The sequence below is a fragment of the Rhizobium sophoriradicis genome (assembly GCF_003939025.1).
Taxonomy (GTDB): Bacteria; Pseudomonadota; Alphaproteobacteria; order Rhizobiales; family Rhizobiaceae; genus Rhizobium; species Rhizobium sophoriradicis.
Genome location: NZ_RQIH01000016.1, coordinates 109,065 through 163,448 on the forward strand (window position 1 = coordinate 109,065; position 54,384 = coordinate 163,448).

A 54,384-nucleotide genomic window follows, 5' to 3' on the forward strand; every position below is an offset into this window, starting at 1 on the left:
CTCATCCGACCCTTCGGGCCACCGACCGGGGGTCGAGCCGCGGGTCTCAACCCCGTCCTTGGGACCCCCGCTGGGGAGAAGAGGGGATCGAGACGTTGCGGCAAGTCCCCTTCGCCCCAGCGGCGAGAAGGTGCCGGCAGGCGGATGAGGGGGCGACGCTCGCAAACCTTGGCTAAGCAACCTCAAACCGGCCCCGAGAACGTATCGCAGGCCGACAATTGCCCGCTGTCGAAGCCGCGCTTGAACCATCTGACGCGTTGTTGCGAGGTGCCGTGGTTAAAACTCTCGGGCACGACGTAACCTTGCGACCGCTTCTGCATCGTATCGTCACCGATCTGCTGGGCGGCATTCAGCGCCTCCTCGAGGTCGCCGGCCTCCAGAATGCCCTTCTGCTGGGTATATTTGCCCCAGATGCCGGCGAAGCAATCGGCCTGCAGCTCGACGCGCACCGACATCTCATTGGCCTGCTCCTCGCTCATGCGCCGGCGGGCCTCGTTGAACTTCGGCAGGATGCCGAGGAGGTTCTGCACGTGGTGGCCGACCTCGTGGGCGACGACATAGGCTTCGGCGAAATCGCCCGAAGCGCCGAACCGGTCGGAGAGTTCCTGGAAGAAATCCGTGTCGAGATAGACCTTGTGATCACCTGGGCAGTAGAACGGCCCGGTCGCGGCTGAGGCGAAGCCGCAGCCCGATTGCGTTTGTCCCGAGAAGAGCACAAGGCGCGGCTCCTCGTAATTCTGGCCCTGTGCCTGGAAGATGCCGTTCCATGTATCCTCGGTCTCTGCCAGAACGGTGCGCATAAAAGCGGTCATCTCGTCGTTGGCCGGCGTGCGTGTTCCTTCTGACTGGCTCTGTTCGTAGCCGGGGCCGCTCGATATGCCGCCGGTTTCGAGCACCTGCAGCAGGTCGACGCCCATCAGCTTGAAGATGAAATAGATCACGACGAGAAAGATGATCGTTCCGATGCTCAAGCCGCCGCCGGCGCGGCGAACGCCGCCACCGGAAGGAAAATTGAAGCCGCCGCCGCGGCCGAACCCGCCGCTCCTCGGATTGCTGCGGCGATCTTCGATATTGTCGGACTGACGCCGGCCTCTCCATTCCATTTTCGTTCTCCCCGGCAATGCCCGTGCTTGCACTCAAGGAATTTATATAACCGCAGGCAGGAGGAATTCCAGCGGCTTCATCCGCATGCAAAACAAGCGGTTGAACGGCTCACTTTTTGCTCGAGCCGGGTTGCGCCGGTCCCTTTTGTCCGCCACTTCTGCCGGCACTGCCATGCGACTTGCCTACCCCCTGACGTGCCAGCTCCTTATCCACGGTCTCCCGCGAGCCTTCCGCCGGTTCCTTGTCTTTTGGATCTACCATCACAGCCTCCAGCTTCTCGACCGCAAACCTGAAGCACAGGATATTGTTCCCTGACGGAGCAAACGCCGTCGGCAGGCGTCTTCTGATCGTGACAGCCAGCAAACCCTGGTCGGCCGCAGCTATGCCCTGCGTCCCGTCACGAAAAGGAGATGCGTCAACCGCTTGACGCGGCTCCTGCTTTCGCTCTTCCTGAAGCAAGGGAGAACACGGGAGGAACTGCGAATGAAGGCCGTGCGTCTGCAAGCAATTGGACAGTTGCAACTCTGCGAAGTCGAAAAGCCAGCACCCGGCCCCGGGGAATTGCTGGTCCGCGTCGAAGCCTGCGGCATTTGCGGCACCGACCGCCATATCTTTCACGGCGAATTCCCATCGAAGGCGCCGGTGACGCTCGGACATGAATTCGCCGGGATCATCGAGACGATCGGGCCAGGCGTGACTGGTTTCCGCCTCGGCATGCGCGTGACCGGCGATCCGAACATCTCTTGCGGCGGCTGCGAGGAATGCCGGCGCGGCCGGGTCAATCTCTGCCGAAAGCTGCGGGCCATCGGCATCCACCGCGACGGCGGCTTCGCCGAATATGTCTGCATGCCTGAAAGCCAGGCCTTCGCTCTGCCGGCCGATCTCGATCCGCTCCACGGCGCCTTCTGCGAGCCGATTGCCTGCTGCATTCACGGCGTCGATCTCGCCGGGCTGAAAACCGGCTCGTCGGCCATCGTGCTCGGCGGTGGCGTCATCGGCCTGCTCACGCTTCAACTGGCGCGGCTTGCCGGTGCGACCCGTATCTTGCTGGTGACCCGCAGCGCCGAAAAGCGGCGGCTGGCCGAAAGCCTCGGCGCCACTACCACAGTCGATCCCGGGGATGGCGATCTCATCGCCCGCATCACCGCTGAGAACGGGCTGCTGCCCGGCGGCGCCGATGTCGTCTTCGAATGCGCCGGCGTGGCAGAGACCATGCAGCAGGCGCCTCGGCTTGCCCGGCGCGGCGGCACCGCCGTCATTCTCGGCGTCATGCCGCAGGGTGCCACGATCGAGATCGAACCCTTCGACCTGCTATTTCGCGAAGTCGCGCTGATAAGCTCCTTCGTCAACCCCTTCACCCATGCCCGCGCCGCCGATCTCATCGCCTCCGGCAGGGTCAGAGTCGAGCCGTTGATATCCAGGCGGATCGGGCTCGAGGAGGCCCCGGACGCGATCACCAATCCGGCGCGCGGCGGCGAAATCCGCGTCCTTGTCGTACCCGGCGTTAAATAGGCTTTCGCGCGATCTCGGATTCCTGTCGATTCCGCGATTTATGGGGTTCCGTTTGCAAATACATTTGCCTATAAGCCGCTTCTAGCCTGAAAAGACCCTCAATGCGCGACCCGACCCGGTGATCTCCCACCCTGGCCGGCTTTTTGCGCAGCCAGACAATGGATATTGCCCATGCCGAAGCGCCAAGACATCAAATCGATCCTCATCATCGGCGCGGGACCGATCGTCATTGGCCAGGCTTGCGAGTTCGATTATTCCGGCACCCAGGCCTGCAAGGCGCTGAAGGAGGAAGGCTACCGCGTCATCCTCGTCAACTCCAACCCGGCGACGATCATGACCGACCCGGGTCTCGCCGACGCCACTTACGTCGAGCCGATCACCCCCGAGGTCGTTGCCAAGATCATCGCCAAGGAACGCCCGGACGCGCTGCTGCCGACCATGGGCGGCCAGACGGCTTTGAATACCGCGCTGTCGCTGAAGCGCATGGGCGTGCTCGACCGCTACAATGTCGAGATGATCGGTGCCAAGCCCGCCGCCATCGACATGGCCGAAGACCGCGCGCTGTTCCGCGAGGCGATGGCCCGCATCGGCCTGGAAACGCCGCGCTCGATGCTGGCGAATGCCACCGACATCAAGGACCTCGATCGCAAGACGCACGAGGCCGAGCGCAACAAGCTGCGCGAGAGCCTCTCGGGCTCTGACCTCGACAAGGCGCTGGACGAGCTGGAAAACCAGTGGAACCTCGGCGAGAGCGACCGCAAACAGCGATATTTGAACCACGCCATGGCGATCGCCGCCCAGGCGCTCGATCATGTCGGCCTGCCCGCCATCATCCGCCCCTCCTTCACGCTCGGCGGCACCGGCGGCGGCATTGCCTACAACCGCTCGGAATTCTTCGAGATCGTCGGCGGCGGCCTCGACGCCTCGCCGACCACTGAGGTGCTGATCGAAGAATCGGTGCTCGGCTGGAAGGAGTATGAGATGGAGGTCGTCCGCGACAAGGCGGACAACTGCATCATCATCTGCTCGATCGAAAATATCGATCCGATGGGCGTCCATACCGGCGATTCGATCACCGTCGCTCCGGCGCTGACGCTCACCGACAAGGAATACCAGATCATGCGCAACGCCTCGATCGCGGTGCTGCGCGAGATCGGGGTCGAGACCGGCGGCTCCAACGTCCAGTTCGCCGTCAACCCGAAAGACGGCCGCCTCGTCGTCATCGAAATGAACCCGCGTGTGTCGCGCTCTTCGGCGCTGGCCTCCAAGGCCACCGGCTTCCCGATCGCTAAGGTCGCTGCCAAGCTCGCCATCGGTTACACGCTCGACGAACTCGAAAACGACATCACCGGCGGCGCCACGCCCGCCTCCTTCGAACCGTCGATCGACTATGTCGTCACCAAGATCCCGCGTTTTGCCTTCGAAAAGTTCCCCGGCGCCTCGCCCGTGCTCACCACCGCGATGAAGTCGGTCGGCGAAGTCATGGCGATCGGCCGCACCTTTGCCGAATCGCTGCAGAAGGCGCTGCGCGGCCTTGAGACCGGCCTGACCGGTCTTGACGAGATCGAGATCCCCGATTTCGAAGAAGGCGAATCCAGCCAGAACGCCATCCGCGCCGCCATCGGCACGCCGACACCGGACCGCCTGCGCATGGTTGCCCAGGCGCTGCGTCAGGGTCTCAGCATCGAAGAGGTGCATGAGGGCTGCAAGATCGACCCCTGGTTCATCGCCGAGCTCAAGAACATCGTCGACATGGAGGCCCGCATCCGCGAGCACGGCCTGCCCGGCGATGGCGACAATCTGCGCATGCTGAAGGCGATGGGCTTCTCCGACGCGCGTCTGGCGACCCTGACCGGCAAGCGCCCGAAGGAAGTCGCCGAACTGCGCAACGGCCTCAACGTCCGCCCTGTTTTCAAGCGCATCGACACTTGCGCCGCCGAATTCGCTTCGCCGACCGCCTATATGTACTCGACCTATGAGACGCCCTTCGTCGGCGCCGCCCGCTCGGAAGCCCAAGTCTCCGACCGCAAGAAGGTCGTCATTCTCGGCGGCGGCCCGAACCGCATCGGCCAGGGCATCGAGTTCGACTATTGCTGCTGCCACGCCGCCTTCGCGCTGAAGGATGCGGGCTATGAAGCGATCATGATCAACTGCAACCCGGAAACCGTCTCGACCGATTACGACACGTCGGACCGCCTCTATTTCGAACCGCTGACGGCAGAGGATGTCATCGAGATCCTGCGCGCCGAGCAGGAAAAGGGCGAAGTCGTCGGCGTCATCGTCCAGTTCGGCGGCCAGACGCCGCTGAAGCTTGCCGAGGCGCTGGAAAAGAACGGCATTCCGATCCTCGGCACTGCGCCCGATGCGATCGATCTCGCCGAAGACCGCGACCGCTTCCAGAAGCTTCTGATGAAGCTCGACCTCAACCAGCCGAACAACGGCATCGCCTATTCGGTCGAGCAGGCCCGCCTGGTCGCTGCCGAAATCGGCTTCCCGCTGGTCGTGCGCCCGTCTTACGTGCTCGGAGGCCGCGCCATGCAGATCCTGCATTCGGAAGGCCAGCTGCAGACCTACCTGCTCGACACGGTGCCGGAACTGGTGCCCGAGGACATCAAGCAGCGTTATCCCAACGACAAGACCGGCCAGATCAATACCCTGCTGGGCAAGAACCCGCTGCTCTTTGACAGCTACCTCACCCACGCCATCGAAGTCGACGTCGACTGCCTCTCTGACGGCACCGATGTCTACGTCGCCGGTATCATGGAGCATATCGAGGAAGCCGGCATCCACTCCGGCGATAGCGCCTGTTCGCTGCCGCCCCGCTCGCTGCCCGTCGAACTGCTCGACGAGCTGGAGCGTCAGGCCAAAGCCATGGCGAAAGCGCTGAACGTCGGCGGCCTGATGAACGTCCAGTTCGCCATCAAGGACGGCACCGTCTACGTACTGGAAGTCAATCCGCGCGCCTCGCGCACCGTGCCTTTCGTCGCCAAGACCATCGGCGCGCCGATCGCCAAGATCGCCGCCCGCGTCATGGCCGGCGAGAAGCTCGATGCGACCTTTGCCGCCTACGGCACGAAGCCCGATCCGCGCAAGCTGACGCACATCGCCGTCAAGGAAGCCGTGTTCCCCTTCGCCCGCTTCCCCGGCGTCGACACCCTGCTCGGCCCCGAAATGCGCTCGACCGGCGAAGTCATCGGCCTCGACACCGATTTTGCGCTGGCCTTCGCCAAGTCGCAGCTCGGTGCCGGCGTCGAACTGCCGCGTGACGGCACGGTCTTCGTCTCCGTGCGCGACGAGGACAAGCCGCGCGTGCTGCCGGCGATCCGCATTCTCGTCGAACAGGGCTTCAAGGTTTTGGCGACCGGCGGCACCGCCCGCTTCCTCGGCGAAAACGGCATCACCGCCACCAAGATCAACAAGGTTCTGGAAGGCCGCCCGCATATCGAGGACGCGATCCGCAACCGCCAGGTCCAGCTCGTCATCAACACCACCGACGGCAACAAGGCGATCTCGGACTCCAAGTCGCTGCGCCGCGCGACGCTGATGCAAAAGGTGCCCTATTACACGACGATGGCCGGCGCCGAAGCCGCCGCTCAGGCGATCAAGGCGCTGAAGGCCGGCAATCTCGAAGTCCGGCCGCTGCAAAGCTACTTCGCCTGAGATCAGAGCAATTTCAGCAAAACCGCGCCGCGGTTTTGCATCCGGAACTGGAACAGCGACAGCGCCTTGAGCGCTGTCGCTGAGCTCAACCAGAATCAACTTATGCAGCTGCTTTCATAAGCCGTTGAATTTCCAACATATCCTCGCGAAAGCGCGCCATCTCCTCGGCCTTCAGCCGTTCGTCGGGAATGCGCAGCAGATAGGATGGATGCACCGTCACGAAGAGCGTGCGCCCTCCTTCGATCGCCATCGCCCTTCCTCTGACATCCTGCAAGCGGCCTTTCACATCGGTCAGCGCCGCAAGTGCCGTCGCCCCCATGGCGACGATCAGCTTCGGCTTGACCAGCGCCAATTCCAGATCGAGCCACCAGCGGCAATGCTTCACCTCACCCATATTGGGCTTCTGGTGGACGCGCCGCTTGCCGCGCGGCTCGTATTTGAAATGCTTGACGGCATTGGTGACGTAGAGCGTCGATCGGTCGATGCCCGCCTCCCCAATCACCTGATCGAAAAGCCTGCCCGCAGGGCCGACAAAAGGGCGCCCCGCAATATCCTCCTGATCGCCCGGCTGCTCGCCGACGAACATGACATCCGCATCGCGTGGCCCCTCCCCGAAGACCGTCTGCGTCGCATTGGCGTGAAGCGGACAGCGGGTGCAGACGGCAGCCTCGGCGCGCAGTGCTTCCAGTGTGCCTGCCGGAAGCTCGGGCTCGGCGGAAAGATTGCGCGCAGCCTGCTGCAGCCGGTCGTGAAAAGGCAATGATTGTGTTGCCTCCCTTGCCGCCATCTCCCGCACCTTGCTTTCGGCCGATGCAATCAAGCCAGGAATGAGATCGGCCTCCGGCAGGTTCTTCCAGTATTTCTTCGGCATCTCCGCCTGCATCGCCTTCACCTTCAACCGGGCCGGATTGAAGATATTGATATAGTAGGTGCGCCAGAGTTCATCGGTGGCATCGCTGAGATTGGGCTTCTCGCAAGGTTCGTCGCTGATCGTCAGCCGCTCGCCGTCCCAGGCGGCCGACCCCTTGGGCGTGGCGATCAGCCAGTCCATGTCGGTGAAACGTCGTTGGAAGAAGGGCGCCGTCCGCCGGACGATATGGTGGTCAGGCTCGAACCAGGCGATGAATTTTCGCCGCCTCGCGGAAACCGCGCCAACCTCCTTGAAGCGGACGAAGGCCGTCATCTTGTGTGCATCGCGATGCACGTTTTTCGCCATCAGCCGGGCGCGTACGACATCTTCGTCGGAGGTCACCTCGAGCAGCTGCCGGTCCAGCTGCAGCCGCCAGAGCAGGCGGTAAAGCAGCGAGAAGCGCGCCGGATCGGAGTGACAGAGAACTGTTTCTGCAAGCTCGATGAAGGCGGGCGGCACCGTCATCGGCTTGCGTGATGCTGCCGGCGCCGGCGGCATGGCGTCGCGTTGGAACGAAAGATCCGCCTCCGCGCTTCTTTCGCGCCAGTCGATCTCCTCAGGCACTATGCCGGCCGCCGCCAAGGCACGTGCGGCATCGCGCCATTCGCCAAGATCACCTCGTCCTGCAAGCACGACCCGGCGCATCACAGCAACGACAATTGTTGAGGCTGCGGCTCGAACATGGCGCGAAGGTCCGGCCTATCGATCAGCCGGCGGGGCGACCAGCCTTCCGCCGAGATGAAGGATTGGACCTTCTTGATCGAAACGCCGAGCCGAGAGAGATCGTCGAGCCGCAGGCGGCGAAAGCGGCGCGCCGAAACGATCGCCTTGACGGTCTTGGTGCCGAGACCGGGCACGCGCAGCAACCGTTCACGCTCGGCCTTGTTGATATCGACCGGAAATTCGCCTCGGTTGGCAAGCGCCCAGGCAAGTTTGGGGTCGAGGTTGAGATCGAGCATGCCGCCCGCCTGATTGGCGGTGATCTCGTCGATGCCGAAACCGTAGAAGCGGTAAAGCCAGTCTGCCTGGTAGAGCCGGTGCTCGCGCATCAGCGGCGGCTTGATCAGCGGCAGGTTTTTCGACGAATCCGGGATCGGGCTGAAGGCGGAATAATAGACGCGCTTGAGGCCGTAGCTGCTGTAAAGCCGGCCGCTGGTCGCAAGGATGGTCGCGTCACTCGCGCCGTCGGCGCCGACGATCATCTGCGTGCTCTGGCCGGCCGGGACGAAACGCTGGCGTTTCTTGCTTTTCAGCGTCGGTTCGCCGGCGGCCTCGATCTTCAGCCTCAGATCAGCCATCGATCGCCGGATATTGGCGGGCTTCTTTTCCGGCGCGAAGCGGCTGATGCCGTTATCCGTCGGCAGCTCGATGTTGAGCGACAGCCGGTCGGCATAAAGCCCCGCCTCCTCGATCAGCCGCGGCGACGCCTCGGGGATCGACTTCAGATGGATATAGCCACGAAAATTATGGGTCACCCGCAATTCGCGGACGATGCGGACCATCTCTTCCATCGTGTAATCGGACGAACGAATGATGCCGGAGGAAAGGAAGAGGCCTTCGATATAGTTACGGCGATAGAATTCCAGCGTCAGCCACATCACCTCTTCCGGCGTAAAACGCGCCCGTTCGACATTGCTCGACGAACGATTGACGCAATAGGCGCAGTCGTAGATGCAGAAATTCGTCAGCAGGATCTTCAGGAGCGAAATGCATCGACCATCCGGCGCATAGGCATGGCAGATTCCGGATCCCTCGGTTGAGCCGAGCCCGCCGCTTGTGCTCGAATCGCGTTTCACCGTGCTGCTGGAGGCGCAGGAAGCGTCATATTTCGCGGCATCGGACAGGATGGCCAAACGTTCGGCAAGCGACTTCTTCATTCCTATGTTCACTATATGTTCTAATATAAGAAGTCAATCCGGCGCCATCCCATCACTGCCCGATTTTCGGGCGCATCAGCTCATATCGCGGGGGTTGCGTTGCGTTTATGCGAATTTTCTGGAAATCGGCCTTGGCGATCTGCTATAAGCGCTTAACTAGGATTGTGGCACGGTTCCGAAGCTCCCCTTCGGGACCTGTTTTCTTTTGTGTTTGCGCCTGACGTGCCGATGCAAGGAGTGAAGGACAGAAAAATGGTTGAAAAGGTACCGATGACACAGGGTGGTTTCGTCAAGCTGCAGGAAGAACTGCGCTGGCGTCAGCAGGAGGAGCGCCCGCGAATCATCGAGGCGATCGCCGAAGCCCGTGCCCATGGCGACCTTTCCGAAAACGCCGAATATCACGCTGCCAAGGAAGCCCAGAGCCACAATGAAGGCCGCATCAGCGAGCTTGAAGACCTGACGGCGCGCGCCGAGGTCATCGACCTCACGAAGATGTCGGGCGACAAGATCAAGTTCGGCGCCAAGGTGAAGCTCGTCGACGAGGACACCGAGGAAGAAAAGACCTACCAGATCGTCGGCGACCAGGAAGCCGACGTCAAGGCCGGCCGCATCTCCATCTCCTCCCCGATCGCCCGTGCGCTGATCGGCAAGGAAGTCGGCGATTCCATCGAGGTCAACGCGCCCGGTGGCTCCAAGGCCTACGAAATCCTCCAGGTTTCCTGGGGCTGATCGCCCGCCACAAACGAGACCCCTCCCTTGCCTGATATGCGTGACGTCGAGATCATCGCGCCTAATTTCAAGCGCCGGCTCTCCGGCGTCACGTCGACCATCGTCCAGCTCATCCCATGCCAGATCCGGCTCGGCATCAGGATCGCGCCCCTCGGTCCGGGCCTGCCCGAGGACCTGCCGAAACTGAGATGGTCACAGCTCCCTGGTCTGTGGCGCAGGCCGGCACGCCGGCGCCAGCGCATCTGGCACGCCCGCCGCAACAATGAGATGGCCGTCGGCATCCTGCTCCGCCATCTCCTGCGCATGCCGCTGAAGCTCATCTTCACCTCCGCCGCGCAGCGTCGCCACACCGCCTACACGAAATGGCTGATCCGCCGCATGGATGCGGTGATCGCAACCAGCGATCGCTCCGGCTCCTTTCTCGAGGTGCCGCACACGGTCATCCAGCACGGCGTCGATCTGTCCCTGTTCCACCCGCCGGAAACGGCGGAGGACGCCATTGCCGCGACCGGTCTGCCCGGCCGCTACCTTGTCGGCTGCTTCGGTCGTGTGCGCCATCAGAAGGGCACCGATCTCTTCGTCAAGGCTATGATCGAACTCTTGCCGCAGCACCCCGAATGGACGGCCGTCGTCTCCGGCCGGGTGACGGCGGAGCACGTGGGCTTCGGCGACAAGCTCAAGGCCGATGTCGCTGCCGCCGGGCTCGCCGATCGCATCCTCTTCCTCGGCGAAGTGCCCGATATCAAGGTCTGGTATCGCCGCCTGACGCTCTATGTCGCCCCCTCCCGCAACGAGGGCTTCGGCCTGACGCCGCTCGAAGCCATGGCTTCGCGCACCGCGGTGGTAGCCTCGGACGCCGGCGCCTATTCCGAACTCATCGCCGAGGGCGAGACCGGCGCCGTTATCCCCGCCGGCGATGGCGAGGCACTGACGCGGGCAATCGCTCCCTATATCGCAGATCCGGCGCTGGCGATCGCCCATGGCGAGAATGCGCTGCGCCACGTCAGGGCGAATTTTGCCCTGGAAAAGGAAGCAAACGCCATTGGCGCCGTTTACGACCGCCTTCTCGGCGGCAATCGCGGCTGACGCGAACGAGAAACGGTCCGCTGGAGCTCTGAACCGGCCGCCAACCCCTCTTTCGTCATGCTCGGGCTTGTACCGAGCATCTGCCGCCGTTCGATAGGGCAGCAGATCCTCGGCACAAGGCCGAGGATGACGACGAATAGAGAACGACATCATCAACAGCAAACGGCCCGCTGTAGAACGGGCCGCTGCAAGATTATCGACGATCGGGTCGGTTTATTCGGCCGGTTGCAGCCCGGCCGCCGGAGCCGTCTCTTCCGTCTGGCCGCCGAGCGCTGCGGCAAGCTGCGCGGTATCCAGCTCGTTTTCCCAACGCGCCACAACGATCGTCGCCACCGCATTGCCGACGAGGTTGGTCAGCGCCCGGCATTCCGACATGAAGCGGTCGATGCCGAGGATGAGCGCCATGCCGGCGACCGGCACGGAAGGCACGACGGAAAGCGTCGCGGCAAGGGTGATGAAGCCGGCGCCGGTGATACCTGCGGCACCCTTGGAGCTCAGCATCGCCACCAGCAGCAGCAGGATCTGGTCGCCCCAGGAGAGCTGGATGCCGGTTGCCTGGGCGATGAAAAGCGCCGCCAGCGTCATGTAGATGTTGGTGCCGTCGAGATTGAAGGAATAGCCTGTGGGGATGACGAGGCCGACGACCGAGCGCTTGCAGCCGGCCTTTTCCATCTTGTTCATCAGGCCCGGAAGCGCGGCCTCAGAAGACGAGGTTCCGAGCACCAGCAGCAGCTCTTCCTTGATGTAACGCAGCAGCGCCAGGATCGAGAAGCCGTTATAGCGGGCGACGGCGCCGAGCACGACGAGAACGAAGAGCAGCGAGGTGATGTAGAAGGTGCCGATCAGCATGGCGAGATTGGCGATCGAACCGATGCCGTACTTGCCGATGGTGAAGGCCATGGCGCCGAAGGCGCCGATCGGGGCGGCCTTCATCAGGATGGCGACCAGCTTGAAGATCGGAGCCGTCAGGGCGTTGAGGATGTTGATGACCGGTTCGCCCTTTTCGCCGACCATGGCGAGCGCGATGCCGAAGAGCACCGAGAAGAACAGCACCTGCAGGATGTCGCCGTCGGCAAAGGCGCCGACGATCGTCGTCGGGATGATATTCGTGAGGAAGCCGACAACGCTCTGCTCATGCGCCTTCGTGGCAAAGGTGGCGACGGCGGCGGGATCCAGCGAAGCCGGATCGATGTTCATGCCGGCGCCTGGCTGGACGACATTGGCGACGACCATGCCGATGACGAGCGCCAGCGTCGAGAAGGTCAGGAAGTACAGCATCGCCTTGCCGGCAACGCGGCCGACCTTCTTCAGGTCGCTCATGCCGGCAATGCCGGTCGCCACCGTCAGGAAGATGACCGGAGCGATCACCATCTTCACGAGCTTGATGAAGGCATCGCCGAGCGGCTTCAGCTGGGTGCCGAGTTCGGGATAGAAATGGCCGAGCAGGATGCCTGCGGCGATAGCCGCGAGAACCTGCACGTAGAGATGGGAGTAGAAGGGCTTCTTGCCCTTGCTGTATGCGACTGCATCGAGTGGTGCTGCGATCATGATGTCCTCCTAAAGGCTCGTCCGGAACGAACTCCGGCCTCCCGAGCCGTTCGCTTCAATCCAACAGCTCAGCCGTTGTTGCGCTGTTCTTCGCAATCGCCGTGCCAGTTTCGCGCCATCCGCCTAAATCATTGTATTTATGGCAATAAATTTTCTGGCGGGCCAGCCGCCTAACCCGCCAATGCGAAAACCCACACAAATCCATTTGCGTCTCGTGCGGAAAAATGCACAAATCCGCCATGTCCTTGTCAGTCTCGCAAAGGCTTTGGCCCTCTCTGCCCTTGCACCACCGCATTCGCCGGATGTGGTGGGCCTATGCGGTACTCGCTCTCTCAGCCGTCGCCGCAAGTCTCTTGGTGAGCGGCGAGGTCGGCCGGCGCCGGGCGGAAGCGGCCCTGGAGGAACAGGCCCGCACCGATGCGAGGATGAACGTGGCGCTGCTGCGCACCGTCCTCGAAAAATACCGGGCGCTGCCCTTCGTGCTGTCGCAAGATACCGCGCTCGCCGCGGCCCTGGCGGGACGCGACGCCGGCACGTTCGAGCAGTTGAGCCGGAAGCTTGAGACACTGGCCGCCGGTACGAAGGCTGCCGTCATCTATGTCATCGACAAGGATGGCATCGCGGTTTCGGCCAGCAACTGGCGCGAACCGACGAGCTTCGTCGGCAGCAACTATCGCTTCCGCGAGTATTTTCAGGGCGCCGTCGCTCAAGGGCAGGCCGAGCATTTCGCGCTCGGCACCGTCAGCAAGAAGCCCGGTCTTTATATTTCCGAGCGGATATCAGGCAGCGACGGTCTCCTGGGCGTCGTCGTCGTCAAGGTCGAATTCGACGATGTCGAGGCGGATTGGAATGCCTCGGGCGCCCCGTCCTACGTCATCGACGATCGCGGCATCGTCCTCATCACCAGCATTCCCTCCTGGCGGTTCATGACGATCGGCCGCATTGCCGAGGATCGGCTGACCGCGATCCGCGAGAGCCTTCAATTCGGTGACGCGCCGCTTCAGCCGTTGCCGCTCGATATCATCAGGCACCTTGGCGACGGGCTTGCTGTCGTTGAGATCGTCACGCCCGGCGGCGCCGGTAAGACCAGCTTTCTCAATGTCGGGATGCCTATCCCTGCGACCGGCTGGCACCTGCAGCATCTTGTTGCATTGGGACCGTCCGTCGATGCGGCGGTCCGCGAAACGCGCATGCTGGCGCTGCTCTTGCTTTTGCCGCTCCTGGCGGGCGCAGCCTTCCTCTTGCGCCGTCGCCAGACGATCACGCTGAGGATTTTCAGGGAGCAGCAGGCGCGCGAAGAACTGGAACAACGCGTGGCTGAGCGGACGCTGGATCTCAGCCAGGCGCGGGATCGGCTGCAGGCCGAGATCGCCGGTCATCGCAGCACCGAGCAGAAGCTCCAGGCGGTGCAGCAGGACCTGGTGCAGGCAAACCGGCTGGCGATCCTCGGCCAGGTTGCCGCCGGCGTCGCCCATGAGATCAACCAGCCGGTGGCGACTATCCGCGCCTATGCGGACAATGCCCGCACCTTCCTCGACCGCGGCCAGACGGCACCCGCCGGTGAAAATCTTCAGAACATCGCCGCACTGACGGAACGCATCGGCTCGATCACCGAGGAGCTGAAGACCTTCGCCCGCAAGGGCCGCGGCAGCGCCGAGCCGACAGGCTTGAAGGACGTCATCGAGGGGGCGGTGATGCTGTTGCGCAGCCGCTTTGCCGGCCGCATGGATACGCTCGACATCGCGCTGCCGCCGGCCGAGCTGCAGGTCATGGGCAGCAGGATCCGCCTCGAGCAGGTGCTGATCAACCTGCTTCAGAACGCGCTGGAGGCCGTAGCGCCGAAGGCCGAAGAGGGGCGCGTCGAGGTCAGGACATCGGCCGATGCGGAGACGGTGACGCTGACGGTTGCCGACAACGGCCCCGGCATTTCGCCCGAAATCCGCAAAGGCCTGTTCACGCCGTTCAACACCTCGAAGGAAAAAGGTCTCGGTCTCGGGCTCGTCATCTCCAAGGACATCGTCGGCGATTACGGCGGCCGGATGGAAGTTGAGAGCGATGGCGAGGGAAGCCGGTTCATCGTTCATCTGAGGAAGGCTTGAGATCATGGACATGGCCATACCCGTTGCTTTGATCGACGATGACGGCGATCTGCGCCGCGCCACGGCCCAGACGCTGGAGCTCGCCGGCTTCTTCGTTTCCGCCTATGACGGTGCCAAAGCAGCGCTGGCCGACCTGCCGGCCGACTTCGCCGGCCCCGTCGTCACCGATATCCGCATGCCCGAGATCGACGGGCTGCAGCTGTTCGCCACGCTCAAAGACCTGGATGCCGACCTGCCCGTCATCCTGATGACTGGCCACGGCGATATCCCGATGGCCGTCCAGGCCATCCAGGACGGCGCCTATGATTTCATCGCCAAACCCTTCCCGGCCGACCGGCTCGTCCAGAGTGTGCGCCGCGCCAGCGAGAAACGGCGGCTCGTCCTGGAAAACCGCATGCTGCGCAAGGCTGCCGACGACGCGCAGGAGACTTTGCCGCTGATCGGCCAAACGCCCGTCATGGACAATCTCAGGAAGATCCTTCGCCATATCGCCGATACAGATGTCGACGTGCTGGTCGCCGGCGAAACCGGCAGCGGCAAGGAAGTGGTCGCCCAGATCCTGCATCAGTGGAGCCACCGACGGAAAGGCAACTTCGTGGCGCTGAACTGCGGGGCGCTGCCCGAAACCGTCATCGAAAGCGAGCTGTTCGGTCATGAGGCCGGCGCCTTCACCGGCGCCCAGAAGCGCCGCATGGGCCGCATCGAACATGCAAGCGGCGGCACGCTTTTCCTCGACGAGATCGAAAGCATGCCCGTCGCCACACAGGTCAAGATGCTGCGGGTGCTGGAGATGCGCGAAATCACCCCGCTCGGCACCAACGAGGTGCGCCCGGTCGACCTGCGCGTCGTCGCGGCCGCCAAGATCGATCTCGGAGATCCCGAGGTGCGGGGCGATTTTCGCGAGGACCTCTATTACAGGCTGAATGTCGTGACGATCTCCATTCCGCCGCTCAGAGAGCGCCGTGAAGATATTCCGCTGCTGTTCTCCCATTTCGCCGCGCGCGCCGCCGAGCGCTTCCGCCGCGACGTGCCGGAACTTTCAGAGAATGTCCGCCATCATCTTGCCACCCATGTATGGCCGGGCAATGTCCGCGAGCTCTCCCATTATGCCGAACGCGTGGTGCTGGGCGTCGAAGGCGGCGCAGCAGCGCCCCTTCCCCCGCAGCCGGCGGGCGGCACGCTGCCCGAGCGGCTGGAACGCTACGAGGCCGAGATCATCCGCGATGCGCTCGCGAGCAATGACGGCGACGTGCGCCGCACCATCGAGGCGCTCGGCATCCCGAGAAAGACGTTTTACGACAAGCTCCAGCGGCACGGCATCAACCGCGGCGGCTATGCCTCGCGTAAATAAGCTTTTCAGACTTCTACCAGTCCGAGTTTCTTCACCTGGCGGATCGTCAGCATGGTGCGCACGGTATCGACATGTTCGTTCGCCGTCAGAACTTCGATGACGAAGTCCTGGAAGTGGGTGAGGTTCTCCGCCACGCAATGCAGCAGGAAATCGCTGTCGCCCGAGACCATCCAGGCCTGCCGCACCAGCGGCCATTCGGTGGTGGCGGCGGCAAAGGCCTTGAGATTGCCTTCCGACTGATGCTTGAGCCCAACCATGCAGAAAGCGACCAGGTCGAAGCCGAGCTTCGGGCTGTTCAGCATGGCGTGATAGCCTTCGATGATGCCGGCTTCCTCGAGCTTGCGCACCCGGCGCAGGCAGGGCGGCGCCGAAATACCGACGCGATCGGCGAGCTCGACATTGGTCATGCGGCCGTCGGCCTGCAGCTCCCGGAGGATCTTTATGTCGATGACGTCGAGTTCCGTGCGACCCACTTCGCGGCCTTTCTTTAATTCTGCGCGGCGAGCTTCTATATAAAGCCGCGGAATACGCAAGAAAGTTTCAAGCCGATGACGGATTCTTGCACATCAAGGCGATTTGCCTTGTTGGTAATGCAAGGCTGCCCTTGAATAATAGCATTGGACGTTCATAAATGGCGCATGGACCGCGAAACGGCCGTAATCCCTATTTAGCCGCCGCCCTCCTGCCAGTCGAAAGGAAATGACATGCCCGCCCGCCACACGAAGGTGCTCATCATCGGTTCCGGACCCGCCGGCTATACGGCCGCGGTCTATGCCGCGCGCGCCATGCTGAAGCCGGTCTTGATCGCCGGTCTCGAACAGGGCGGTCAGCTGATGATCACCACCGATGTCGAGAACTATCCGGGCTTTGCCGATCCGATCCAGGGCCCCTGGCTGATGGAGCAGATGCTGCAGCAGGCAAAACATGTCGGCGCCGAGATCGTCAACGACCTCGTGACCGAGGTCGACATGAACCAGCGGCCCTTCGTCGCTCGCACCGACAGCGGCCAGGTATGGACCGCCGATACGCTGATCATCGCCACCGGCGCCAAGGCCAAGTGGCTCGGCATCGAAAGCGAACAGCATTTCCAGGGCTTCGGTGTTTCGGCCTGCGCCACCTGCGACGGCTTCTTCTATCGCAACAAGGATGTGATCGTCGTCGGCGGCGGCAACAGCGCCGTCGAAGAGGCACTCTATCTCTCCAACATCGCCAAGTCGGTAACGGTCGTCCACCGTCGCGACTCGTTCCGCGCCGAGAAGATCCTGCAGGAACGCCTGTTCGCCAAGGAAAACGTCAAGGTGCTGTGGAACTCGGAAGTGGCCGAAATAACAGGCACGCCGGCCAAGCCCCCGATGCCGCAATCCGTCACCGGCGCGCGCCTGCGCGATGTCAGAACCGGCGCGATCACGGAAATGCCGGTCGACGGCGTCTTCGTCGCGATCGGCCATGCGCCGGCAACCGAACTTTTCAAGGACAAGCTGAAGCTGAAAGACAACGGCTATCTCTGGACCGCGCCGGATTCGACCGCGACCAGCCTCGAGGGTGTCTATGCCGCCGGCGACGTGACCGACGACACCTTCCGCCAGGCCGTCACCGCCGCCGGGATGGGCTGCATGGCAGCGCTCGAAGCCGAGCGATATCTGACGGGCCACATGCCCGTCGCCGTGGCCGCGGAGTAAGATCGGCATGAGAGGCGGGGGAATGCCACTGGATTGGGACAAGCTGCGTATTTTCCACGCAGCTGCCGAGGCGGGCTCGTTTACGCACGCAGCCGATAAGCTGCATCTGTCCCAATCCGCCATCAGCCGCCAGGTGAGCGCGCTGGAGCAGGATGTAGGCACCAAGCTGTTTCACCGCCATGCGCGCGGCCTGATCCTGACGGAACAGGGGGAACTGCTGTACCGCACCGCCCATGACGTGCTGCTGAAGCTCGAAACCGTGAAGATGCAGCTCACCGAGACGACCGAGACGCCGTCCGGCAAGCTGCGTGTGACGACGACGGTCGGCCTCGGCCAGGGCTGGCTGACCGACAAGATCCAGGAATTCCTGCAGCTTTATCCCGATGTGCAGATCCAGCTGATCCTCGACAATGAGGAAGTGGATGTGAACATGCGCCATGCCGACTGCGCAATCCGCCTGCGTCAGCCGCAGCAGTCCGACCTCATCCAACGCAAACTCTTCACCGTGCACATGCACGTCTATGCCGCTCCCTCCTACATCAACCGCCATGGCGAGCCGCAGAAGATCGAGGATCTCGACAACCACCGCATCATCACCTTCGGCGAGCCGGCGCCGAGCTACCTGCTCGATGTCAACTGGCTCGAGGTCGCCGGCCGCTCGTCCGACAACAAGCGGATCCCGCATCTGCAGATCAACAGCCAGACCTCGATCAAGCGCGCCTGTCTCCTCGGCATCGGCGTCGCCTGCCTTCCGGATTACATCGTCGGACGCGATCCTGGCCTGATTCAGCTGGCGATCAACGCCGATGTTCCCTCCTTCGACACCTATTTCTGCTATCCCGACGAAATCAAGAACGCCGCCAAGCTGAAGGCTTTCCGCGATTTCATTGTCAGCAAGGCCAGAAACTGGAATTTTTAATCAAATTTATGGATTGTTTTCCATACTATGCATGGGACGCATGACTGGCATGCACAAATGTGGGTTGCCGTTTGCCCATTAAACCACCATATCGCACATAGCTGATGCACATGGTGGCTTTTCCTCCCAGTTCCACCGCATTAGCTGTTCCCCTCTGGAGGTTTTTGACCTTCACAATTATAAGGGCCCTGGTTTTCCAGCGGCCCTCTTTTTTTGCCTTAGCTTACCCAGTATGCCGCACCGCAAAAAAATTGTGCGGTGCATAGCAGGCATGCACAAAAAAGCATTGAAACCTGCCTAAGGAAGCACCATATCCCTTTCAGCTGATGCATTTCGTGGTTTCTCTCCCAGTACCACCGCATTAGCTGTTCCCCTCTGGAGGTTATTGACCTTCACAACTTATAAGGGCCCTGGTTTCCGGTGGCCCTCTTTTTTTGCTCAAAATTTGCGCACACGCGGGAGGCTGCCGCCTCACGCCTCCGTGATTTGCATATCGACGAGCATCGATCCATATATCGAGAAAATACGATTTATGGATCGACAAACGGCGATGGACAGAGACGAGATCATCAAGGCGCTCGCGCATCCCACCCGGATGGCCATTCTGAACTGGCTGAAAAATCCGGAGGAACATTTCCTCACGCAGCAGCATCCTTTCGAAATGGGGGTCTGCGCCAGCCAATTCGAACGATGCGGCCTGTCGCAGTCGACGGTTTCGGCCCATCTCGGGACACTGCACCGCGCCGGTCTCGTCACCACCAAACGCGTGGGACAATGGATCTTCTACAAGCGCAACGAAGACACGATCGCAGCCTTCCTCAAGCAGCTCACGCAGGACCTTTAAAATCTCCGCCGCAGCCTGATGGCCCCGATCGGCCTTGCCGCAGCGGCGCTCGACCATCTCTCCGCCTGGGGCCGGGCCGCCCTTGCCCCCGCCGAGTGATCCCTCCCGCAAAAGAAAGGACCATCATGGCCAAGCTTTTCGAACCCACCAAGGTTGGCGACATCACCGTCAAGAACCGCATCGTCATGGCGCCGCTCACTCGCAACCGCTCGCCGGGCGCGATCCCAAACGACCTCAACGTCGAATATTACCGCCAGCGCGCCACGGCAGGACTGATCATCACCGAAGCGACTGCGATCACCCATCAAGGCCAGGGTTATGCCGACGTGCCCGGTCTTTATAGCAAGGCAGCGCTCGAAGGCTGGAAGCGTGTGACCGACGCCGTTCACGCCGCCGGCGGCAAGATCGTCGTACAGATGTGGCATGTCGGCCGCATTTCGCACACGACGCTGCAGCCGAATGGCGGCAAGCCGGTCTCTTCGACCAATCGCGTCGCCAAGGCCAAGACCTATCTGGTCAACGCCGACGGCAGCGGCAGCTTCGCCGACACCTCCGAGCCGCGCGCGCTCGAAACCTCCGAAATCCCTGGCATCGTCGAGGATTACCGCAAGGCTGCCCGCGCCGCCATCGACGCCGGCTTTGACGGTGTCGAAATCCATGGCGCCAACGGCTATCTGCTCGACCAGTTCATTCGTGACGGCGTCAATGACCGCACCGACCAATATGGCGGCTCGATCGAGAACCGCACGCGCCTCGCCTTCGAAGTCGTGGATGCCGTCGTCAGCGAAGTCGGTGCCGGCCGCACCGCGATCCGCATTTCACCGGTGACGCCGTCGGGCGAAAGCTACGATTCCAATCCGCAGGCCACCTTCGCCCATGTCGTCGAGGGACTGGCCAAATACGACCTCGCTTATATCCACGTCATCGAAGGCCAGACGGGCGGCGACCGTGATTACAAGCAGGGCGACAATCCTCCCTTCGATTACAAGGCACTGCGCCGTACCTATGAAAAGGCCGGTGGCAAGGCCAACTGGATGGTCAATAACGGCTATGACCGCGACCTGGCGGTCGACGCCGTCGAAAGCGGCCGCGCCGATCTCGTCGCCTTCGGCAAGCCCTTCATCGCCAATCCCGACCTCGTCGAACGGCTGGCAAAGAACTTGCCGCTCAACACGCCGGACCAGTCTACCTTCTACGGCGGCACCGCCAAGGGTTACATCGACTATGCCGCTGTCGAGAAGGTCGCCTGAGGCCTTCGGATCCGAATTGCGAAATCCCGCCGAGAGGCGGGATTTCCATTTCCGCTCCATCTTTGTACGGTGTCGCCATGTTCGCTCCCTATCTCGATCGCTGGTCGCTCATATCAGACGGCGAGCCCATCCTCACCCATTCGAGCCGCCTGCTGCCGGTCCTCTGGCAGGATAGGCCAGCCATGCTGAAGGTCGCGACCGACAACGACGAACGATATGGCGCGCTGTTGATGCAATGGTGGGACGGCGACGGCGCGGCCCATGTCTACGCCCATGAGGGCGACGCCGTGCTTCTGGAACGGGCGACGGGCAAACGCTTGCTGCTTGACATGGCGATGAATGGCGAAGACGACGAGGCCAGCCGTATCCTCTGCCGGACGGCCGCAAGGCTGCATGCGCCGCGCCCAAAGCCGCTTCCCGATCCGATACCCCTCACCCGCTGGTTCCGTGAACTGGAACCGACGGCCGATAAAGTTGGCGGCACATTTGCCGATTGCTCGACGGTCGCCAACGCCCTTCTTTCCGATCCGCGCGAAGTCACCATCCTCCACGGCGACATTCACCACGGCAATATTCTCGATTTCGAGACACGCGGCTGGCTGGCGATCGATCCGAAGCGCCTTCATGGCGAACGCGGCTTCGATTTCGCCAATATCTTTGCCAACGAGGAGCTGCCTGTTATCACCGATCCCAGCCGTTTCCGCCGCCAGCTCGCCGTCGTCTCGGTGGAAGCGAGGCTCGAGCCGAAGCGGCTTTTGCAATGGATCGCCGCCTATTCCGGACTTTCGGCCGCCTGGTTCCTCGGAGACGCAAACACGCCTCAGGTCGAGACGGCTCTGACGGTCGCCCGGCTCGCCCTTTCCGAACTTGCGGCTTAATGCATGTCGCCCGGAAGTGTGGAGCGGTTCCGGGATAACGACATGCATAAAAACAAAGAGCTATAGCGCGTTGCGTGAATCAAATTTAACGCAACGCGCTATAACGTCCGCCCTGCAGTGAATGCCCGATAACGGCGGACGCTGTCTGACGATGCTGCGGTTCGGACAGGCAGCCGAGCGCCACGAGCGTCGCCTTGACGGCTTCGTCGATCGGTGTGCGCGGCTCGTTTCCGAGTTCAGCCGTCAGTCTGCTGTTCGACATCCGCAACGGCACCTTCCACAGATAGCGCATCTCGTTGATCTCCCGCATCAAGGGAAGGAAGGGCGCGGCGAGCGGCACGATCCACCAAGGAAAACGTCCGATCTTCGCCTTGCCGCCGGCAACGCGCCTGATCACTTCTGCCATCTGCATGCCGTCGGCATCCCAGAAGCCGTCCATATGATAGACGGCAAAGGACGGCAGCCGATCGGCCCGTTCGATGAGCTGCACCATGGTTTCCGCCATGTCGGGCAAGTAGGTCCACTGATGACCGACGCCGCGCCGTCCGGGGTTTTTGATCGTGCCGACCGGCTTGCCCGGCGTCACCAGGCCGGACGAGAACCAGCTGTTGGCAGTGGCTCCCGGGCCGAAGAAATCACCGGCGCGGACGATGATGGCGCCGATGCCGGCTTGCGCCGCCGTCTTCAGCCGTTCCTCCATCTCGACCCGGATCGCACCTTTCCTGGTCACCGGATGCTGCGGGCTCTGCTCCGTCGGCATCGGCAGGGCATCGGGACCGAAATTATAGACGTTTCCGGGCAGCACGATGCGCGCGCCGACAGCGCGGGCAGCGGCAATGGTATTGTCGAGCATCGGCAGCACCAGCTTGTCCCAGTCGCGGTAGCCCGGCGGATTGACGGCATGGACAATCAGCCCGACGCCTTCGGCCGCCTTCTGGACGTCGCCGGCATTCATCGCATCGCCCTGCACCCATTCGAATGCCGGCTCTTTCCCCATCGCCCGTTCCGCATCACGGTTCAGCGCGCGGATCCGCCAGCCGCGCCCCAGCAGTTTTCGCCCAACCGCGCCGCCAATCCCACCGGTCGCGCCGAGAACAAGGGCGGTCATTTTCGTCTCTCTGCTCATCACATGCATCTCCTTCGATCGCATGAAATGAATATGCTCCCGCCCTCACATAAACGAAATTGACGAAATCAGTAGATCAGATATACAAACATATATATGGACTCCGAACCAAGCTGGGATTTCTATCGCAGTTTCCTCACCGTGCTCCAGCACGGATCGCTTTCGGCCGCCGCCCGCGAACTGGGGTTGACGCAACCGACCATAGGCCGCCATGTCGATGCCTTAGAACTGGCGATCGGCGCCGAGCTCTTCACCCGATCGCCGAACGGTCTGCTGCCGACCGACGCAGCACTGGCGCTCGAGCCCTATGCCGAGACGCTGGCGGCAACCACCGCCGCGCTGTTGCGGACCGCATCCAGCCAACGCGAGCGCGTCGCCGGAACGATCAGGATCAGCGCCAGCGAGGTCATCGCCGTCGAAGTGCTGCCTGCGATTCTCGGGCCGTTACAGGACGCCCATCCCGAGCTGCAGATCGAACTCTCGGCTTCCGATGCGATCGAGGATCTGGTGAACCGCGAGGCCGACATTGCCGTGCGCATGGCCGAACCGCAGCAGGATGCGCTCGTCGTGCGCCGCATCGGCGATATTCCGCTCGGCTTCCATGCCCATCGCCGCTATCTCGAACGATATGGCATTCCGCAAAGCGTGGCTGACCTCGCACATCATCGGCTTATCGGCTTTGACCGGCAGACGGCCTATGTCCGCCTGGTGATGAAGCGCTATCCGGTGCCCGATGGGATCAAATTCGCCTACAGGACCGACAGCAACCTCGCCCAGCTTGCCGCAATCCGCGCCGGTGTCGGCATCGGCCTCTGCCAGATCGGGCTTGCACGGGAGAATGCTGATCTCGTGCATCTCCTGGCCGATGCTTTCAACATCCCGCTCGGCACCTGGGTTGCGATGCATGAGAGCCTGAAATCCTCGCCGCGCTGCCGCGTCACTTTCGACGCGCTGGTCAACGGCCTGCAGGATTACCACCGGTATTCGACCAGCGGATAGTCACAAATCGGAATCGATTTCCGAAAAGAATCATGCACAATTGAATAAATCCGGCGCCTCTCCGCCGGCTCACTATTACGCTTACCCTTGTTTTTCCTGCAATTCCCGGCACCAGCCGCATCACATTTTGCTGACATTGCTCCAACAGGATAAAGATGACACCTCACAATCCGGTTGAACTCGTGCCTTACGATCCGCAATGGCCGGCGCACTTCCGGCGCATCCGCGGCCGGCTGCTCACCTGGCTGCCGCAGGCGCTCTCCATCGATCATATCGGCAGCACGTCGATAGCGGGCATGATCGCCAAGCCTCTCATCGATATCGACATCGTTCTTCCCGGCCTCGAGCATATCGCCGATGCCACAGCGGTGCTTCTGGCGGAAGGCTATGAACCGCGCGGCAATCGCTATGACGACGAGGTCTGGGCATTTTTATCGAGAGGTTCGCTACCGGCGGAACGGGTCTACCTTTGCCCGGCCGGCAACGGCACACATCGAAACAGGCTGGCTTTCCGGGATTATCTCATCGCGCATCCGACGTCGGCGAGCGAGTATGCCGCGCTCAGGCGCAGACTGGCAGCCGAGTTCAGGACCGACGGCGATCGCTATACCGCGCAGAAGGGTGAATTTGTCGACACGATCGTTGCGCGGGCATTGAAGGGCAATGCTTAGCGTCACGCGCCGTGCGGGGCCCCGGCCCCGCGATCCTGCCACAGGCCGTCCACCACTTCCGTTTCCGGCCGGTCTCCGCCTTCGGCGTATTCCTCATGCCACTTGCCGTTTTCGTCCTGCCAGCTGATCTCGGCGGAATCGCCGCCGACCTGCTGTTCGGCCGCGACGATGCGCGCAGCCTCGAGCGCCTCGGCATGGCTCGGGAATGCTTCGGAATAGACGCCTCCCAGTCTGTAGGCCCAGCCGCCGTCATGCGGCACGACTTCGTAGACCACCTTGACCATGCATCCGTCTCCTCATCTTTATGTTGCGCATTCGCACGCCTCCGGACAGGATCCGGATCATCGCGGCCGCTTGACGAGAATACGAGGACGCCGCGATCTGCTTTCCGGCCCCGATGGCGTTCAGTATTCCATTAAACGCCGAAGACTGCAAATAGCAGAGTGCGGTGGCGTGCTTCCCATCCTGAATCAGTGACTTAGTTAAGAGGCATGAATCGCAACGGGAGCTTTGATTTGGGCATCGCTTCACGCTTTAGAGCGGAAAAATATCTCGTCGCCGCGCTTGCCGCCGCGATGATCGCGTATCTCCTTGAACACGCAGTGATCGAAATGGGACGCGGTGTCGCGCTGCTCGCCGCCGCGGCCTTGGTCGGCACCATCGTGCTTGCCTCGATCCGCGTCGCCCATCACGCCGAACTGCTCGCCGTCAAGGTCGGCGATCCCTACGGCACGATGATCCTGACACTTTCGGCCCTCGCCGTCGAAGTCCTCATCCTCGCCATCATGATGACCGGCGAGAGTTCTCCGACGCTGGTGCGCGACACGATCTATTCGGCCCTGATGCTCGACATCAACGGCATTCTCGGCCTCGCCGCCCTGCTCGGCGGCCTCAAACACGGCGAGCAGCCCTATAACGACAATTCGGGGAAAACCTACGGCGTGATGATCCTCACCGCCATGGGCATTTCCATGATTGTGCCGGAATTCGTGCCGAGCGATAAGTGGCACTATTATTCCGCCTTCACCATCGTCGCGATGATCGCGCTTTACGGCCTCTTCCTGCGCATGCAGGTCGGGCAGCACAGCTATTTCTTCAGTTACAGCTATCCGCGCTCCGAGCGGAAGAAGGAAAGTCACGACGAACGCGACACCGAGGAGTCGGCGGCGGTCTCGATCGTGAGCATCCTCGCAGGCATAGTCATCATCGGTGTGCTCGCGGAGTTCATGTCGGCTTTCATGGCTGAGGGCCTGCGCGACAGCGGAGCCCCGATCGCCGTCACCGCCGTCGTCGTCGCGGCAATTTCGGCCGCACCCGAGATCCTGACCGCCTTGAGAGCGGCGTTGAGAAACCGGATGCAGGCGACGGTCAATATCGCCATGGGCGCCTCGCTGTCGACGGTGATCCTGACGGTGCCCGCCATGGAGGCGATCGCGCTCTATACCGGCCAGCCCCTCATCATGGCGATGACTCCGGTGCAGACGGTGATGGTCGCGATCACACTGATTGCCGCGGCAATCAATCTCAACGATGGCGAGACCAACGCCATCGAGGGTATGACGCATTTCATCCTCTTTTCCACCTTCGTCATGCTGACGGCGCTGGGGCTTTGAAGACGGCGCGGAGATTGATCGCCGAAGAAACTCGTTCGGCAGGTCACGCCCTCCGACGAGAACCGGCGGCAATCATTTCTTCGTTTTTTCGAGGTAGCGCTCTTTGCGGGTTTTCGGCTTGAAGCGCCGGAAGAAGTTTTCGATGGCGCGAATGGATTTGGTGACCGACATCAGCCTGTCGATCTGGCCGTTCGCATTGTGCAGGCGCTCGGACAAGACTTCAGCCGCCGTCATCGCGATCTCGATCGGCGGGACGTTAGGAAACCTTTTGCCGAGCGCCGAATAGGGGCTGGCATCGACTCCGCCCAACATCGAGATCGAGCCCATCCTGGCAAAGAGGCGCAGGAAGATCTGTTCGAACGTCCAATCGTGCACGTCGAAGACCTTCCACTTCTCGCTTCTCTTGGCCGAAAAGCCGGCAAGCAGGATCTTGCCCGGCAGTTGCAGGTCGGCGAGCCAGAGCGCCATCGCGAAGCCGCTCGTGGCGATTTTGCCCTGGGGATAGAGATCGCCAAGCATTTGCGTCAGATCGAGGTGGCGAGCCTTGGCGCCGTTGAAGCGGCCTTCCTCGCTGAAATTTTCCTCCGGGGAGACGCGGATATTGATGACACCCAGGAAATCATCGCCGGCAAAGAAGTGCAGGACATCGCCCACTTCCCGCCGGTGGACGATATTGGCGCCCATCACGCCGCTGCGGGCAACCAGCACCGCATGTCCGGCGAAGGGCTCGTCGAGCACCTTGTAGACATTGTTGAAGAAGACGTAGAGCGCGGTCTCCGGCAGCTCGCTTCTGAGCCGTTCGAAATCGACCGCTTCGCTGTTTGCCACCAGCACGATGTGGGAATAGCGCGACAGCAGCGCCTTCCACGCTTCCGGTGTCAAGAGATTCATCCCGCCATCTTCGGCGGCCGTAGTCCTGATATCGCTCGGAATTGATTCCATCGGCTCACATGCACTTTCCAAGGACGATCTAGCTGTTGCTGAAATAGGCACGCATCCGTGCAAGCCGCGTCAGCCCACCGATCTGCTTTCCCACATGCGAGAAGAAACCGGCAACCCGGCCCGCCGCTGACGGCTGCTTGCAGAAGCAGGCCCACGGCGTGTTGCGGAGATCTTCGGCATAACGTGCGGCCACCCGACGGTGCACCCAGGGAACGGTCGCCTGCCACGGTTTCTTACGACCGGTGAAATGAAGGATCGCCGGCCGGGTGACGAAAGGCAGCAATCCCGTCTGCGTGTTCCAGCGCGGATCGAGCACCAGCCAGTCGCCGTCGAATGTGACGTTCAGCGCATCCTGGTCGTTGTTTTCGAACAGATGCGAGCGCTCCTCGAAGATCTCCCGGGTCCTGACAAAAAGCCCCTTTGCTCGGCAGACCGACCAGTCGAACAGCAAGACGCCCGCGTTGAAGTAGCGCCCGCCCTCGCTCATGCCGATCTTGCGCTGCCGCGCGCCAGCCTTCTCGGGAAAGGCCATGACATAGTCATCGACGGCGCCAAGCGCCTTGCCCTGGAGATCCCTGGTGAAGAGTTCGTCGACGGACGCTACCGCCAGCACATCGGCGTCGAGGTAAAGCAGGCGCTCGATATTCTCCGGAATTTGCAGATCCATATAGAGCCGCGCCAGCGTGGCGGCGGACCAACGGCCCCGCGCTTGGCGCGCCGTATCCGGCGTCGCATAGGGCAGCACCTTGATCGTGATGCCATGCAGGCGCGCGAAGCTTTCGACCTCGGCGACCTCGTTCGGCTTCAGGTCGATGCCGAGAAGCAGGAATTCACAGGCCCTCGCCAGATTGCGCTTGACGGAAAGCAGGGTGCAGCAGGCAGCCGGCAGCATGTTGACGTCGGAACAGACGATGACGGCACTCTGCTGCAAAATCCGGCCTCCCAAAGCGGCAACTTGAACTTGATGGCGGATATCTAGTTGGTTTGGCGGCCGCCCGCAACCTGAGATCACCCGCGCCGACGGCGCTCCCCCTCACGATTTGAATCGGAATTCAACGACTTGCGAGGCAAAGCGGAATCGCGGCCGCAAGGTCTTCAATCAGGATGGAAGCCTATAGCCGCAGCGCCAGCGGATGGCCGACGAGCAATCGGTCGACCGTCGCAAGCTGCAAGCCCTCGACCTTGCACTGCGCCAGCAGCAGGCGGTCGAAGGGATCGCGCGTCTCAGGCTCTGGATCGGCGGCGGTGATGACATGCGGGACGTCCATGGGCAGGATCGTCAGCCCGGTCTCCCGGAGATAGATGGGAATGGTCTCCAGGGGCAATCCTGGCTGCAATTTCCCAAGCCTCGTCTTGATGGCAATTTCCCAGAGACTGGCGACGCTGACGAAGCCGCTGGCGGCATGGTCCGAAAGCAGCTGCTCGACACGCGGGAAACGTTCCGTCAGTTGCTTCTGCGCAATCGCGATCACCATGTGCGTGTCAAGCAGGACCCGCATGTTCACGGCAGCGGCTTCAAAAGGAAATCTTCCGGCAGAGGATCGTCGAAGTCGTCGGCGATATACATCTCCGTCCTCGTGATGCCCTTGGAACGGAGATAGGCCTCACCAGCCTCCAGGTTCAAGCCGCCTCGCTTCTGATGCGGGACGAGATCGAAGACCGGCTTGCCGTTGCGCGTCACGACAATGGTCTCGCCTTCCTCGACCTCGCGGGCAAGCTCGGTCAGGCGATTCTTCGCGTCGCGGATCGTCACGGTCCTCATGGCGCAAATGTAGCTACATGCAGCCACATCGTCAACGCCGCAACAAAAAGGCCCGCCGTCACCGGCAGGCCGTCGATCTGTTGTATCGCAGTCCGCTTACTTGCAGGCGGCGCAGAAACGCTGGATGCGGCGGCAGGCTTCCTCGAGCAAATCCTCCGAGGTTGCGTAGGAAATGCGGAAGTTCGGGCCGAGGCCGAAGGCCGAACCGTGAACGACGGCCACACCTTCCGATTCCAGAAGCTCGGAGACGAAATCCTCATCCGTCTCGATGACCTTGCCGGAGGGCGCGGTTTTGCCGATCAGGCCGGCGCAGGAGGGATAGACGTAGAAGGCGCCTTCCGGAACCGGGCAGACGATGCCCTTGGCCTGGTTCAGCATGGACACGACGAGATCGCGGCGGCCTTCGAAGATCTTCTTGTTTTCCGGGATGAAGTCCTGCGTGCCGTTCAGCGCTTCGACGGCCGCCCACTGGGCGATCGACGTCGCGCCCGAGGTCTGCTGGCCCTGGATCATATCCATCGCCTTGATGAGCTGGATCGGGCCGGCTGCATAGCCGATACGCCAGCCGGTCATCGCGTAAGCCTTGGAAACGCCGTTCATCGTCAGCGTCTGGTCGTAGAGCTTCGGCTCGACTTCGACAGGCGTGACGAACTTGAAGTCGCCATAGGTCAGGTGCTCGTACATGTCGTCGGTCAGCACCCAGACATGCGGATGCTTCATCAGCACGTCGGTCAGCGCCTTCAATTCGGCATGCGTATAGGCAGCACCCGTCGGATTGGACGGCGAGTTGAAGATGAACCACTTGGTCTTCGGCGTGATCGCCTTTTCGAGATCGGCGGCCTGGAGCTTGAAATTATGCTCCTGCGTGGCGGAAACGAAAACCGGCGTGCCGCCGCAGAGCGCCACCATCTCCGGATAGGAAACCCAGTAGGGTGCCGGGATGACGACTTCGTCGCCGGGGTTCAGCGTCGCCATGAAGGCGTTGAAGAGGATCTGCTTGCCGCCGGTGCCGACGATCGTCTGCTCCCAGGAATATTCCAGGCCGTTTTCGCGCTTGAACTTGGCGGCGATCGCCTTGCGCAGTTCGGGAATGCCGGAAACCGGCGTGTACTTCGTCTCGCCGCGGTTGATCGCGTCTATGGCGGCCTTCTTGATATTCTCGGGCGTATCGAAATCCGGCTCGCCGGCGCCCAGCCCGATGACGTCGCGTCCTTTTGCTTTCAGCTCGCGCGCTTTCTGGGAGACGGCGATGGTGGCTGAAGGCTTCACACGGGAAAGAGCATCGGCAAGGAAGGCCATGATATCGGTCCTAATGGTTGAAACGGGCAGAAAGCCGGGACCGGAGTTCTGCGGTTAGCTCTATGTCCAATGTATGACGGCATTTCAAGCGCAAAGGCGTGATGGGGGCAATGATTCTTATTGATCCTTTCGCCAAACAGGCCGAGCCGGCGCTCGTGCCATCTTAGCACGAGGACGAGGGTCAATACTCAATTTGGATGAATTGCTTTTTGAGCCGCTGCTGATGAACTGCCGGCATGACAAAGCCGCCCCGCAAGCCCTCCACGCCACTGCGTCTCGCGCCCAACGACCTGGAATTGAACCAGCCCGAAAGTCGGCAGTACCCGCAGGAGACGATCGACCGGGAAACGGCTGCTCGCGGCTACCTTAACCTCGACACGGCAATCCTGCTGGGAATTCTGCTGATTGCGGTCGTCTTCAGGTTCCACAAGATCACCTTGCCGCTGGTCGACGGCTTCAGCTGGCGCGAGATAAGCACGGCCATGATGGCCGACAATTTCCAGCAGCGCAGCTGGAACATCTTCTTTCCAGAGGTCAGCTGGACCGGGCCCGGGCCAAGCTATCAGGGCCGCGAGTTCCAGATCGTCAGCTATCTCACCGCCCTGCTCTACCAACTCTTCGGCTGGCATGACTGGTTCGGCCGCGTGGTTGCAGCCTGCTTCGGGCTGGTAACGGTGTTTTCGCTGCACAGGCTGACGGCGCTGTGCTGGGGTGAGAGGCACGCCCACGCGGCGGCGCTGGCCTACGCGTTGATGCCGGCGGCGATCATGATCGACAGCTCGTTCCTTCCCGATCCGGCGATGCTGGCTCTGGTGACCCTTGGCGTCTGGCTGTTTGTCAAATACTGGGCCGGCGGCAGCGGCTGGCTCTTGCCGCTCGCCACGCTCAGCTTCTCGCTCGGCGCGCTGTCAAAGCCGCCGGGCATCGCTGCCGGCGCCGTCATCTTCTATCTGATGGTCTGCTGGATCCTGGAGAAGAAGTGGAAGCAGGCGCGCTTAGTCTTCCTGTCGGGGCTTTTGAGCCTGGTCGTTATTGGCGCTTATTTCAGCTGGGCGATCTATCTGGCCCGCAGCTATCCGCCGTTCCATTTCGCCGGCAGCGGCGGCTATATCTGGGATTACGGCGTCTGGACATATGTCAGGGACAGGTTCTACTTCCAATCCGCATGGAACACCTCCGTCTTGTGGTTCTACGGCTATCCGTTCATGGTGCTGTTCGCAGTCGGCTTGTGGATGCCGCTTACCCGCGCCGAAGATCCGAAGCAACGCGCCCTTTCGGCCATTCCCTATATATGGCTGGCGGCGGCTGTGATCCTCTATCTGGCCGCGGCGGGCGAGATCACCAGCAATGTGTGGAACCTCCACATCTTCCATGTGCCGGTCGCGATATTCTGCGGCCATGGCGCGCTTCTTCTGGCAACGCTTGCATCGAGAACCTTTCCAACGCCGACGGTGGCGCTTCGCTTGATCTGTATCGTCGCCATCGTGCTCGGCTGGTCGACCCTTCCCCTCGTCAGGACGATGAAGAAGCCAATCGCGATAAAGGGCAAGCTGCTGGGCGAGGAACTGGCGCGGCTGGCGCAACCGGGCGATCTCGTCGTCGCCATCGCGCCCGAAGTCGGCGATCCCGTCGCAGTCTACTACAGCAGGGCGCGCGGCTGGGTGTTCCCGCCTGGCGGAGGCGATACCGAGTGGTCGAAATTCGTCGCGGATGACGCCACTGCGATCGCACAGCTCGAGGAGCTGCGCGCGCAAGGCGCGGATCTGTTCGGCGTGGCCAAGAACGCCACAGACAAGCAGGACCTGCTGTTCGTGGAGCATCATAAGGGCCTGATCGACTATCTCGACAGGACCTCAACCAAGCTTACTGATTCAGATGATTTGCTGGTCTACAGGATCACCCGTCCCTGAGACCGCCACAGTCTTTAGCGGCACGCCTTCGACCACATCACATCAGGCACACTCGCGATCGCAACGGTCGCATTTTTTGTCACCTAAGCCCTTAGAAATCAGGGGGTTTGGGGATTCGTCCTTCGCCACGAATAAGCCGCAACAAATGCCGCACGCCGCCGCAATTCGGTCGCGAGCGCGCCGAGATCGAAGCCGCATCATTGCGCTATCCAAAATTGGTTATTGAGGGTACGCCAATGTTTCTGGAAGATGAGTTCGCCATCGGGCGCATGCGCATGCGCCGGATTTCCATTTCATTTCTAGTCGCCGCCACCGCCTTTGTCGCCTGCCTTGCAGCAATGCTGGGACTTGCCTCCGCCGCGCGGGCCGAGGCACAGCAGACATCCGGTCAGCTAGCGGCCCTTGTCCGCCCGAACGACGTCAATAGCGGCTCGCTGCTCTTCCCGTCGAAGGAGCCGGGCTTTTTTGTCGAGGCGCCGCGGTTGAAGACCGACGTCACCATCGATGTCTCCGGCCCGATCGCCAGGGTAAAGGTGACACAGCGCTTCCAGAACCCGAGCCAGGGCTGGGTCGAGGGCACCTATGTCTTCCCGCTGCCGGACAATTCCGCCGTCGACGCGCTGAAGATGCAGATCGGCGAACGCTTCATCGAAGGCCAGATCAAGCCGCGCCAGGAAGCCCGCGAGATCTACGAGCAGGCCAAGGCCGAGGGCAAGAAGACGGCATTGCTCGAACAGCAGCGGCCGAACATCTTCACCAACCAGGTCGCCAATATCGGCCCCGGCGAAGAGATCGTCGTGCAGATCGAGTATCAGCAGGCGGTCCGCCAGTCGGGCGGCGAGTTCTCGCTGCGCTTCCCGATGGTCGTCGCGCCGCGCTACAATCCGGCGCCGATCGTCCAGACGGTCGAATTCAACAATGGCGCCGGCTTTGCCACGCCGAGCGACCCGGTGGAAAACCGTGAGAAGATCGAAGCGCCGGTGCTTGATCCGCGCGAGAATGCCAAAATCAACCCGGTCTCGCTGACCGTCAACCTCAAGGCAGGTTTTCCGCTCGGTGACGTCACATCGTCCTTTCACGCGGTCGATATCGGACAGGACGGCGACCAAGCGAGGACGATCAGCCTGAAGGGAGATGCCGTCCCGGCGGACAAGGATTTCGAGCTCACCTGGAAGGCTTCTCCAGGCAAGATGCCGAGCGCCGGTCTCTTTCGCGAAGTCAAGGACGGCAAGACCTATCTGCTCGCTTTCGTCACTCCGCCGACGGCGCTAGACGCGGCAGCACCGCCGGCCAAACGTGAAGTGGTCTTCGTCATCGACAATTCCGGCTCCATGTCCGGCCCGTCGATCGAGCAGGCAAGGCAGAGCCTGGCCCTTGCCATCTCGAGGCTGAACCCGGACGACCGCTTCAACGTCATCCGTTTCGACGACACGATGACTGATTATTTCAAGGGCCTCGTCTCTGCCACCCCAGACAACCGTGAAAGAGCCATTGCCTATGTCAGGGGCCTGACCGCCGACGGCGGTACGGAAATGCTGCCCGCGCTTGAAGATGCGTTGCGCAACCAGGGTCCGGTCGCAAGCGGCGCGCTGCGCCAGGTCGTGTTCCTGACGGATGGCGCGATCGGCAATGAGCAGCAACTCTTCCAGGAAATCACCGCAAACCGCGGCGATGCCCGCGTCTTCACCGTCGGCATCGGCTCGGCGCCGAACACTTATTTCATGACCAAGGCCGCCGAGATCGGCCGCGGCACTTTCACCCAGATCGGCTCGGCCGATCAGGTGGCAAGCCGCATGGGCGAACTCTTCGCCAAGCTGCAGAACCCCGCCATGACCGATATCGCCGCCACCTTCGAAGGCGTGGAAGCCGAGGACATCACGCCGAACCCGATGCCGGATCTTTATAGCGGCGAGCCCGTCGTGCTGACCGCGGAGCTGCAGCAGGACAAGCCCGCCGGCAAGCTGCAGATCGTCGGCAAGACGGGCGACCAGCCCTGGCGCGTGGAGATGGATATCGCTCACGCCGCCGACGGCAACGGCATCTCCAAGCTCTGGGCGCGGCGCAAGATCGACGATTTCGAGGCCCGCGCCTATCAACGCCAGGATCCTGCCGGGCTCGACAAGGATATCGAGGCGGTGGCGCTTGCCCACCATCTCGTCTCCCGCGTCACCAGCCTCGTCGCCGTCGACGTCACGCCGTCGCGGCCGGTAAACGAGCCGCTCGGCTCGGCAAAGCTGCCAATCAACCTGCCCGAAGGCTGGGACTTCGGAAAGATCTTCGGCGAAACAGACGGCGCGACACGCCGGGCCGCCGCGGATCCGGCAGGAAATGCAGCACCGGAACAAGCCGTAGCCGTCACGCAGGAGCCTGCCGCATCGCCAGAGATCGCAAACATGATGGCCGCAGTGCCGACGGCGAAAGCCGCCACGCTGATCGCTCAGAAGAGTTCGACCGTGAACCTGCCGCAGACGGCGACCCGGGCCGACGAGCAGATCATGCGCGGGCTTACCATGCTGTTGCTGGCGCTGACGGCGGCGAGCGGGCTCGCCATCTGGCGCCGCCGCATCAAGGGCCTCGTCAAGGCCGGAGCCAAGCGCGATGGCCTCTAGCGGCAACGAGGAAGCGGCCGAATTCGAGCCACTTCCGACCTATCTGGAACTCGCCATGGCCGCGGCCACGGCCCATGACAGACCGAAGGCGCGCCAGAAGAAGGGTTTCTTCCTCTGGCGCCTTTCGCCGATCGAAAAGACGATCGCCTTCGCCATTTCAGGTCTTGCCCTTTACGGCCTGGCGCTGATCGGCGACGGTGTCCTGCTGAAGGCGAAGGCGGAGCTCTCGCAGGTCCTGCTGAAGCGCGCTTTCGCCGCCGAACTGCACGGCGAAGAGATGAAGCCCTGGCCCTGGGCCGATTTTACCACGGAAGCCAAGGTGCGCGCGCCGCGCCTCGGCAAGGAGGCCATCGTGCTCTCCGGCGCCTCCGGCGAGGCCCTCGCCTTCGGTCCCGCCTGGCTCGCCAACACGCCGCAGCCGGGCGAGCAAGGCACCTCCGTCATCGCCGCCCATCGCGACACGCATTTTCGCTGGCTCCAATATGTAAGGCCCGGCGATACCATCGAAATCACCCGCCGCGACGGCAAGCTGTTGACCTTCAAGGCCGGCGAAGGCCGCATCGCCCCATGGGATGCGAGCGGCATCGATCCCGCCTCCGACGGTCGCCGCCTGGCGCTGACCACCTGCTGGCCCTTCGATGCGACCGAACCGGGGTCGCTGCGCTACATCGTCGAAGCGGAATTGGTCGACGGCGAGGCGACCGGCTCCGTTCAACCGGCAAACACAAAGCCGTTATTGCAAAGCGAATGAGGTTGAAGCCGTCCCCTGCCCGCTCCACGTTCAGCATGAAGAGACGACGGGGAGCAAGATGAAGAGAGTATCCGCCTTCCATTTCGCTGCAGCGCTGGCGTTCGCAGGCGCCATATCGGCCAACGCGGCCGATACCGTCAATACACAGGGTCCCGCTGTTCGTGTCGAAAAACTCGCCGATGGTCTCGACCATCCTTGGGCGGTCGAGGCACTGCCCGGCGGCGGCTATATCGTTACCGAGCGGCCCGGCCGCATGCGCATTATCCGCGACGGCAAACTGTCCGATCCGATTGCTAACGTGCCCAAGGTCAGTGCCCGCGGCCAAGGTGGGCTACTGGATCTGGCGCTCGCCCCGGATTTTGCCACGAGCAGAAAGCTCTATTTCACCGCCGCCATGGCGAATGACCAGGGCTCCGGCACCCGAGCCTTCAGCGCGAAGCTTTCTGCTGACGAGAAGAAGCTCGAGGCTGTAACCCCTCTGTTCGGCATGCGGCGCTTCACATCCACCAACATTCACTATGGCTCGCGGATCGCGATTGCCCGTGATGGCACACTGTTCATCAGCGTCGGGGACCGCGGCGACCGCGCCCGTTCCCAGGATTGGCAGGACAATGCCGGCGCGATCATCCATATCAATGCCGACGGCAGCATCCCCGCCGACAATCCGTTCAAGGACGGCGGCAAGGCGCTGCCGGAGATCTGGTCGAAGGGCCATCGCAACCCGCAGGGCATCACCTTCGACGCCAAGGACGGCAAGCTCTATACGGTCGAACACGGCGCGCGCGGCGGCGACGAAATCAACCAGCCCGAAGCGGGCAAGAATTACGGTTGGCCGATTATTACCTACGGCCGCGACTATTCCGGCGCCGAGATCGGCGAAGGTACCGCCAAGGAAGGGCTGGAGCAGCCGCTGCAGTACTGGGATCCGTCAATTGCGCCCGGCGCGCTCGCCGTCTATCGCGGCGCCATGTTCCCGGAATGGGATGGCGACTTCCTCGTCGCGGCGCTGAAATTCCAGCTGCTTTCGCGCATGCAGCGGGATAAGAGCGGCGCCTTCGTTGCCGAGGAGCGTTTGTTCGAGGGTAATTACGGCCGCATCCGCGACGTCGTCGTCGCGCCCGACGGCGCGTTGCTAATGGTGACGGACGAGGACGACGGCGCGCTGCTCAGGGTTTCCAGGGCGCAGGCGAGCAACGACTGAGTTCCCGGTCAGCCTCGAGGCGGCTATTTACAGCTATATTCCCAGATGAAGTATTGAGGGTGCCTAGCCTCAGGGTCCTCATCCTGTTCCGGATCCTTGCTCACCCAAATATTTCCGAGCGAGGAGACACCGTCCTGGCAGGTGGTTTTGATGAGCCTGGCCACCATCTCGAAAACCTGCAAATGGCGGTCACGAAACGACATCTCAGCCAGCGGGCCTATATATTTCTTCCCGCTGTGAGTGACTTCAATTCTGCGATTTTTCGAAGTTAGGACGATAACCCGGTAACTGAATTTCGAACCGTTCCGCTCTATTGTTCCACTTTTTACAGCATCGCGGGCATTTGCCGGTTCAGTAGCAACGACCAGAAGACCGAACAGCGCAATAAAGCTTAAATATTTTCCGCCCAAAAAAAAGCGCTCCATTACATTCACTTGATATGCTCTAACCATCTACGCAATCAGGAGGCATTGCCATCGCAACCATCTTTTGTTCCACAGGAACATGATCTCAGGGCGGTTGGAGAACATTGCGGATCACCAACTGGTAGAAGTTTCAGAGCAAAGTGGAGTTCGCGCAAGACGCTACCGATCGTCATCTGTCAGCCGCCAAAACCTCACCCTTGCCGAACGGAAACACAACTGCTAACCGCTGGGGCACATCCCCTTCCCCCTTCGAGGACGACATGACGCGCGTTCAGGCGAATCTCCTCCTATTGCTTGCAGCCGCCATCTGGGGCGGCGGCTTCGTCGCGCAGTCGACGGCGATGAAGGCGATCGGACCCTTCTGGTTCATCGGCCTGCGTTTTGCCGTCGCCACATTTGCCGTGCTGCCTTTCGTCCTTTTCGAAGCGCGCAAGGCCAAGGCGAAGACAAGCAAGCGGCATGCGGGACTCTACATGCTGACCGGCCTTGCCCTTTTCGGCGGCGCCGCCACGCAACAGGTAGGACTGCAGACGACGACGGTGACGAATTCCAGCTTCATCACCGGTCTCTATGTCGTCTTCGTGCCGCTGATCGCCGTGCTCTTCCTGCGCCGTGCCCCGCATTGGATCATCTGGCCGGGCGCCCTGATGGCTGTCGCGGGCATTTATCTCCTGTCCGGCGGTCATCTCTCGGCGCTGACGTCAGGCGATTTGCTGACCGTCGTCTGCGCCGTCTTCTGGTCGATCCAGATCACTCTTGCCGGCACGACGGTTTCCGAGACCGCAAGGCCGCTCGCGCTTTCCGCCACGCAATTCGCCGTCACCGCGGTATGCGCACTCATCATTGCCGCAGCCGTCGAACCGATCAGCCTTCCCGCCATATGGGCCGCAGCCCCGCAGATCCTCTATGTCGGCATCTTCTCCTCCGGCCTGGCCTTCGTGCTGCAGGTGATCGGCCAGCGCTACACGACGCCCTCACAGGCGGCGATCTTTCTCTCTTCCGAAGCTCTCTTCGGCGCATCGCTGGCAGCGCTGCTGCTCGGTGAGTCGATGTCGGCGACCGGCTATACAGGTTGCGCGCTAATGTTTATCGCTATGCTTGTGGTCGAACTCGTGCCGAGCTTCACCCGCCGGGGCCTGCGGGCCGCTTGAACACGCGTCCAAATATGGGTGGATAGGCAATCCGAAAAAAATTTCGCCCAACCGGAAAGACGCGTTCACGTTGCATTTTTGGCAAAATCTGCTCGAAATTTATATTGCGGACGATATAAAGCATTAATCATGCCCCTCCGGCGAAGGAAATTTTGCGTTTTTGTGCAAACAGGCTGTTGGCGGGAGTGTGCCCTGAACGACACGTTAAAAAACTTTTGCTTGCCAAAATCCCGGAAACGCCGCACTCTCGCCTCGTTCGGGCATTTTGCGAGCATGGGAAGTCCTTAAGTATTTGCGCGCCGGAAACGCTAATATTCCGGTCAGCCGGTTCCAAAAAGGCAGGCGAAAGTCCTGTCTGGGGCAGGCCGAGGTAGAGGGGACCTTTTTCTCACATTTCAAGAATTGCCTGCCAACACCTCCCGCAAGGAGGCAAAGCTATGATGCTGCCCGTGTGGATGGCGGGCAGAGAGAAAAGGACCTGACGCATGGCCGAGACTGGCACTGTAAAATTCTTCAATACCGACAAAGGCTTCGGCTTCATCAAGCCGGACCGGGGCGGCGCCGATATCTTCGTTCACATTTCTGCCGTCCAGGCCTCCGGGCTGGCCGGTCTGACGGAAAACCAGAAGGTAAGCTTCGACACGGAGCCGGATCGCCGCGGCAAGGGCCCCAAGGCCGTCAATCTGCAGATTGCGGGCTGAACCCTTAACAAGGCTGTCGAATTTCGAGTTGAAGCCCGGCAGCAATGCCGGGTTTTGTCATTCAGCCTTCGTTCAGCTAGCCAACAGTAGGACTAGCATTATCGAGAAAGGGACCGGTTCGGTTCCCGGGATTAGGACACTCTGCTGATGAACAGGCTCGCAAAAACTCTCCTGCTGACGGCAACGGCCGCCGCACTTACCCTCTCCGCCATCGGCGAGGCATCTGCTCGCGATCGCCATTGGCGCCGCCACGGCGGCAACGATGCGCTTGTCGGCGGTGCGGTCGGTCTTGCGACCGGCCTGATCGTCGGCTCCGCCATCGCCAATGCCAATAACGGCCCCGTGTACGAAGAGCGCCGTTATATCGACCCGGCCTACGAACCGGATTATTATGAGCCGGCACCGGTCTATCGCGCCCCCCGCCGCGTATATGTCGAAGAGCCGCGATATGTCGAGCAGCCACGATACTATGCGCCGGCCCGCACGGCGGTGGAGCCCTGGTCGCCGCAATGGCAGCGTTACTGCTCCTATCGCTACCGCTCGTTCGATCCGCGCACGGGCACCTATATCGGTTATGACGGCCGCAGCCACTTCTGCACCGCCGGCTGAACGCTCGACTTCTCTGGTACAAAGCGCCGCTTCTCAGCGGCGCTTTTGCTTTTGGACCCCCTTCACCCGGCCTTCTTCTCCCAAGGCATCGCTCCCACCTCGGCATCAGGCTCGAAATCGGTCGAGACGCTGACGGCGCGCCATTCCCGGTCGGCTGCGATGCGCGCGGCATCCGCCTTCTCGACGTTGCGTACCGCATCGCTGCCGAGCAACAGCCGGAACGGCGGCTCGTCGAGACCGGCAATGTGGATAATGACCGCAGCCGCTTTGGCAGGATCGCCGGGCTGACGACCCTCATACTCGCGCTGAAAGCGCACCGTGGCGCCGACCGTTTCCGCATATTCCGCCCGACCCTCGGCAAGCACCGTCGAAGCGCCGGCGAAATCCGTCCTGAAGCCGCCGGGTTCGACCATCGTCACCCTGACGCCGAATGGCGAAACCTCCTTCGCCAGCACTTCGGAGAAACCCTCGACGCCGAATTTTGCCGCTGAATAAGCGCCGCGGCCGGCAGGCCCGATACGCCCGCCGACGGAGGAGAACTGAATGATATGGCCCGCCCCCTGCCCCCGCATCAAGGCGATCACCGCCTTGCTCATGATGATCGTGCCGAACAGGTTGGTCTCGATCTGGGCGCGGAAATCGGCAAGGCTGGTATCCTCGATCGAGCCGACGTTGCCATAGCCGGCATTGTTGACGAGCACGTCGATACGGCCGAACCTCTTGACGGCTGCCTCGACGGTTGCAGCCGCTGCGGCCTCGTTCGTCACGTCAAGCGCCAGCGTCAACACCTGCCCGCCATAGCGCTCGGAAAGATCGGCAAGTTGGGCGGGATTGCGTGCCGTCGCCACCAGATTGTCGCCGGCGGCCAGGACTGCCTCCGCCAGCGCCCGGCCGAGACCGCGCGAACTCCCCGTAATCAACCAAACCTTCGACATCGGAAACCTCTTCTTCATTGGTTCCTTGCCCATGTATGTTCTATCGTTTCCAATCGAAAGAAGGCACCAACACGATCCATACGCACCTCGAGGTAACAAAGGTGGCTTGCGACACATTCGATTTCTGCAGTGACATGACGGATGAACAGGATGCGCGAGCACGCGCCTTGATCGAGCGGGCGGCGGCGAAATGGCCACTGCGCATCCTGCACGTGCTCTCCGATGCCGGCTCGCCATTACGTTTCTCGCGTCTGCTGGAGCGAGTCGAGGGCATCAGTCAGAAAGTGCTGACGCAGACGCTGCGCACCCTCGAAAGCGACGGCCTCATAATTCGTACCCTCTATCCCGAGGTACCACCGCGCGTCGAATACGAATTGACGCCGCTCGGCCGTGACCTCCTCATGCAGGTCGCAACGCTCTGGCGATGGATCGTCGAGCGCCTCGGCGATTTCGATGCGCGCAACGCCGTTAAGCTCACTGCAACAAACGTTTAAGCGGGAATGCGGATGGTCGCCCTCAAGCCGCCGAGCGGGCTGTCGCCGAGCGTGACGTTGCCGCCGTGGCTGCGGGCAATGTCACGGGCGATGGCCAGACCGAGTCCGGTCCCTGACGCATCGAGATTGCGCGCCGCATCCAGCCGGAAGAACGGTTTGAACACGTCCTCGCGGTTCTTCTCCGGAATGCCCGGTCCGTCATCGTCGAAGATAACAGTCAGCCATTTGGCGTTGTGTTTGGCTTCGATGTCGAGCCTGTTGGCATAACGGCGCGCGTTCGAGGCCAGGTTGGTGACAAGGCGCATGAAGGCGTTCGGCCTAACCGATATCTCGTCGTCGCCTTCGATCGAATAGGCGAATGTCTTGCCGTGCAGGGCGAAATCGGATTCGAGTTTGGCGAAGATCTCGCTGAGCTTCAGTTCGCCGACATCCTCTTCGACCTCGCCGCGCGCGAAGGCCATATAAGCCTCCAGCATCGTCTGCATATCATTGACGTCATCGTTCAGACCATGCAGATCGGGATTGTCGCCGGCGAGCGCCAGTTGCAGTTTGAAGCGGGTGAGGATGGTGCGCAAATCGTGGCTGACGCCGGAGAGCATCGCCGTGCGCTGCTCGATCTGCCGCTCGATGCGCTCGCGCATCAGAATGAAGGCAAGGCCGGCGCGGCGGACCTCGTCGGCGCCGCGCGGATAGAAATTATCGGGCTTCTGCCCCTTGCCGAAGCTTTCGGCCGCCCGCGCCAACATCAGGATCGGGCGTATCTGTCCCCTGAGGAACAGGATCGAGATGCCGATCAGCACCAGCGACGTGCCGACCATCCAGACGATGAAGATATGGGTGTTCGAGGCATAGGTCTGACTGCGTTTCGCCAGCACCCTGAGGATCTTGTTTTCCAGCTTGATGCGGATCTCGACCAGATTCGAGTTGCCGACCGTATCGATCCAGAAGGGCCGGCGAATCTCGTCGGTGATTTCGTCGCTGAGGATGCCGTCAAGGATCGAGAAGAACGGCTTGTTCCGCGGCGGCGGCAGGTCTCCGTCGGGCTCGATCGATATCTGCAGGTTGAGCTGGTCACGCGCAATCCGGATAATCTCGCCATAGTCCGAATTCTGCGGATAGGTCTCGACGATCTCGATAATCGCGGCGATGTCGCGGGTGACGGCGAGCGACAGCCGCTCCGTCACCATCTGCCAGTGGCGCTCCATGAACACGGCGGCGACGACGGATTGCAGGAGCACCATCGGGATGATGATGATCAGCAGCGAGCGTGCGTAAAGTCCGGTCGGCAATCGGCGCCGCAGCCAGCGGCCGATCCAGCGCCAGCCCGCAGCAGGAGCGCGGTCTTCCCGCCGCAAGCTGTCGATTGTCGCCATCAGCGTCGGTCCTGGTCTTTCAGAGCATGGTGCCGGAAAGTGTATACCATTATCGGCATCATGTTCCGCTTCCTCAAACTAAAGCATGTCGCGCAAAACTGTGCAGCGGTTTTGCGACACGCGCAAAAACAAAGATCTAAAGCGCGACAAGCGAATCTGAAAGGTCGCGGCGCTTTAGTCGATGCTCAGCCTGTATCCTATCCCTCGCACTGTCTGCAGCCAGACGGGGTTGGCCGGATCCTCTTCGATCTTGCGCCTGAGCCGGTTGATCTGCACGTCAATCGTTCGCTCCCCGACCTCGGTGTCGTTGCCGATCAGTTCGTGGCGGGGGATCGTGTCACCGGCGCGCCGCGCAAAGAGCAGCATGATTTCCTGCTCGCGATCGGTGAGCCGGATCACCTCGCTGGACTTCTTCAGCTCCTTGCGGGTCAAGGAGAAAGTATAGGGCCCGAACATGACCTGTTCGATTTTCAGCCCCTCACCCCCGGCGTTGCGGCGCAGGATGTTGTTGATGCGCAGCACCAGCTCGCGCGGATCGAAGGGCTTGGAGAGATAGTCGTCAGCGCCGGCCTCGAGGCCCTCGATGCGGTTGCCCGATTCCGCCAGCGCCGTCAGCATGATGATCGGCACGTTCTTGATGGCGCGAAGCCCACGGGTGACGTCGATGCCGGATTCACCAGGCATCATCACGTCCATGATGATGAGATCGAAATCGAGACCCGCAAGCTTGCGCTGCGCCTCGGCGCCGTCGGCCGCGACGGTGACGCGAAAACCGTTCTCCGCAAGATAACGATTGAGCAGCGCGCGGATGCGGGAGTCGTCGTCGACCACCAGCAGATGCGCCGCATCATCGGAAATACCTGTTTTGACCGCCATTCAATCCGCCTTCTTTCTGTCCCGCATGCCCCCGAGGAAGGCCTTCACGCCCTCCCGCACCTGCGCAGAGGCTCCTTCGAATGCCCGCTCAATGCGGCGCGATTGCGGCTCTGCAAGCGCAAGCGCCAGCTCGCGCCCCGATTTCGTTGGATAAAGCTTGCGCTGTCGCCGGTCCTCAGGTCCGGCCACCTGGCGAATATAGCCCGAATCGATCAGCTGTTTCAGCACCCTTGCAAGACTCTGCTTGGTGATCTTCAGCGTGTCGAGAAGATCGGCCACCGTCATGCCCGGATTGCGGTTGACGAAATGCACGACACGATGATGCGCCCGGCCGAAACCGCTCTTTTCGAGGATGGCGTCGGGATCGGAAACGAAGTCGCGATAAGCAAAGAAGAACAGCTCGATGATCTCGAAATCGATCGTCTCGGTATCTTCCATCGGCGTGGCCAGCGGCTCCGGTTTGCCCGCTTTCGGACCGGTCTGTCGTGACACTCGGCTTTCCTTTCTCTTCCCCGCACTGCGGGACGTTTTCGCGGGGATAGGTCATTTTTGTTGACTATTTACGTCGCTACCGGCTTCTGCGGGAGCCTAGCCCCGCACGGATTTTATATCCTTGGCATTTCCTTGAAACCAAGACCCATCGGCACGCCGGCGCACCGCGCAATTTCCCCCTGCGTCTGTGGATAAAACGTAATGGGGACAACAATCAACAGGCATGGCGCTTGAAGCGCCGGAGGAGGTTCAACGACGGCTTCTGTTGCTTCTTGACCAGCTGGACGGTGACATGGCGCAACGGCGAATTGGTCGCCTGGAAGGGCGCAAAGATCTACGTGCTGGCCCCGTCGTCGAACTTGCCAAGCGCCGCGGCGTCGAAGTGATTGCACGCGCGATCCTGCCGGAGGAGCCTTCCTGATTTAAGCGAGTGCTTTAGCCATGCGGGATTATGGCGGAGAGACACCAAACCGCCAGGGCGCGAGGCGTTATCGAACGAAAGGCGGCCCGCGGGCCGCCTCGCTTCAGCTTTGATCGATCATATCATTGATAGACATAGACGATCCGGCGCGTGCCGGGATCGACCAGCACGGGACGGTCGTTGATCCTGGTATAGCGGTATTCATAGTCGGGGATGGTCTGGAAGGTGACATCAGCCGGCACCTCCGCACCGACGACGACATCGCCGCCGAGCCGCACCGTCTCAGTCGGATTGGTTTCGATATAGGTGCGCACCGTCTCCGGCGGAGTGATGGTCTCGACAGCCCCGACCGGGCCGATCAGTTCGTCGCCCGGCGCCGGCTGCGGGTCAGCCGGGACGACGCTGGCGGTCGACTCGTAAGTGACGACGGGAACGCCGATTTCGGCGCGATGCTGCTCGACGATCACCTGGGTGCCGCCATACTCCATTTGCAGATAATCGGCGTAGACCCAGCCGCGTATGCCGTTGACGTCGACACGGCACCAGCGGCTGCCTTCGATACAGCCATCGAGCACTGCGGTCGAGCCGCGGGTGGCAAGGCCGACTGCCGGATATTGCGGACCCGGACCTGCGCGGACGTTGAGGTCGTTGACCGTGGTCGCCACCATCTCCGCCTGCGCCAGACCGTCGGTCGCCAGGAGCACGGCTCCAGCCAGTAGGATGTTTCTCTTCAAGGTCATGTGAGCGTCTCCTTGGTTTCGATGGCCGGACAACGCGCGGCGTTGCACGATGTTCCCCCGCGTTGCATCCGACAAATCGGCGGCTCCAGAGAGCCACGCGCAAATATTTGAAAAAACAGGGCAAAGATTGATTCTGCCGCTGCATTTGGATGGCGGAAAGCCCTATTAATTTGTGTTGCAGTCGGTGTTTTTGCCGTGAAACAGATCGTGAGAGCGGCAGATTCCGGCTGTCCTTGCCACCGTTTCGAACTATACCTGAGCACCCGAGACACCAAGCGAGGCACTTATGGGCATGCTCCAGGCCGGCATCATTCCGGTGACACCTTTTCAGCAGAACTGCACGGTCTTCTTCGATCCCGACACCCAGGAAGGCGTCGTCGTCGATCCGGGTGGCGACGTGCCGCTCATTCTCCAGGCGATCGAGAAAAGCGGCCTGACCATCAAGGAAATCTGGCTGACGCACGGCCACCTCGACCATGCCGGCGGCGCCAAAGAGTTGAAGGAAGCCCTCGGCGTCGACATTGTCGGCCCGCACCAAGACGACCTGCCACTGTTAGAGCGCATCGAAACCCAGGCGGCGAACTACGGCATATCAGGATTGCGCAACGTCCTGCCCGATCGTTGGCTGAAGGATGGCGACAAGGTTTCCTTCGGCGCCCACGAGTTTGAGGTCTATCATGCACCCGGCCATGCACCCGGCCATGTCATCTATTTCAACCGCGCCCAGAACTTCGCCCATCTCGGCGACGTGCTCTTCAACGGCTCGATCGGCCGTACAGATCTGCCGGGCGGCAATCATCAGCAGCTGTTGGATTCGATCCGCGACAAGGTCCTGCCGCTCGGCGACGAGGTCGGCTTCATCTGCGGCCACGGCCCTGGCAGCCGCATCGGCGACGAACGGCGCAGCAATCCGTTCCTGCAGGAGATCAGAGCGCGTGACGGCTCGGATGCGGGAAAATCAAGCGAAATGCCCGATGAAAGGATGTGAGCTCAGGCTCACATCATCTTCTGGCCGTTCGGCACCGGCTGTTCGACCGCGGCGAGCACGATCGCGCCGTTCTCATCCTCGAAGCCCAGCGTCAGCACTTCCGAGCGGAACGGCCCGATTTGGCGTGGCGGGAAGTTGACAACGCCAAGCACCTGCCGGCCGACCAGGCTTTCCGGCGTATAATGCACGGTGATCTGCGCCGATGATTTTTTTATGCCGATGTCAGGGCCGAAGTCGATGGCCAGCTTGAACGCCGGCTTGCGCGCTTCCGGAAAGGGACTGGCCTCGACGATCGTGCCGACACGGATGTCGACACGATCGAAATCGGCGTAGGTGATCTCTTCGGCCATGGGTGTCTCTCAGCCGGCCAGTTCCTCGGCCCGCTTGCGCGCTGCCGCGAGTGCCGCGTCGAACAAAGGCTGCATGCCGTTTTCGGCCATCAGCACCGCGAGTGCTGCCGCCGTCGTTCCGCCGGGAGAAGTCACATTCTGCCGCAGCCGCGAGGCATCGTCGGGGGACTGGTGCAAAAGTTCACCAGCCCCCGCGACAGTTTCCCGCGCAAGACGCATGGCGAGGTCCGCCTGCAGGCCGAGCTTCCGGCCCGCTTCCGCCATACATTCGACGAGATAGAAGACATAGGCCGGCCCACTGCCGGAAAGCGCCGTCACGGCATCGATATCGGCTTCCCCAGGCACCCATTCGACCGGGCCGGAGACGCGCAGAAGGGAATGGACGCGCTCACGCTGCTGATCGCTGACCGCTGAATTGGCATAGGCCCCGGTGACGCCGCGGCCAACCATGGCCGGCGTGTTCGGCATGGCCCGCACCATGGCGGCTTTCCCGAGATGCTTTTCGAGAAAACCGAGCGTCTTGCCGGCAGCGACCGAGACGACGACCGTCTCCGGCCCGACAGCGCTTTTCACCGCCGGCAACACCCCCTCCATCACTTGCGGCTTCACCGCAAGGAACAATACGCCTGCCTTCAACGCTGCCGGAACGGCCGCGAGATGGGTCGCTCCCGCCTCGCCGATCGTCGCCAGCATCGCCGGTGACGGGCCGGGATCGACGACGATGACGGCCGAGCCCGGAACGCCGCTCTTCAACCAGCCGGAGAGCATCGCTCCGCCCATGTTGCCGGCCCCGATCAGAACGACGGGATGTTTCGCGGAGAAAGCCTTGGCTGGCATCTTATGCCTCGCCGACCGTTTCGAACAGCACCGCTTCCATTGCCTTGGCCGCATCCATGCCGGACCAAACGACGAACTGGAAAGCCTGGAAATAGGCCTCGCAGGTGTCGAGCGCGCTGGAAAGCAGCACTTCCACTTGGCGGTTGGTGGGCTCGGCGCCGCCGGCAAGCAGCAGCGACTGCCTGAAGATGACGACGTCTTCCTGGCGCCAGAGGTCGAAATGCCCCATCAGCACCTGCCCATTGATCGCCGAGAGCAGCTTGACCACCTCGTTGACCCTGATGTCGGGGACTTTGATATCGAATGCGCAGCCAAGATGCAGCGCCTCGAATTCCTCCATCCAGGAGAAGGAGACATGATAGTCCGCCCAGCGCCCCTCGACCGTCATCGCGATCTCGTCCTCGCCGGACCGTTCGAACGACCAGTCATTGTTGGAGGCCACGTACTCGATCATATCGACCGGGTTCGACTGACGCTCGACTTCCAATTCCATCAGGTTCATGCAGCACCTTCTTGACCGGAATGAATGCGACCTAACTTCGTGTACGAACACAAGAAAGACACACGCAAATACCGGAAACTACCACTGGATGATCGTTGAACCGCTGCCAGACTTAACGCAGATAACCTGCCCGGAGCTTACCAAGTCGCTTCGAATCATCATTTAAAATCAGTCTATAATGACCCTTGCCACCTGCCAGCCCCCTCAGAGGAAAATACGGACGGGCCGTTGTGGAAAGCTCTTCGAAACTCAATTCAGAAGGGAGAATAAGCGACTCTGCGAATTGGCTTTTTTGGCAGTGTCCACAGGTGGAAAACTCACCTGGATTTTTTTGTGACAGACGCGACGTGTGACATGAAGGCAACGCCGCGTCTGCACCGTACCGGGATATCAGTGACCCTCGCCGGCAAGCTTCGCTTCCAAAGCCGCGATGCGGGCGGCAAGCGCCTCGTTTTCGTCGCGTGCCTTGATCGCCATCTCGCGCACGGCCTCGAATTCCTCGCGCTTGACGACGTCCATGCTGTTCAGCCAACGCTCGGCCTGGGCGTTGAAAGCCGTCTCGATCTCCTTGCGGACTCCCTGGGCAGCACCTGCCGCGTCGGTCATCAGCTTGGCGAACTCATCCATGATGCGGTTCGTTCCGGTCGTCATGGCGTTTTTCTCCCTTCGGATGCGGTGAATTCGGCCCTTCAGGGCCTCGAAGATTGAGGTAGGGCTTCGCCACCAGGGATGCAAGCGCTTTGCACGGCATAGTCGTCGCCGGGCCGGGTTGCGGAAGCGAGATCACGAACAATGGACTTGACCGTCCGGGATCGCAGCGGCATGTTCCGCCGACTTCAACGGATGGGAAAACCTTGCCGATAGCCGCCGATCTCCTTGCCATCATGCCTTTCCCGGACATCGATCCGATCGCCTTTTCGATCGGTCCGCTGGCGATTCACTGGTACGGTCTCGCCTATGTCGCCGGCATTCTGCTCGGCTGGGCCTATGCGCGCCGGATCGCCGCCAATGACAGTCTCTGGCCCGGCAACGCGTCGCCGATATCGAGAGTGCAGCTCGACGATTTCATCGTCTGGGCAGCCCTCGGCGTCGTCCTCGGCGGTCGCCTCGGCTATATCTTCTTCTATGATCTCACAGCCGTCCTGCATGATCCCGTTCGTGCGGTTCAGATCTGGAACGGCGGCATGTCGTTCCATGGCGGCCTGGCCGGCACGACGGTTGCCATGATCCTCTTTGCCCGCCGCCACGCAATTCCGGTCTGGAGCCTGTTCGACATCGTCGCCACGGTCGTTCCCTTCGGCCTGTTCTTCGGCCGCATCGCCAATTTCATCAATGGCGAGCTCTGGGGCCGCTTGACCGACGTGCCTTGGGCCGTGGTTTTCCCGACCGGCGGTCCTTTCGCCCGCCACCCGAGCCAGCTCTACGAGGCCGGCCTCGAAGGTATCGTCCTGCTTCTGGTGCTCGCCGCCCTCGTCTACGGCATGCGCGTACTGAAAAGCCCGGGCTTCATCTCCGGCGTCTTCGTCTGCGGCTATGCGCTTTCACGCATCTTCGTTGAATTCTTCCGCGAGCCCGACTCCCAGCTCGGTTACCTCCTCGGCACCAACTGGCTGACCATGGGCATGGTTCTCTCCTCGCCGATGATTCTGCTCGGCCTCTGGGCGATGCTGCGCGCCCGCCGCCAGGCTGCGCTGCAGCTCTGACACGGCGGATAAACGAGATGAGCACCGCCCTCGGCGAAAAAATCAAGGCGATCATCCAGGCCAACGGTCCGATCAGCGTCACCGATTATTTCTCGCTCTGCCTGGCCGATCCCGAACATGGCTATTACCGCACCCGCGAGCCCTTCGGCCGCTCCGGCGACTTCGTCACCGCTCCGGAGATCAGCCAGATCTTCGGCGAAATGATCGGCGTCTTCATCGTCCATGCCTGGCAGCGCCACGGCACGCCGGCGGATGTGCGCCTCGTCGAGATCGGGCCTGGCCGCGGCACGATGATATCAGACATGCTGCGCGTCATCTCGCGCATCGCCCCACCGCTTTTCGACACCATGACCGTGCATCTTGTCGAAACCAGCGAGCGCCTGCGCGACGTCCAGAAGCAGACGCTCGAAGACTACGGCGAAAAAATCGCCTGGCACGACGGCTTCGACGAAGTCCCGGCCGGCTTCACCCTGATCGCCGCCAATGAATTGTTCGACGCGATCCCGATCCGCCAGTTCATCCGCACGCAGACAGGTTTTCGCGAGCGCATGGTCGGGCTCGACGCCGACGGTGAGTTGACCTTCGCCGCCGGCGTCGCCGGCCTCGATCCGGCTCTGCTGCCCGAACCGGTGCAGAACCTGCCGCTCGGCACGCTTTTCGAGATCTCGCCCGCCCGGCAGGCCGTGATGATGGCGATCTGCGAGCGGCTGCGCGCCTTCGGCGGCACGGCGCTGGTCATCGACTACGGCCATCTCGTCACCGGGTTCGGCGATACGCTGCAGGCAGTGCGCATGCATGAATTCGACCCGCCGCTTGCCCATCCCGGCGAAGCCGATCTGACGAGCCACGTCGATTTCCAGCAGCTTGCCGAAACGGCGCTGGCAGCCGGCCTGCATCTGAACGGCGCCCTGCATCAGGGCGACTTTCTGACCGGCCTCGGCATCCTCGAGCGCGCCGCCGCACTCGGCCGCGATCGCGAACCGCAGACCCAGCAGGTCATCCAGACGGCCGTCGACAGGCTTGCCGGCGCCGGTGAAGGCCGGATGGGAGAACTGTTCAAGGCGATGGCCGTCTCGCATCCGGCCGTAGATCTCATGCCCTTTCGTCCGGTGGATTGACAGGGCGCACGCGGCTGAGCCAACATCCGCGCGAAACAGCAACTTGAAGCGCGCCGCAGATGCGATGCGCTCGGGACAATAACAAACCTCTCGAAAAAGCCCGGAATCACAGATGCAGGACGCGGCCTCTCCAGCACCGATCGAAAGCGCGCTGCTGAACGATGCGACGGGCGGCGCCATCCGCCATGGTTATTTCACCCGGAGCGGCGGCGTTTCCGAAGGGATCTATCGCGGCCTCAATGTCGGCCTCGGCTCCAGCGACGAACGGCAAAAAGTCATGGAGAACCGCCGTCGCGTCGCCGCCTGGTTCGACCTGCCGATCGAGCGGCTGGCAACCGTGCACCAGGTGCATTCCCCCGATGTCGTCACGGTTGGCGCTGACCATGACGGCTCCCGTCCCGACGCTGATGCGCTGGTGACGGCAGCCCGCGGCATTGTGCTCGGTGTGCTCGCCGCCGATTGCGGCCCGATCCTCTTCGCCGACCCCGAAAATCGCGTCATCGGCGCCGCCCATGCCGGCTGGAAGGGTGCGCTGACCGGCGTGCTCGAAAATACCATCGCCGCCATGGAGGCGCTGGGAGCGAACCGCGACAGCATCGTCGCCTGCCTCGGTCCCTCGATCAGTCAGGCAAGTTATGAGGTCGGCCCGGAATTCGTCGACCGCTTCATCACCGAAAATCCGGACTACGAACGCTTCTTCATACCCTCCGCGACGCCCCGCCACGCCATGTTCGACCTGCCGGCACTGACCATCGAACGGTTGACCCAGGCCGGCGTGCGAGCCGAAAGCCTCGGCCTCTGCACCTATCCGGACAGCGAGCGCTTCTTTTCCTATCGCCGGACGACACATCGCAAGGAGCCGGACTACGGCCGCCAGATTTCAGCGATATCAATCAGGGAGACTTGAGCAGAATGGCACTGCACTTCGAAAAGGCCGAGTTCGCAAGCCGACTTGCACGCCTCACCGAGAAGATGAAGGAAGAAAAGCTCGACGCCCTGCTGCTCTTCGCCCAGGAAAGCATGTACTGGCTGACCGGCTACGACACTTTCGGCTACTGCTTCTTCCAGACGCTGATCGTCAAGAGCGACGGCACCATGGCGCTAATCACCCGTTCGGCCGATCTTCGCCAGGCCAAGCATACCTCGGTCCTCGACGACATCCATATCTGGGTCGACCGGGTCAATGCCGATCCGACGCTCGACCTGAAGAACCTGCTGATCGAGATGGATCTGCTCGGCACCCGCATCGGCGTCGAATATGATACGCACGGCATGACCGGCCGCGTCGCCCGCCTGCTCGACGCGCAGCTGACCACTTTCGGCCAGATCGTCGATGCCTCCTATCTCGTCAGCCGTCTTCGCCTGATCAAGAGCCCGACCGAGATCGCCTATGTCGAACGGGCCGCCGCGCTCGCCGACGACGCGCTCGACGCCGCAATCCGGCTGACGAAACCGGGCGCTGACGAAGCCGACATCCTCGCCGCCATGCAGGGAGCGGTTTTTTCCGGCGGCGGCGACTATCCCGCCAACGAGTTCATCATCGGTTCGGCGGCCGACGCGCTGCTCTGCCGCTACAAGGCCGGCCGCCGCAAGCTCGACGCCAATGACCAGCTGACGCTCGAATGGGCCGGCACCTACGCGCATTATCATGCCGCCATGATGCGCACGATCGTCATCGGCGAGCCGATGCAACGCCATCGCGAAATCTACAATGCCTGCCGAGAAACCATCGAAGCGATCGAGACCGTGCTGAAGCCCGGCTACACCTTCGGCGACGTCTTCGATATGCATGCCAGGATCATGGACGAGCGCGGCCTCACCCGCCACCGGCTGAATGCCTGCGGTTATTCGCTCGGAGCCCGCTTCTCTCCGTCCTGGATGGAGCATCAGATGTTCCATGTCGGCAATCCGCAGCCGATCGAGCCAAACATGTCGCTCTTCGTGCACATGATCATCGCCGATTCCGATACCGGGACCGCGATGACGCTCGGACAGACCTATCTGACGACAGCGGATGCGCCGCGCGCACTGTCTCGTCATCCGCTCGATTTTATCGGCCTTTGAAGCCCGGGATTGACGGATGAGAATCCGGAATTGACAGAGGACCATCCCCGCCCCCATAAATTCGGGCGGGCTGATGCGATTGTGGGAAGGACGGATCACCGGATGACGCGAGCTGCGACTGTGCCCACGCTCCTGTTCGTCATGGCCCTGCTCACCGCCTGCAATACCACCGACGCGCTGACGCCGCAGGTCGGCATCGGCGATTCCTCCGGAGCCCCGCCGTCAAGCCCCGTGAGCCAGCGTGAGGCCGAAGGTTTGGCGGGCACGCGTCAACCGGTTTTCGCCGCGGGCTCGCAGCCGAATGGCTATCATCCGGCCTATAATCAATCGCAGGGAGCCTATCGGTCCGGCAGCGGCGCCCCGCCGACAACGATGCAGGAGCAGGCAGACGCCCTGTCGAAGAGCGGAGCCTCGCCCGCCGCCTCCGCCCCGATCGAAGGACAAGCGCTGGCACCGGCCGCCACCGGTGCCAGGTCTCAGGCGCAGACCAGCCAGACTCTTGACGCGCAGCCGCAGCAGACCGCCGCCCTCACGCCCGGCGCCTCTTCCGCCCGCGGCAATACCGTGCGTTTCCTGCCGATCATCGGCGCGCCGGTGCAGGCTGTAACGCCGCTCTCGCGCCAGCTCGGCGCCGAGGCGCGGGCGCATGGCCTTTCCATCAAGAGTTCGAACGATACGAGCAGCGACTATATCCTCAAAGGCTATCTCTCCGCCTTCAGCGACGACGGCAAGGTCACCGTGGTCTATGTCTGGGACATTCTCGACGGCGGCGGCGCCCGCCTGCACCGCATCCAGGGGCAGGAAAGCGTGCCGACAGCCGCGGCCGACCCCTGGGCGGGCGTTCCGGCTTCGGTAATGCAGCAGATCGCCTCGAAAACCATCGCGGAATTCACCTCCTGGCGGCAGGCGCGGGGCGGTTAGTCACAAACTTTTTGCAAATATCAAAGCCTGTGGCGCCTTTGCCCTTGCATTCACGGGGAAGCTGACTAAAAAGCGCGGCTATCAGCGCATAACAGGCGGACCAACATGAAGGTTTTCGCAGGCAATTCGAACCGGCAACTCGCCGAAGCGATCTGCAACTATCTCAACGTTCCCTTGGGGAAAGCCAGCGTCCGAAGGTTTGCCGATCAGGAAATCTTCGTCGAAATTCAGGAAAACGTCCGCGGCGAGGACGTTTTCCTCGTACAGCCGACGTCCTACCCTGCCAACGACCATCTGATGGAACTGCTGATCATGATCGACGCCATGCGTCGTTCGTCAGCCCGCCGCATCACGGCCGTGCTCCCCTATTTCGGCTATGCCCGCCAGGACCGCCGCGCCTCCGGCCGCACCCCGATCTCAGCCAAGCTCGTCTCGAACCTGATCACCGAAGCCGGCGCCGACCGCGTCATGACGCTCGATCTCCACGCCGGTCAGATCCAGGGCTTTTTCGACATTCCGACGGACAATCTATATGCGCTGCCGGTCCTGACGCGCGACATCAAGAGCCACTATGACCTGAGCAACGTCATGGTCGTCTCGCCTGACGTCGGCGGCGTCGTTCGCGCCCGTGCGCTTGCCAAGCGACTGGACTGTCTTCTGTCGATCGTCGACAAGCGTCGCGACCGGCCGGGTGAATCCGAAGTCATGAACATCATCGGCGACGTCACCGGCAGGGACTGCCTGCTGATCGACGATATCGTCGATTCCGGCGGCACGCTCTGCAATGCGGCCGATGCGCTGCTTGCCCAGGGCGCCTCTAGCGTCACGGCCTATATCACCCACGGCGTGCTGTCCGGCGGCGCCGTCACCCGCGTCACCTCGTCCAAGCTGCGTGAACTTGTCATCACCGACTCGATCCAGCCAACGACGGCCGTGCAGTCTGCCCATAATATCCGCGTTGTGACGACTGCTCCGCTAATCGGCGAAGCCATCAGCCGGACGAGCCAGGAAGAATCCGTCTCCAGCCTCTTCGATTAAAAAGAGCCGGCGTTCACAGAGCAGTAGAAAAGTGTCGTTCTGAGTGAGCGCCGCCCGCCCCGTAGGCGGGGCGAAGGGATATGCCGCACCGGCTTTCCTTACCCTCGACACTGCATTCGGCACCTCCCCTCGCCCCGTTTACGGGGGTCCGCAGGACGGGTCGAGAACCGTGACTCCACCCCGGCAAGGGCTAGGTCGTGTGGACAGTTATCTGATCCATAGCATTGTCGCCGCGATAGTGACGACGGCGAGGTAGTTTTCGGCGGTTTTCTCGAAGCGCGTCGCGACCCTTCTGAACTGCTTGAGTTTAGAAAAGC

52 protein-coding genes and 1 pseudogene are annotated in these 54,384 nt (G+C 61.9%); 30 read left to right on the forward strand and 23 right to left on the reverse strand.

The window, feature by feature from the left end; all coding sequences use genetic code 11:
- Positions 1 to 182: 182 nt before the first annotated feature.
- Positions 183 to 1,103, reverse strand: coding sequence for a KPN_02809 family neutral zinc metallopeptidase (gene ypfJ / locus EFR00_RS25305; protein ID WP_009995918.1), 921 nt, complete (start codon positions 1,101 to 1,103; stop codon positions 183 to 185).
- 484 nt (positions 1,104 to 1,587) lie between these two features.
- Between ypfJ and EFR00_RS25315 the strand changes: the two genes are divergently transcribed.
- Positions 1,588 to 2,616 (forward strand): zinc-dependent alcohol dehydrogenase family protein, encoded by a 1,029-nt coding sequence (locus EFR00_RS25315; protein ID WP_077991771.1) that lies wholly within the window; start codon positions 1,588 to 1,590, stop codon positions 2,614 to 2,616.
- A gap of 171 nt (positions 2,617 to 2,787) precedes the next feature.
- Positions 2,788 to 6,276, forward strand: a complete 3,489-nt coding sequence (carB, locus tag EFR00_RS25320) for a carbamoyl-phosphate synthase large subunit (RefSeq protein ID WP_077991770.1) — start codon at positions 2,788 to 2,790, stop codon at positions 6,274 to 6,276.
- 100 nt (positions 6,277 to 6,376) lie between these two features.
- On the opposite strand, the gene EFR00_RS25325 is transcribed toward carB, so the two are convergent.
- Positions 6,377 to 7,831: a UdgX family uracil-DNA binding protein gene (locus EFR00_RS25325; RefSeq protein WP_077991769.1), complete on the reverse strand. Its 1,455-nt coding sequence runs from the start codon at positions 7,829 to 7,831 to the stop codon at positions 6,377 to 6,379.
- Positions 7,831 to 9,063 carry a putative DNA modification/repair radical SAM protein gene (locus EFR00_RS25330; RefSeq protein WP_077991768.1) on the reverse strand — a complete coding sequence of 411 codons (1,233 nt, stop codon included), beginning with the start codon at positions 9,061 to 9,063 and terminating at the stop codon, positions 7,831 to 7,833. The genes EFR00_RS25325 and EFR00_RS25330 overlap by 1 nt, the downstream gene beginning before the upstream one ends.
- A 252-nt stretch (positions 9,064 to 9,315) precedes the next feature.
- On the opposite strand from EFR00_RS25330, the gene greA reads away from it, so the two are divergent.
- Both greA and EFR00_RS25340 read left to right on the forward strand, forming a co-directional pair.
- Positions 9,316 to 9,792, forward strand: a complete 477-nt coding sequence (greA, locus tag EFR00_RS25335) for a transcription elongation factor GreA (protein WP_017965278.1) — start codon at positions 9,316 to 9,318, stop codon at positions 9,790 to 9,792.
- Positions 9,793 to 9,819: 27 nt separating this feature from the next.
- Positions 9,820 to 10,878, forward strand: coding sequence for a glycosyltransferase family 4 protein (locus EFR00_RS25340; protein ID WP_077991765.1), 1,059 nt, complete (start codon positions 9,820 to 9,822; stop codon positions 10,876 to 10,878).
- Between the two features lie 213 nt (positions 10,879 to 11,091).
- Here EFR00_RS25340 and EFR00_RS25345 read toward each other — a convergent pair whose 3' ends face one another.
- Positions 11,092 to 12,426, reverse strand: a complete 1,335-nt coding sequence (locus EFR00_RS25345) for a dicarboxylate/amino acid:cation symporter (protein ID WP_077991763.1) — start codon at positions 12,424 to 12,426, stop codon at positions 11,092 to 11,094.
- Positions 12,427 to 12,650: 224 nt separating this feature from the next.
- Here EFR00_RS25345 and EFR00_RS25350 point away from each other — a divergent pair, with 224 nt between their 5' ends.
- Both EFR00_RS25350 and EFR00_RS25355 read left to right on the forward strand, forming a co-directional pair.
- On the forward strand, positions 12,651 to 14,525 hold the full coding sequence (locus tag EFR00_RS25350) for an ATP-binding protein (RefSeq protein ID WP_077991760.1): 1,875 nt from the start codon (positions 12,651 to 12,653) through the stop codon (positions 14,523 to 14,525).
- 4 nt (positions 14,526 to 14,529) lie between these two features.
- Entirely contained in the window at positions 14,530 to 15,876 is a 1,347-nt protein-coding gene (locus tag EFR00_RS25355; protein WP_077991758.1) for a sigma-54-dependent transcriptional regulator, read from the forward strand.
- 5 nt (positions 15,877 to 15,881) lie between these two features.
- On the opposite strand, the gene EFR00_RS25360 is transcribed toward EFR00_RS25355, so the two are convergent.
- A complete protein-coding gene (locus EFR00_RS25360) occupies positions 15,882 to 16,349 on the reverse strand; it encodes an Lrp/AsnC family transcriptional regulator (protein ID WP_009992419.1) in 468 nt (155 codons plus the stop codon).
- A 231-nt stretch (positions 16,350 to 16,580) separates the two neighbouring features.
- Here EFR00_RS25360 and trxB point away from each other — a divergent pair, with 231 nt between their 5' ends.
- The 5 genes from trxB (at position 16,581) to EFR00_RS25385 (ending at position 21,446) form a co-directional block, all read left to right on the forward strand.
- On the forward strand, positions 16,581 to 17,555 hold the full coding sequence (trxB, locus tag EFR00_RS25365; RefSeq protein WP_077991756.1) for a thioredoxin-disulfide reductase: 975 nt from the start codon (positions 16,581 to 16,583) through the stop codon (positions 17,553 to 17,555).
- A 22-nt stretch (positions 17,556 to 17,577) separates the two neighbouring features.
- A complete protein-coding gene (locus EFR00_RS25370) occupies positions 17,578 to 18,474 on the forward strand; it encodes a LysR family transcriptional regulator VtlR (protein ID WP_004671024.1) in 897 nt (298 codons plus the stop codon).
- Between the two features lie 550 nt (positions 18,475 to 19,024).
- Positions 19,025 to 19,318 carry an ArsR/SmtB family transcription factor gene (locus EFR00_RS25375; RefSeq protein ID WP_077991754.1) on the forward strand — a complete coding sequence of 98 codons (294 nt, stop codon included), beginning with the start codon at positions 19,025 to 19,027 and terminating at the stop codon, positions 19,316 to 19,318.
- A 125-nt stretch (positions 19,319 to 19,443) separates the two neighbouring features.
- On the forward strand, positions 19,444 to 20,568 hold the full coding sequence (locus tag EFR00_RS25380; protein ID WP_077991752.1) for an alkene reductase: 1,125 nt from the start codon (positions 19,444 to 19,446) through the stop codon (positions 20,566 to 20,568).
- Positions 20,569 to 20,645: 77 nt separating this feature from the next.
- Positions 20,646 to 21,446, forward strand: a complete 801-nt coding sequence (locus tag EFR00_RS25385; protein WP_077991943.1) for an aminoglycoside phosphotransferase family protein — start codon at positions 20,646 to 20,648, stop codon at positions 21,444 to 21,446.
- Between the two features lie 85 nt (positions 21,447 to 21,531).
- Here the strand turns inward: EFR00_RS25385 and EFR00_RS25390 are convergent, their stop codons facing one another.
- Positions 21,532 to 22,572, reverse strand: coding sequence for an NAD-dependent epimerase/dehydratase family protein (locus EFR00_RS25390; RefSeq protein WP_077991940.1), 1,041 nt, complete (start codon positions 22,570 to 22,572; stop codon positions 21,532 to 21,534).
- Between the two features lie 96 nt (positions 22,573 to 22,668).
- On the opposite strand from EFR00_RS25390, the gene EFR00_RS25395 reads away from it, so the two are divergent.
- Both EFR00_RS25395 and EFR00_RS25400 read left to right on the forward strand, forming a co-directional pair.
- Positions 22,669 to 23,571, forward strand: a complete 903-nt coding sequence (locus EFR00_RS25395; protein ID WP_077991750.1) for a LysR family transcriptional regulator — start codon at positions 22,669 to 22,671, stop codon at positions 23,569 to 23,571.
- 155 nt (positions 23,572 to 23,726) lie between these two features.
- Positions 23,727 to 24,242 (forward strand): GrpB family protein, encoded by a 516-nt coding sequence (locus tag EFR00_RS25400; protein WP_077991749.1) that lies wholly within the window; start codon positions 23,727 to 23,729, stop codon positions 24,240 to 24,242.
- A 2-nt stretch (positions 24,243 to 24,244) separates the two neighbouring features.
- Here the strand turns inward: EFR00_RS25400 and EFR00_RS25405 are convergent, their stop codons facing one another.
- Positions 24,245 to 24,526, reverse strand: a complete 282-nt coding sequence (locus EFR00_RS25405; RefSeq protein WP_077991748.1) for a DUF2188 domain-containing protein — start codon at positions 24,524 to 24,526, stop codon at positions 24,245 to 24,247.
- Between the two features lie 231 nt (positions 24,527 to 24,757).
- Here EFR00_RS25405 and EFR00_RS25410 point away from each other — a divergent pair, with 231 nt between their 5' ends.
- The gene (locus EFR00_RS25410) at positions 24,758 to 25,855 is read left to right on the forward strand and encodes a calcium:cation antiporter (protein ID WP_077991747.1); all 1,098 of its coding nucleotides are present in this window, start codon (positions 24,758 to 24,760) and stop codon (positions 25,853 to 25,855) included.
- A gap of 72 nt (positions 25,856 to 25,927) precedes the next feature.
- Here the strand turns inward: EFR00_RS25410 and EFR00_RS25415 are convergent, their stop codons facing one another.
- The 5 genes from EFR00_RS25415 to EFR00_RS25435 form a co-directional block, all read right to left on the reverse strand.
- Positions 25,928 to 26,797, reverse strand: a complete 870-nt coding sequence (locus EFR00_RS25415; protein WP_077991746.1) for a 3-deoxy-manno-octulosonate cytidylyltransferase — start codon at positions 26,795 to 26,797, stop codon at positions 25,928 to 25,930.
- 28 nt (positions 26,798 to 26,825) lie between these two features.
- Positions 26,826 to 27,728, reverse strand: coding sequence for a glycosyltransferase family 8 protein (locus EFR00_RS25420; protein WP_009996309.1), 903 nt, complete (start codon positions 27,726 to 27,728; stop codon positions 26,826 to 26,828).
- Between the two features lie 181 nt (positions 27,729 to 27,909).
- On the reverse strand, positions 27,910 to 28,296 hold the full coding sequence (locus EFR00_RS25425) for a type II toxin-antitoxin system VapC family toxin (protein ID WP_077991745.1): 387 nt from the start codon (positions 28,294 to 28,296) through the stop codon (positions 27,910 to 27,912).
- A gap of 2 nt (positions 28,297 to 28,298) precedes the next feature.
- Positions 28,299 to 28,559, reverse strand: coding sequence for a type II toxin-antitoxin system Phd/YefM family antitoxin (locus tag EFR00_RS25430; RefSeq protein ID WP_010047316.1), 261 nt, complete (start codon positions 28,557 to 28,559; stop codon positions 28,299 to 28,301).
- Between the two features lie 96 nt (positions 28,560 to 28,655).
- Complete coding sequence (locus tag EFR00_RS25435) at positions 28,656 to 29,858, reverse strand: pyridoxal phosphate-dependent aminotransferase (RefSeq protein ID WP_077991744.1); 1,203 nt, start codon at positions 29,856 to 29,858, stop codon at positions 28,656 to 28,658.
- 236 nt (positions 29,859 to 30,094) lie between these two features.
- On the opposite strand from EFR00_RS25435, the gene EFR00_RS25440 reads away from it, so the two are divergent.
- From EFR00_RS25440 to EFR00_RS25455, 4 genes are all read left to right on the forward strand, one after another.
- Complete coding sequence (locus EFR00_RS25440; RefSeq protein ID WP_077991740.1) at positions 30,095 to 31,768, forward strand: ArnT family glycosyltransferase; 1,674 nt, start codon at positions 30,095 to 30,097, stop codon at positions 31,766 to 31,768.
- Between the two features lie 236 nt (positions 31,769 to 32,004).
- Positions 32,005 to 34,377: a marine proteobacterial sortase target protein gene (locus EFR00_RS25445; RefSeq protein ID WP_077991737.1), complete on the forward strand. Its 2,373-nt coding sequence runs from the start codon at positions 32,005 to 32,007 to the stop codon at positions 34,375 to 34,377.
- Positions 34,367 to 35,128 (forward strand): class GN sortase, encoded by a 762-nt coding sequence (locus EFR00_RS25450; RefSeq protein ID WP_077991735.1) that lies wholly within the window; start codon positions 34,367 to 34,369, stop codon positions 35,126 to 35,128. Before EFR00_RS25445 ends, EFR00_RS25450 begins: the two co-directional genes overlap by 11 nt.
- 58 nt (positions 35,129 to 35,186) lie before the next feature.
- Positions 35,187 to 36,329 (forward strand): PQQ-dependent sugar dehydrogenase, encoded by a 1,143-nt coding sequence (locus tag EFR00_RS25455; protein ID WP_077991733.1) that lies wholly within the window; start codon positions 35,187 to 35,189, stop codon positions 36,327 to 36,329.
- A gap of 23 nt (positions 36,330 to 36,352) precedes the next feature.
- Here the strand turns inward: EFR00_RS25455 and EFR00_RS25460 are convergent, their stop codons facing one another.
- A complete protein-coding gene (locus EFR00_RS25460; RefSeq protein WP_077991937.1) occupies positions 36,353 to 36,754 on the reverse strand; it encodes a hypothetical protein in 402 nt (133 codons plus the stop codon).
- A 260-nt stretch (positions 36,755 to 37,014) separates the two neighbouring features.
- On the opposite strand from EFR00_RS25460, the gene EFR00_RS25465 reads away from it, so the two are divergent.
- The 3 genes from EFR00_RS25465 to EFR00_RS25475 all read left to right on the forward strand — a co-directional run bounded on the left by EFR00_RS25465 (position 37,015) and on the right by EFR00_RS25475 (position 39,215).
- Positions 37,015 to 37,905: a DMT family transporter gene (locus EFR00_RS25465; protein ID WP_077991731.1), complete on the forward strand. Its 891-nt coding sequence runs from the start codon at positions 37,015 to 37,017 to the stop codon at positions 37,903 to 37,905.
- A 485-nt stretch (positions 37,906 to 38,390) separates the two neighbouring features.
- Positions 38,391 to 38,606 (forward strand): cold-shock protein, encoded by a 216-nt coding sequence (locus EFR00_RS25470; protein ID WP_003561293.1) that lies wholly within the window; start codon positions 38,391 to 38,393, stop codon positions 38,604 to 38,606.
- A gap of 147 nt (positions 38,607 to 38,753) precedes the next feature.
- Positions 38,754 to 39,215 carry a BA14K family protein gene (locus tag EFR00_RS25475; RefSeq protein WP_009997151.1) on the forward strand — a complete coding sequence of 154 codons (462 nt, stop codon included), beginning with the start codon at positions 38,754 to 38,756 and terminating at the stop codon, positions 39,213 to 39,215.
- A gap of 62 nt (positions 39,216 to 39,277) precedes the next feature.
- Here EFR00_RS25475 and EFR00_RS25480 read toward each other — a convergent pair whose 3' ends face one another.
- Entirely contained in the window at positions 39,278 to 40,150 is an 873-nt protein-coding gene (locus EFR00_RS25480) for an oxidoreductase (protein ID WP_077991935.1), read from the reverse strand.
- Between the two features lie 35 nt (positions 40,151 to 40,185).
- On the opposite strand from EFR00_RS25480, the gene EFR00_RS25485 reads away from it, so the two are divergent.
- A complete protein-coding gene (locus EFR00_RS25485) occupies positions 40,186 to 40,644 on the forward strand; it encodes a winged helix-turn-helix transcriptional regulator (RefSeq protein ID WP_077991728.1) in 459 nt (152 codons plus the stop codon).
- Here EFR00_RS25485 and EFR00_RS25490 read toward each other — a convergent pair.
- The 3 genes from EFR00_RS25490 to EFR00_RS25500 form a co-directional block, all read right to left on the reverse strand.
- Positions 40,641 to 42,017 (reverse strand): ATP-binding protein, encoded by a 1,377-nt coding sequence (locus EFR00_RS25490; protein ID WP_009993233.1) that lies wholly within the window; start codon positions 42,015 to 42,017, stop codon positions 40,641 to 40,643. The genes EFR00_RS25485 and EFR00_RS25490 overlap by 4 nt on opposite strands.
- Before the next feature lie 174 nt (positions 42,018 to 42,191).
- The gene (locus EFR00_RS25495; protein ID WP_038690340.1) at positions 42,192 to 42,893 is read right to left on the reverse strand and encodes a response regulator; all 702 of its coding nucleotides are present in this window, start codon (positions 42,891 to 42,893) and stop codon (positions 42,192 to 42,194) included.
- Positions 42,894 to 43,385 carry a MarR family winged helix-turn-helix transcriptional regulator gene (locus EFR00_RS25500; RefSeq protein WP_009989765.1) on the reverse strand — a complete coding sequence of 164 codons (492 nt, stop codon included), beginning with the start codon at positions 43,383 to 43,385 and terminating at the stop codon, positions 42,894 to 42,896.
- Between the two features lie 223 nt (positions 43,386 to 43,608).
- Here EFR00_RS25500 and EFR00_RS25505 point away from each other — a divergent pair, with 223 nt between their 5' ends.
- Positions 43,609 to 43,806: a hypothetical protein gene (locus tag EFR00_RS25505; protein ID WP_077991726.1), complete on the forward strand. Its 198-nt coding sequence runs from the start codon at positions 43,609 to 43,611 to the stop codon at positions 43,804 to 43,806.
- A 122-nt stretch (positions 43,807 to 43,928) separates the two neighbouring features.
- On the opposite strand, the gene EFR00_RS25510 is transcribed toward EFR00_RS25505, so the two are convergent.
- On the reverse strand, positions 43,929 to 44,546 hold the full coding sequence (locus EFR00_RS25510) for a DUF1236 domain-containing protein (RefSeq protein WP_077991724.1): 618 nt from the start codon (positions 44,544 to 44,546) through the stop codon (positions 43,929 to 43,931).
- A 286-nt stretch (positions 44,547 to 44,832) separates the two neighbouring features.
- Between EFR00_RS25510 and EFR00_RS25515 the strand changes: the two genes are divergently transcribed.
- Positions 44,833 to 45,534, forward strand: coding sequence for an MBL fold metallo-hydrolase (locus EFR00_RS25515; protein WP_077991722.1), 702 nt, complete (start codon positions 44,833 to 44,835; stop codon positions 45,532 to 45,534).
- A gap of 8 nt (positions 45,535 to 45,542) precedes the next feature.
- Here EFR00_RS25515 and EFR00_RS25520 read toward each other — a convergent pair whose 3' ends face one another.
- The 4 genes from EFR00_RS25520 to EFR00_RS25535 all read right to left on the reverse strand — a co-directional run bounded on the left by EFR00_RS25520 (position 45,543) and on the right by EFR00_RS25535 (position 47,874).
- Positions 45,543 to 45,884 (reverse strand): tRNA-binding protein, encoded by a 342-nt coding sequence (locus EFR00_RS25520; protein WP_009997183.1) that lies wholly within the window; start codon positions 45,882 to 45,884, stop codon positions 45,543 to 45,545.
- Between the two features lie 9 nt (positions 45,885 to 45,893).
- Complete coding sequence (gene proC / locus EFR00_RS25525; RefSeq protein ID WP_009997185.1) at positions 45,894 to 46,721, reverse strand: pyrroline-5-carboxylate reductase; 828 nt, start codon at positions 46,719 to 46,721, stop codon at positions 45,894 to 45,896.
- Between the two features lies 1 nt (position 46,722).
- Positions 46,723 to 47,223: a type III secretion system chaperone family protein gene (locus tag EFR00_RS25530; RefSeq protein ID WP_004680153.1), complete on the reverse strand. Its 501-nt coding sequence runs from the start codon at positions 47,221 to 47,223 to the stop codon at positions 46,723 to 46,725.
- 390 nt (positions 47,224 to 47,613) lie between these two features.
- Positions 47,614 to 47,874, reverse strand: a complete 261-nt coding sequence (locus tag EFR00_RS25535) for an accessory factor UbiK family protein (protein WP_009997186.1) — start codon at positions 47,872 to 47,874, stop codon at positions 47,614 to 47,616.
- Positions 47,875 to 48,077: 203 nt separating this feature from the next.
- On the opposite strand from EFR00_RS25535, the gene lgt reads away from it, so the two are divergent.
- The 6 genes from lgt to EFR00_RS25565 all read left to right on the forward strand — a co-directional run bounded on the left by lgt (position 48,078) and on the right by EFR00_RS25565 (position 54,067).
- A complete protein-coding gene (gene lgt / locus EFR00_RS25540; protein ID WP_077991720.1) occupies positions 48,078 to 48,926 on the forward strand; it encodes a prolipoprotein diacylglyceryl transferase in 849 nt (282 codons plus the stop codon).
- A gap of 17 nt (positions 48,927 to 48,943) precedes the next feature.
- Positions 48,944 to 50,044: a class I SAM-dependent methyltransferase gene (locus EFR00_RS25545; RefSeq protein ID WP_009997188.1), complete on the forward strand. Its 1,101-nt coding sequence runs from the start codon at positions 48,944 to 48,946 to the stop codon at positions 50,042 to 50,044.
- Positions 50,045 to 50,156: 112 nt separating this feature from the next.
- Positions 50,157 to 50,951 carry a peptidoglycan editing factor PgeF gene (gene pgeF, locus EFR00_RS25550; RefSeq protein WP_009997189.1) on the forward strand — a complete coding sequence of 265 codons (795 nt, stop codon included), beginning with the start codon at positions 50,157 to 50,159 and terminating at the stop codon, positions 50,949 to 50,951.
- Positions 50,952 to 50,956: 5 nt separating this feature from the next.
- Entirely contained in the window at positions 50,957 to 52,108 is a 1,152-nt protein-coding gene (locus EFR00_RS25555) for a M24 family metallopeptidase (protein WP_009997190.1), read from the forward strand.
- 102 nt (positions 52,109 to 52,210) lie between these two features.
- Positions 52,211 to 53,029: a hypothetical protein gene (locus EFR00_RS25560; protein WP_009997191.1), complete on the forward strand. Its 819-nt coding sequence runs from the start codon at positions 52,211 to 52,213 to the stop codon at positions 53,027 to 53,029.
- Positions 53,030 to 53,134: 105 nt separating this feature from the next.
- On the forward strand, positions 53,135 to 54,067 hold the full coding sequence (locus tag EFR00_RS25565; protein WP_009997192.1) for a ribose-phosphate pyrophosphokinase: 933 nt from the start codon (positions 53,135 to 53,137) through the stop codon (positions 54,065 to 54,067).
- Between the two features lie 207 nt (positions 54,068 to 54,274).
- On the opposite strand, the pseudogene EFR00_RS25570 reads toward EFR00_RS25565, so the two are convergent.
- Positions 54,275 to 54,384 (reverse strand): annotated as a pseudogene (locus EFR00_RS25570) (IS5/IS1182 family transposase); the annotation flags it as partial.

Excerpts from the sequence above, each read along its gene's own strand:
- greA (WP_017965278.1), top strand. The coding sequence starts at position 9,316 with ATGGTTGAAAAGGTACCGATGACACAGGGTGGTTTCGTCAAGCTGCAG.
- EFR00_RS25430 (WP_010047316.1), bottom strand. The coding sequence starts at position 28,559 with ATGAGGACCGTGACGATCCGCGACGCGAAGAATCGCCTGACCGAGCTT.
- EFR00_RS25515 (WP_077991722.1), top strand. The coding sequence starts at position 44,833 with ATGGGCATGCTCCAGGCCGGCATCATTCCGGTGACACCTTTTCAGCAG.
- EFR00_RS25440 (WP_077991740.1), top strand. The coding sequence starts at position 30,095 with ATGACAAAGCCGCCCCGCAAGCCCTCCACGCCACTGCGTCTCGCGCCC.
- pgeF (WP_009997189.1), top strand. The coding sequence starts at position 50,157 with ATGCAGGACGCGGCCTCTCCAGCACCGATCGAAAGCGCGCTGCTGAAC.
- EFR00_RS25345 (WP_077991763.1), bottom strand. The coding sequence starts at position 12,426 with ATGATCGCAGCACCACTCGATGCAGTCGCATACAGCAAGGGCAAGAAG.
- EFR00_RS25475 (WP_009997151.1), top strand. The coding sequence starts at position 38,754 with ATGAACAGGCTCGCAAAAACTCTCCTGCTGACGGCAACGGCCGCCGCA.
- ypfJ (WP_009995918.1), bottom strand. The coding sequence starts at position 1,103 with ATGGAATGGAGAGGCCGGCGTCAGTCCGACAATATCGAAGATCGCCGC.
- EFR00_RS25425 (WP_077991745.1), bottom strand. The coding sequence starts at position 28,296 with ATGCGGGTCCTGCTTGACACGCACATGGTGATCGCGATTGCGCAGAAG.
- EFR00_RS25470 (WP_003561293.1), top strand. The coding sequence starts at position 38,391 with ATGGCCGAGACTGGCACTGTAAAATTCTTCAATACCGACAAAGGCTTC.
- EFR00_RS25315 (WP_077991771.1), top strand. The coding sequence starts at position 1,588 with ATGAAGGCCGTGCGTCTGCAAGCAATTGGACAGTTGCAACTCTGCGAA.
- EFR00_RS25530 (WP_004680153.1), bottom strand. The coding sequence starts at position 47,223 with ATGAACCTGATGGAATTGGAAGTCGAGCGTCAGTCGAACCCGGTCGAT.
- EFR00_RS25405 (WP_077991748.1), bottom strand. The coding sequence starts at position 24,526 with ATGGTCAAGGTGGTCTACGAAGTCGTGCCGCATGACGGCGGCTGGGCC.
- EFR00_RS25355 (WP_077991758.1), top strand. The coding sequence starts at position 14,530 with ATGGACATGGCCATACCCGTTGCTTTGATCGACGATGACGGCGATCTG.
- EFR00_RS25560 (WP_009997191.1), top strand. The coding sequence starts at position 52,211 with ATGACGCGAGCTGCGACTGTGCCCACGCTCCTGTTCGTCATGGCCCTG.
- EFR00_RS25535 (WP_009997186.1), bottom strand. The coding sequence starts at position 47,874 with ATGACGACCGGAACGAACCGCATCATGGATGAGTTCGCCAAGCTGATG.
- carB (WP_077991770.1), top strand. The coding sequence starts at position 2,788 with ATGCCGAAGCGCCAAGACATCAAATCGATCCTCATCATCGGCGCGGGA.
- EFR00_RS25380 (WP_077991752.1), top strand. The coding sequence starts at position 19,444 with ATGGCCAAGCTTTTCGAACCCACCAAGGTTGGCGACATCACCGTCAAG.
- EFR00_RS25390 (WP_077991940.1), bottom strand. The coding sequence starts at position 22,572 with ATGAGCAGAGAGACGAAAATGACCGCCCTTGTTCTCGGCGCGACCGGT.
- EFR00_RS25395 (WP_077991750.1), top strand. The coding sequence starts at position 22,669 with ATGGACTCCGAACCAAGCTGGGATTTCTATCGCAGTTTCCTCACCGTG.
- EFR00_RS25495 (WP_038690340.1), bottom strand. The coding sequence starts at position 42,893 with ATGGCGGTCAAAACAGGTATTTCCGATGATGCGGCGCATCTGCTGGTG.
- EFR00_RS25350 (WP_077991760.1), top strand. The coding sequence starts at position 12,651 with ATGCACAAATCCGCCATGTCCTTGTCAGTCTCGCAAAGGCTTTGGCCC.
- EFR00_RS25555 (WP_009997190.1), top strand. The coding sequence starts at position 50,957 with ATGGCACTGCACTTCGAAAAGGCCGAGTTCGCAAGCCGACTTGCACGC.
- EFR00_RS25450 (WP_077991735.1), top strand. The coding sequence starts at position 34,367 with ATGGCCTCTAGCGGCAACGAGGAAGCGGCCGAATTCGAGCCACTTCCG.
- EFR00_RS25545 (WP_009997188.1), top strand. The coding sequence starts at position 48,944 with ATGAGCACCGCCCTCGGCGAAAAAATCAAGGCGATCATCCAGGCCAAC.
- EFR00_RS25520 (WP_009997183.1), bottom strand. The coding sequence starts at position 45,884 with ATGGCCGAAGAGATCACCTACGCCGATTTCGATCGTGTCGACATCCGT.
- EFR00_RS25490 (WP_009993233.1), bottom strand. The coding sequence starts at position 42,017 with ATGGCGACAATCGACAGCTTGCGGCGGGAAGACCGCGCTCCTGCTGCG.
- EFR00_RS25480 (WP_077991935.1), bottom strand. The coding sequence starts at position 40,150 with ATGTCGAAGGTTTGGTTGATTACGGGGAGTTCGCGCGGTCTCGGCCGG.
- proC (WP_009997185.1), bottom strand. The coding sequence starts at position 46,721 with ATGCCAGCCAAGGCTTTCTCCGCGAAACATCCCGTCGTTCTGATCGGG.
- EFR00_RS25485 (WP_077991728.1), top strand. The coding sequence starts at position 40,186 with ATGTTCTATCGTTTCCAATCGAAAGAAGGCACCAACACGATCCATACG.
- EFR00_RS25400 (WP_077991749.1), top strand. The coding sequence starts at position 23,727 with ATGACACCTCACAATCCGGTTGAACTCGTGCCTTACGATCCGCAATGG.
- EFR00_RS25510 (WP_077991724.1), bottom strand. The coding sequence starts at position 44,546 with ATGACCTTGAAGAGAAACATCCTACTGGCTGGAGCCGTGCTCCTGGCG.
- EFR00_RS25415 (WP_077991746.1), bottom strand. The coding sequence starts at position 26,797 with ATGGAATCAATTCCGAGCGATATCAGGACTACGGCCGCCGAAGATGGC.
- EFR00_RS25565 (WP_009997192.1), top strand. The coding sequence starts at position 53,135 with ATGAAGGTTTTCGCAGGCAATTCGAACCGGCAACTCGCCGAAGCGATC.
- EFR00_RS25370 (WP_004671024.1), top strand. The coding sequence starts at position 17,578 with ATGCCACTGGATTGGGACAAGCTGCGTATTTTCCACGCAGCTGCCGAG.
- EFR00_RS25435 (WP_077991744.1), bottom strand. The coding sequence starts at position 29,858 with ATGGCCTTCCTTGCCGATGCTCTTTCCCGTGTGAAGCCTTCAGCCACC.
- EFR00_RS25455 (WP_077991733.1), top strand. The coding sequence starts at position 35,187 with ATGAAGAGAGTATCCGCCTTCCATTTCGCTGCAGCGCTGGCGTTCGCA.
- trxB (WP_077991756.1), top strand. The coding sequence starts at position 16,581 with ATGCCCGCCCGCCACACGAAGGTGCTCATCATCGGTTCCGGACCCGCC.
- EFR00_RS25385 (WP_077991943.1), top strand. The coding sequence starts at position 20,646 with ATGTTCGCTCCCTATCTCGATCGCTGGTCGCTCATATCAGACGGCGAG.
- EFR00_RS25505 (WP_077991726.1), top strand. The coding sequence starts at position 43,609 with ATGGCGCTTGAAGCGCCGGAGGAGGTTCAACGACGGCTTCTGTTGCTT.
- EFR00_RS25330 (WP_077991768.1), bottom strand. The coding sequence starts at position 9,063 with ATGAAGAAGTCGCTTGCCGAACGTTTGGCCATCCTGTCCGATGCCGCG.
- EFR00_RS25460 (WP_077991937.1), bottom strand. The coding sequence starts at position 36,754 with ATGGAGCGCTTTTTTTTGGGCGGAAAATATTTAAGCTTTATTGCGCTG.
- EFR00_RS25445 (WP_077991737.1), top strand. The coding sequence starts at position 32,005 with ATGTTTCTGGAAGATGAGTTCGCCATCGGGCGCATGCGCATGCGCCGG.
- EFR00_RS25465 (WP_077991731.1), top strand. The coding sequence starts at position 37,015 with ATGACGCGCGTTCAGGCGAATCTCCTCCTATTGCTTGCAGCCGCCATC.
- EFR00_RS25325 (WP_077991769.1), bottom strand. The coding sequence starts at position 7,831 with ATGCGCCGGGTCGTGCTTGCAGGACGAGGTGATCTTGGCGAATGGCGC.
- EFR00_RS25375 (WP_077991754.1), top strand. The coding sequence starts at position 19,025 with ATGGACAGAGACGAGATCATCAAGGCGCTCGCGCATCCCACCCGGATG.